Below are 57,671 nucleotides of genomic sequence, written 5' to 3' on the forward strand. Positions count from 1 at the left end.
GCTGGTGCGGTAGCTCGCAATTGCCTTTTTGCAGCCTGTTCGAACAGGTTCACGAATGCGCCGCCTTCACGCGCTGCATTGAAGATCTGCTGCAATCTGCGGCTACCATATACAACATCTTCTTTCAAAATTCGTCCGGGTCCCAGCTGAGGCAGAGAAGGGACAATACCGAAGTACCGACCTAGAATAGTCTCTTTGGGAGCTTCGGGGGTACCGGGACCGGCACCTGGTGAGGCTGGAGGAGCTAACTTTGCTGCTTTTGCTTCCTCAGCTTCCAACGCTTGCTGATGGGCATCCGGATCAAAGACGAATGTAAAGGACATTGTCTCCGCAGGTGCCCCGGTTCGCTCCACAAATCCCCAATAATACGGACGGTTGGTTAACGCCTTGTCGGCTTCAGGTGAAAGCTTTACCGTAACATGGGCAGGAGAACGCTCCATAATCTGACAATCGAGTGTTTCCAGGTAAGTGAGCACATACGCCTGCACTTCATGGGGTGACATGGTCATGATCAGAGGCCTCCTTTACGAATGTCAAGCCCAGATACGGCTGGTGCCTCATCTGCGACTTCGCGCTGAATGGAGTTCAGCGATTGTCCAAGCGAGTCCATTTTCCGGCGGATATCCTCTTCGTTTTGTGATTCAAGCATGATTTTATACAAACTCTTTTCGATCGATTCCTTCTTCTCCAGCCGTTCCAGAATGACGTCCAATCCACCAATGACCATCTCGAACATATTAATCTTTTCATGAAGCAGATTCAGAATATGCTCCTCGATTGTACCTGTCGTCGAAAGGTTGTAGATGTTCACATCATGTTGCTGTCCTAGTCGGTGTACGCGACCGATCCGCTGCTCGACACGCATGGGATTCCAGGGCAGGTCGAAGTTGATCATGTGATGGCAAAATTGCAGGTTGATGCCCTCACCGCCCGCTTCGGTTGCAATCATTGCCTGCACGCGGCCGCGGAAGAGATCCATCATCCAGTCTTTTTTACCTCGGTTCATACCGCCACGGTAGGGAACCGCGGTCAGGCCGTTGTTGCGAAAATAATTGAGCAAGTACTCCTGCGTGGCACGGTATTCGGTGAAAATAATAACCTTCTCATTCATGTCACGAACGAGTTCCATCGTTTTTTCCGCTTTGGTATTTTCCTTGATCGCTTTAATATGAGCAACGAGCTCCCAAATCTTATCCCGCAGTGGAGAGTCCAGTGGAAGTTTCTTCGACAGATTGACCAACGTCACAAACACGGCATCCCGGCTGCTGCATACTTCTCGCTGCAACGTGACTAGGGAAAGCATGCTGCTCAGGTTGCCGCCCGCTTCCTGGTATTGATCCTTCACAAAGGAAGTCACCCCATCGTAAAGGGCCTGTTCTTCGGGCGAAAGCTGCAAATTCACATTGGACACATTCCGTTTGGTGAATTGAACAGGCCCTTCACCGCGACGGTTACGGATCATGACTTTGGATAACTCATCCTTGAGCTGCTCCTGATTTTTCGGGATGCGTTTGTCGACGACAAAGTTGGCTGCAAAATCACCCTGACGACCAAGCTGTCCCGGCTTGAGCAGGTTAATGAGGTTGAACAGCTCGCTCATGTCATTCTGCACCGGTGTAGCCGTAAGCAGCAGGCAGTACTTTTTCCGCAATTTCAGCATGAATTGATAGTTGGTTGTTTTTTTATTTTTGAGTTTATGAGCCTCGTCGATAATAATCATGTCGTAATCCGTATTCAGCAGCATATCCTTATGCGGGTCACGTTTGGCTGTATCCATCGAGGCAACCACGATTTCGTTTTGCCAGGAATACGCCTTTTTCTGTGCAATCGCAGGGATACCAAATTTGGAATTCAGCTCCCGGACCCATTGCAGTACAAGGGACGCAGGCACGAGAATCAGGACTTTGGATACGAGTCCACGGACCATATATTCTTTCAAAATCAAGCCAGCCTCAATCGTTTTGCCAAGTCCCACCTCATCGGCGAGAATGGCACGGCCTGACATTTCAAACAGTACTCTGCGTGCAGTATCCATCTGGTGAGGAAGGGGGGTGAGTCCCTGTAAATGCTTCAGACATTGGATTTCATCAAAGTTGGGAATCAGATTCGTCTCTTCGGCTTGAATGCCAAGTTGAAAGAGTCTGTAATCGCCCCAAGGGCCGCCTTTATCGAGTCTGGACTCCAGTTGGGTGATCCAGCTGCGATCGAATTCAAGCGGAACGGGTAGTTCTGCTGCAGGTTGATTAATTTGATGCGGGTTTTTCCGGTTCATGGTGCTTCCTCCCCTGCCATTCGTGATGACGGTTTATTCGTAGGTAATAGTATGGACGAATGAGAGGCAGTTCATAACCTTACTTGGGATAAGGGGTGATTTCAGTCGTGTAATCTGGAAGGGTTGTAAAATGATAGGTGGAGTTCCTCTACCCGTCGTCTGGGAGAATTTGTTGCCCGGATACTCGGACCAGATTAGACAACAAGCAAATGAATGGTTTCATGAGAAGTTGATCGCGAATATCGAGGCAGGCCATGGTGCGCTGTACCCGTACGTAGAAGAGTTCTTTCAATACTGCAAAGAGAAGAGTATACCGATATACATAGCGAGTAATGGACAAATCGAATACTTGAATGCCATCGTAAACTATTATCATTTGAATGAGTGGGTAACGGAAACATTCAGCATACAGCAGATTTCATCACAAAATAAGTCTGATCTCGTACGCTCCATCGTGGAGAAATATAAGATCACTCAAGGGATGGTAATCGGGGATCGATTGTCTGACATTAAAGCTGCGAAGGATAATGATTTAATCTCCATTGGATGTAATTTTGACTTTGCTCAAGCCGATGAATTAGCTCAGGCGGATCGGGTTATTGATAGCATCGGGGAGTTGAAGACCTTAGTCGGTGTACTATAAAAAGGATGCACAAAAAAAGCGGCCCATGTGGCCGCTTTATTATTTAAAGAGATTAACTCCAATATTTCTTGATAATTTCGTCGCGTCCGGAATAAATCCGGGATTCTTTATAATATTTTGGATCTTTGCGATGGAAATTTTGATGATATTCTTCCGCCGGATAAAATACGGAGGCTTCCTCAATGGCAGTAACGACAGGTTTATCGAATCGGCCTGTTTTGCCGAGTTCCTCTCGTGATTTCAAGGCCAATTGGCGTTGCTCTTCATTGTGATACAGAATGGCGGCCCGATATTGGCTCTTGCGATCATTACCCTGACCCGTGGCATCTGTTGGATCGATCTGCGGCCAGTACAGCTCAAGCAATTTCTCATATGGGAAAATGGCTGGATCAAACGAGATTTGCACAACTTCCAAATGCCCCGTTTCCCCGGTCAATACTTGCTCATATGTAGGGTTTTCTACGGTTCCACCCATGTATCCGGATATAATCCCGTGAATGCCGGGCTGCTCTTCAAAAGGACTTACCATACACCAGAAACATCCCCCGGCAAACGTTGCTTTTTCAATCACTGCTATTCCCCATTTCTCAGTTGTGTTTAATCAAGATTACTATGAAAGCTAGTCATAACGCAATCCATTTGATAGTTCATCCACCCGCTCCCAATCGAGCACAACAAAACCTTTTCTTTTTTTGCACAGGATTTCCAGATCGGACAGTTTCTGAATGAGGCGATTTAAGTGTCGTGGCGTTGTACCGATCACGGATGCTATTTCCGGAATGTGAGGCGTGCTAATTTCCTTGCCAAACTCTTTGGGCAGACGAGTAGACATCAAATAGATAGCGAACCGTTCTTCAACGGAGGAAAGTGAGTTGATTCGGGATGCCGCTGTACATGTCTGCAGTTTATAGGACAGATGTTTAAGAAGTTCATTCAAAAAACGATACTCCTGCATTAAGTTTCGTTCAACGGTTTGTATGTCTATAAACAAGAATTTGGAGGGCTGCACAGCCTGCACCTGTGACTGTACAACCACCTTCTGAATCAATTCAATATCACCAAAGATGGATAAAGGGTGGCAGAAACGCAGCAAAAGAGACTTGCCAGTCTCGACACTTGAGGAGACTCTGGTCAGACCTTTCACTTGGAAATAAAGCCCATCCAGCTCATCGCCTTCCGTAAGAACATATTCATCTGAATCATACTCCCGAAGCTGAATGGGAAGCGAAGTAGCGTCAGCAAAGATTTGTTCCAAATTAAAAAGGGACATATAAGGTTGTATTTTTTCGTATCCCCTGTACATTTTCATTTTTTTTACCTCGAATGGACATCGGTCCTTTTCATTATATATGAACTTGATATGATTAGAAAAACGAGGGGGAATGACGATGAAGTTTGTGTTTGATCTGGATGGAACAATCTGTTTTCAGGGGAAACCGTTAACCAGAGAAATGGTTCAGACATTGGACTTTCTTGTGGAGAAAGGTCATGAACTTATTTTTGCATCTGCACGACCGATCCGTGATTTATTGCCTATACTGCCCGTCCATATGCAACAATCTCCGCTGGTAGGGGGGAATGGAGGGTTTGTGTATCGCAGTGGACTTGAGATTTCCACAGTTTATTTGGAAGCATCCATTGCTGACCATATACTGGCGTTATTGAAGCAGCATGAAGCAGAGTATCTAATTGATTGTCAATGGGATTACTGTTATTCAGGCAACCCGGAGCATCCCATTCGAAGAAATCTGGACCCCGAGTGCAGAGCGAAGAACGTGCAGCTGGAGGAATTAACCGAGATTGTGAAGGTAGTGGTCTTAAGCAGCCGCAATCACCAGGAGATGCTGGAGGCATTGCACAACCTTCCTGTGGTGACCTACATGCATGGAACAGAGAATATCATTGATATTAGTCCTAAGGGTGTGAATAAATGGACAGGCTTGCAAGCACTTGGGGTCTCTCCCCATGATTACATTGCTTTTGGAAATGATGCGAATGACATTCCGATGTTTGAGTATGCCAGTCGTTCCATTTGCGTTGGGCAACATGAGAAACTTGCTCAGATTGCGAGTGAAATGGTAGCGAATCAAGAGAAGGATGTCATCGACAAAATCATTGAAATTGCAGAAAGATTAGAAGAAGAGAGTGGTGTATTTGGCGAGGCAATGGCAGAGGTCGAAGACGTTGCGACATGATCATAACTATCGAATTTGAGCATTAGAGACGGGCATGGAGGAAGTAATTCTTTTTCATCCTTTACTTATATTGTATAATAATGGATAAGAAAACGGCCTGTAACAGCTTTGGGTCAATTGAAAACGAAGAGGTGATCAGATGCGGAAACCGATAGATGAACCTATGTTTTATTCGTATCCCGGCATGGTGGCGGTAGTGACATCCCGTCATAAGGGAATGCAGAATGTGATGGCCTCAGGCTGGCATACCTATATTGGATCGTCTCCCGGAATTTATGGGATATCGCTGAGGAAGGAAACGTACTCTTATGAATTGATTGAGCAGAGTGGAGTATTCGGGGTACACTTCCTTCCGGGTCATCATTCGGAGTGGATTCAGGCTGCGGGAACCTTCAGTGGAAGAGACACAGACAAATTCTCGAAATTCGGGATTACATACGAAGAAGGAATCAAAGTGAACATACCACTTTTAACTGAAGCTTATTTTGCTTACGAGTGCAAGGTTATCGATATCACAACGTATGGGGATCATGAATGGATTGCAGGTGAAGTGTTACAGCGGTATCAAGACCCGGAATACTTCCTGGAAAATGGAATGGTTAATCTGGACAAATTGCAGATTCCAATGTACGTAGGACGATCCTCTTATCGGATCCTCGATGGGAGTGCGGAAGAGAAGGTTCATCCGTTTTACCTCTAGGGTCCTAGGCACCAAGATGCAATTATGAGCAAAACTTTCAATCCGGCAAGAGATAGGTTTATAATGGTTATTGGCTGCTGAGCAAGTCGGCAGCCTTTTCCTATTGGCTCAAGTGTACACTCCAGACCCTCAGAGGGATCTGCTCATATATGAAATAAAAGGTAAGGTAATATTAGCCATTCTATGAAAAATGCTGTATTTAACAATAAAATTAGAGTATGATTTTACAGCTATATATGCTTGGCAGGAAAGGTTACATCGTTTCATTGGATTGTAACTATTACTGTAATTTGTGAATAATCTTTCGGGCGTATAATGCTAAACGGGACATAACGACAAAGATATAAAGAAATCGTAATCATAAAACATCATGGTTAAGTAACACGTCTTCTTTATGTTGTAAATGAATGATGGAAGGTGCAATACGTATGTTAATGACAACCAGAACCACAAGGAGTTCTCGAACGCCCCAGACATGGATGATGTCGACTCACATTGTCAAGGAGGGGCTCGCATGTCACAATCATTGAAAAGCAAGCGGCATATGAACGGACTGGATGGTTTGCGAGCCATCGCTGTGCTTGCAGTTATAGGGTATCATCTGAATTTAGGTATTATTCCGGGCGGTTTGCTCGGTGTAGGCATTTTCTTTGTTCTATCAGGGTATTTGATTACAGACATTCTTTTGACACAATGGCAGGAGCATGGCCGGATTTCGCTCGGTGATTTCTGGGTGCGAAGAGTAAGGCGCTTGTTACCTGGCATGATCACGATGACTGCAGTGGTGATGATTTGGCTGCTTTGCACAGATCCATCTCGACTGGCTGCGTTACGTGGTGACATTGTATCGGGAGTATTATACATAAGCAATTGGTGGTATATCTTTCATAACGTTTCCTATTTCGAAAGTTTCGGTCCTCCATCACCCTTTGGACATTTCTGGTCGCTGGCTGTGGAAGAACAGTTTTACATTGTTTGGCCCCTTCTACTGGTCGCAGCAATCGTTTTGTTCAAAAGAAAGGGATGGCTGGTCGTCTTTATTGTCGTGGCAGCTGAATTGTCTGCTGGTGCAATGGCCATCATGTATAATCCGGATCTGGACCCGAGCCGTGTTTATTATGGAACAGACACAAGAGCATTCGCCTTACTGGCTGGCGCTGCACTGGCCGTGGTTTGGCCGAGTCGCAAACTATCGTCATCCCTTGCCCGCATCAATCGCCTTGTCCTGGATGTGTTAGGTTTAGCTGCGCTGGCTTGGTTAATCTACATGATGCTGAATAGCAGTGAGTACGACCCTTCATTGTATCGAGGAGGAATGGTACTTCAGGCCATAGCGACGACATTCCTCGTAGCTGTATTGGCTCATCCATCATCCTTCCTGGCACGGCTCATTGGCGCCAAGCCATTGCGCTGGATCGGGGAACGATCCTATGGATTATATTTGTGGCACTATCCTGTCATTATTCTGACGAGTCCAACGGTAGACACGGGTGGAGCACATCCTGTACGAATGGTTTTGCAGGTTGCAGCAACGGTTGCACTGGCCTCCTTGTCACTTAAATATATTGAAAATCCAATTCGTCATAACGGATTTCGTGATTCCTGGTCTCGGTTATGGGGAAGAGGGCGCAATACAACAGGTATTCGCAACGTATGGTGGAAGCGCGCTGGATTGCTGATGAGTATACTGTTGATGTGTTTTACGGTGTCACAGATGATGATTACGTCCGCAGCGAACTCCGATTCTCATTCGGTATCGATGTCGGCCACGCTGAATGGAGATCATTCCGTAACGGAGGAAAAAGGGCAGGACGTTCTCCCGGCAGCAGTAAGCACTTCCGGGGCGGACAACCAACCTGCACCACAGAAAAACGATAAACCAACAGCGAACGCTGGAGATCCACAAGGCAAAGGAGTACAGCAAACGACGAAGCCAGGTAAAGCTCCGAAATCTGAGGAACCAACTTCAGGTGAGCAGAAAGGATCAACTCCTGGCGACTCGAACCACGCTGTTGGTAAGCCCAAAGGAAGCACCGACAATCCGGGAAATCCAGAAGACAACGGTAATGAACAACCGGAGGATCCTGTCAATACGTCAGATTCCTCCAAAGAGCAAGAGGAAACAGCCCCTCCAGCCAAAGACGGCAAGATTCAGTATACGGTCATTGGAGATTCGGTTATTTTGGACGCCAAACCTTATCTTGAACAAACCATTTCGGGCGTGCACGTGGACGGTCATATCGGCCGTCAGATGTGGGAGGCTGCCGATGTACTGGATGGCCTGAAGAGAAATAACCAAATGGGCAGTCAGGTCGTATTGGAACTTGGAACGAACGGTTCCTTCAATTCCAAAAGTCTGAATTCTGTGCTGGATTACTTGAAAGATGAAGAACATGTTTATCTGGTTACCGTGCGAGTCCCTCGCCCATGGGAACGAACCGTGAATAAAGCACTGAACGAAGCGGCTTCCGATTATAGCAATGTATCTCTCATTGACTGGCACACGGCAAGTGAAGGGCATGACGAATATTTCGAAAAAGATGGCGTACATCTAACGAAGGAAGGTTCGGAAGCTTTTGCAGCACTTGTGAAAGACAGTATGAAATAAATCAGAACTTATCTATTCATTTATTTATAGTTCATGAATGGTTCACGAATCCACATACAGAAAGAGCTCTCATAATGAGGGCTCTTTCTGTATGTAGCAAAGATTGCAGGATCAACGGGGAATCCGATATTTTTCACCCCTGCATCCGTGCATCGTCACCTTACAGAATGATAGCGTTACCATTTACAATAAGTGTATTCAAATCGCCAAGGGGGACTATAGAGATGTTGAAAAAATGGCTTTCGGGAATGTTGGCAATGGTGCTGTTTTCCATCGTTCTGGCTGGTTGCGGCGGTGGGGACAGCTCAGAAGGCAGCGACAGCAAGGATAAAGTAACCGTCACCATCTGGCACAACTGGACTGGACAGGACGCCAAAGCGGTGGCGATGCGCAAAATCATTGAAGACTTCCGTGGGTCGCACCCGGATATTGAAGTCGTGGATGAAGGTCTGCCGACAGATGGCCTCAAAACAAGGCTCCGGACGGTGGCAGCGGCTGATGAAATGCCGGATCTGTTCGTCATGTGGCCGGATGCGATGACCAAGGAGTTTGTGAAAGGAGATCTGTTGCAGCCGATCAATGCCGAGCTGGACGCGAAGCCGGAATGGAAAGACAACTTTATTCCGAACGCTCTGGATGGATATACGGTGGACGGGGATATCTACTCGGTACCGATGAATCTCGCACCCACTTCCTTTATTTATTACAATGAAGCACTTTTTAAGCAGTACAACGTGAAAGCACCTGAAACATGGGCTGAGCTGGAGCAGGCCATTGCTACATTTAATGAGAACAAAGTAATACCGATTGCACTGGGGAACAAGGCCAATTGGGTGGCCCAATCGACGATCTTCAGTACACTGGCTGACCGGGTAACCGGCACAGACTGGTTCTTAAAAGCAACAGCGCAGGATGGGGCCAGCTTTACAGACCCACAATTCATCCAGGCGCTGGACAAAATGCAGGAACTCGGTAACAGCAAAGCATTTCAGGATGGCTTCAACAGTATTGACGAAACACAGATGATGCAACTGTACTTCCAGGGAAAAGCAGCGATGGTGATGAACGGCGGATGGGCATTGGCCAACCTTGTCAACAACGCACCGGAAGACATTTTGAACAATACACATATTACGATTTTACCAGCAGTAGATGGAGGCCAAGGTGAGGCCCGAACGACATCTGGCGTTGTAGGGACAGGCTTGGGTGTAAGCAAGAAGTTAAGCGGTGCCCAGAAGGATGCGGCCATGGAGCTATTCTACGCTTTGGCAGGTCCTGACGGTCAGAAGGCAACCCTGGATAGCAGCACGCTGGTCAGCTACAAGATTGATCTGGACAAATCAAAAGCCCATCCATTGTTTGTGGAGCTCTATGACTTAATGCAGGAAGCAAAGATTACTCCGGTGTATGATTCTAAGCTAGGATCTGCAACCGTCGAGGTTATCAACAATGGATTGCAGGAGCTATTGATGGGTGGCAAAGCCGCAGATATCGCGAATAAAATTCAGGCATCGCAAGCCAATGCAGTCGAAAATTAAGGTCATAGGTCATTCCGATCCAGATCTGGATGAGCTGTAAGATGCTTTGCGGTAAGATTCAGACCCCTTCCCGGTAGGGGAGGGGTTTTGCATTGATATCAAGAGTTGTAATTGCCAAAGGTTTGATGAAAGGAAGTGAGCAAAATGAACGCATTGCGGAGTCGACGTTTTATTATGCTGGGGCTCGCTCCAGCAGTTCTGATTTACGCGTTATTTGTATTTGTACCAGTCGTATGGTCAGCGTACTATGGATTCTTCAACTGGTCGGGGATCGGAGAGTCAAAATATATCGGACTGGATAACTATGTGGAAATATGGCATGATTCCGTATTTTGGAGGGCACTGAAAAACAACGTCATTTTTGTTCTAGCCTCGGTATTTGGGCAAATTCCGTTAGCGTTGATGCTGGCGGTCATTTTGCACAAAAGCAATCCGTTACAGCGTTTTCTGCGTTCAGCCGTATTTCTGCCGATGGTATTATCCACAGTAGTTATCGGTATGATCTGGCAATATATCTATCACCCGCAGATCGGGATACTGAACTTTCTGCTGGATGCATTGGGGCTGGAAAGCTGGAAGCTGCAGTGGCTTTCGGATGACAAAATCGCCATTTTCTCCCTGGTGCCACCGCTGCTCTGGAGTTTTGTCGGTTTGTACCTGATTATCTTCATCTCGGCGCTGCAGAATATTCCGGGCGAAATTCATGACGCTGCCAAGATTGACGGTGCTTCCGGAATCCGCAAGCTGGTTTCCATTTCTTTGCCCATGATCTGGGGGACGGTTCAGGTGGCGATCATTCTATGTATCTCGGGCAGCCTGAAATCATTCGATCTGGTGTATATCATGACCAAAGGCGGCCCGGCACATGCGACAGAGCTGCTGGCAACGTATATGTATAATTCAACCTTCACAACGTATCGCTATGGCTTCGGGAGTGCTATCTCGACCACCATCGTGCTAATCTCCCTGTTGCTTATCGGAACAAGCCAGTGGGCGACAAGCCGTAAGAGAAAAGAGAATTAGGAGAGAGGGGGGAATGTAATGAGTGTTACACCTTTATCGATGCCAACACCGGGGAATACTTCAGGCCATCCGGTTCGCCGATTCAGTAGTGGAATTGTTTGGACGCTGTTGACGGTCTATGGTATTTTAACATTGTATCCGTTCTATTGGCTTGTGATCAGTGCATTCAAAACAAATGAAGATTTCTATAGCAGGCCCTTCGGGCTTCCGGAGAAATGGAACGTGGAGAATTTCAGTAATGCTTGGGAAAGCTCCAAGCTGGGAACCGCTTTTGGCAATTCCCTGATTGTATCCGTAGGTTCGCTTATCATAACGCTGTTTATTGCAGCGCTGGCCTCATTTATACTCGCACGTTTCCAGTTTCGCTGGAAAGGGTTGATCATGACTTTCTTCGTTGTAGGCATGCTGATTCCCATTCACAGCACATTGGTTCCGTTATTTATTTTGATGAAACAGATGTCTCTGCTGAATACGTATTGGGCACTGATATTGCCGTATACCGCATTTGCGTTGCCAACCGCGATATTTGTGCTAACAGCTTATTTGACTAGCATTCCACGTGACATTGAAGAGGCCGCTTTTATTGATGGAACAGGTCTATGGGGGCTGTTCACCCGGATCATGCTTCCCATGTCTGTGCCTGCCTTGTCAACGGTCACTATTCTGAGTTTTCTGCACGCGTGGAATGACTTTTCGTTCGCACTCGTGTTTATTAACAAAACAGGTTTGAAAACGTTACCGCTCGCGATCGCCAATTTTGCCGACGGATATCAGACCGATTACGGCCTGACTCTTGCTGCCATGACCTTGTCCGTAATCCCGACCATCATTCTATACCTGGTATTTCAGGAACAAGTCATGAAAGGCATGACGGCCGGAGCAGTCAAAGGTTAAACGAAAGCGCATCCAGAGGAGGGAAAGGTGTGGGACGCTGGCTAACATCTTCACTGCAACGGAAGCTGTCTGTCGTGGTTACGGCTTCCATGATTGTGCCGCTGCTGGCACTGGGGCTGTTCGCCTTTCTGATCTCTTCCCGCATCACAGAACAAAAAACAAAGCTTTCGGGCATGGACACACTGAAGCAGGTGGAAGCGAATTTGCGCTATATGCTGCAGGATGCCGAGACGTTATCGATTTTTCTGATTGGAGAAAGGGACATTCAGCAGTATTTAAGTAGCGATGAGGACGATGTGCAGGAGCGTGTGGATATTCTGGGCAGGATGACCAATTTGGCCGCTTCCAAAAAATATATTGCCAACATTGCCATCTATCCGGAACGTTTCGATACGGCTTTGTCCACGGCTACATGGTATGAATCATCCAATGTATCTTATCCTCCTGCTCCGCGTGGTGATGCGGTTAAAGCATGGACTGGCGTATATCCGGTTCAGAATTATGCGGGCATCCAAAATGTAATAACATTGGTTCGACCCATTCGCAGCATCCATGATTATCGGCCCATCGGATGGCTTGCGATCAGTCTAGACGAGAAGGCAATCTCGAAAGGATGGGCAGCGCTGGGACTGGGTATGGGCGAAGGTCGACTGGAACTGATCGGTCCCACTGGAGAGATTTTGTCTTCCATGGACAAATCCCGTCTTGGACAGTCACTGGAGAAGATCGAGCCTGAAGTACATACGCTGATCCAACAGGAAGGAAGCGGAACAGCCACGTATGGCAGCGGCAATGAGAAACGTACTTTGCTCTATTACCCGGAACTGTTGACAGGCTGGACGCTGACCGGAACGGTTCCCTACGATCAGTATAAGTCCGAAAACGGTTATATTCTCATCCTCACTGCTGTTGCAGTGAGCCTGTCTGCTGCGATCAGTGCAGGACTTGTCTGGTTTACGGTGCGTCGAGTCACAAGGCCGCTGCGAGTTCTTACGAGACATCTGTCCCGAATGGATCCGGATCGACCACTGCCCCTATTCCGATCGGAAAGTGATGATGAAATCGGCAAGCTGGGAGAGAGTTATAATCTGCTCGGTGCACATATTGAGAGATTGAAAGAAGAGGTTATCCGTGGTGAAGCCCGCAAGAAGGAAGCTGATCTCAGGGCACTTCAGGCGCAGATCAATCCTCATTTTCTGTATAACACACTTTCATCCATTCACTGGATTGCCTTGATGTCTGAGGAAAAGCGGATCGCAGAGATGGTCGAGGGATTGAGTGATTTTTTGCGAATCAGTTTGAATCAGGGTAGGGATTATTGTCCTGTAGGGCAGGAGATTGCCCACATTCGCCATTATGTTCGTGTGCAGTCCATCCGTTTTCCCGACAAGTTCGCCGTACATTATATTGTGGATCCGGCACTTGAACAGCGAATGATGCTGAAATTGCTGCTTCAACCGCTCGTCGAAAATGCCATGATTCACGGAATTCAGCCGAAAGCGGGTATGGGCACAATTACGATCATGGTTCGTCAGGAACAGGAACGAATGAATGTGCTGGTTCTGGATGACGGTGCTGGTATGGAACGGGACAGACTGGAGCATGTCAGAAGCAGCCTTGTGTCATCGGATGAGGAAGAGCAACATGATTCAAACCACCATTGGACGGAAAAAGAGCCAATGAAGCAAACATCCCAAGGTGGTTACGGGCTCCGCAATGTGAACGAGAGACTACTGCTTCATTATGGAGCTGAGGCGCAGCTCGAAGTGGACAGCCGGGTCGGAGGTGGAACCCGAATTTCATTTTCTATTCCAATCTTGGAGGAATCGCCATGAGATTACTGATTGTTGATGATGAAGTGATTATCCGTACAGGGCTCGCCAGTGTAATCGCTTGGCATGAACTGGGGATTGAGCTGCTTTCGCCAGCAGCCTCGGCAGAAGAGGCGTTAGTACGCATGGACGAAGAGAGGCCGCATATTCTGATGACTGATATTCGGATGACGGGAAGGACGGGGCTTGAACTGGCAGAGGAAGGGCTGCATATGCTGCCGGAACTAGAGGTCATTATTTTATCGGGACACGATGACTTTTCATACGCTCAGCAAGCGATTCGTCAAGGTGTCACAGATTATCTGCTTAAGACGAGTAAGCCGGAAGAAATTATCAAGACGGTGCTTCAGGCCAAACAACGAATTACCGAACGATGGGCTGAGAAATCAAGAGAAGGGCAGCTGCTGCGAGAGAACAAACAGCGGCTGTTCGCTGGATGGATCATTGATGGAGACGTAGAATCTGGCCCTTGTCCTGTATTTCTCCAGTCGGGAATAAATGTGCAATCGGAATGTTCCTCAGACAAGGAGCAAGTGCAGAGACAGATTCTGATCTTGAAAGCTGCGGGGTGGAATCGTTCTTCGGCTACTTTGCTAAACTTTGCCGTGCAAAATATGCTGGAGGATGTCCTGCCAGGCGCAGTTGCACACATTCAAAAGGACCGGATTATCTGTGTTGTAGAGCTGCCGCCCGATGAGCAGGATTTCCAATTTACTTTGGGCATTGCATTAACCCGGATTGAGCAATTGTTAAAATGTATATTGCGTGCAGCAGCAGGTCAACCTTGCATGGAGGTTCAACTTCTGCATGAGAGCTACCGAACGGCGTCGATCGCGTACCGTTATCACGGGTTACTTGAGGACAGGATTTGGCAATATGAAGATGTCTTCCACCGCATAGGAGGTAAAACCGTCCTTCAACATGAGGAAGAAACCACCCTGGGGACATTGTTAATGGATAACGACTCGATTATGCTGACCACATGGACGCGAGAACTGGTGGATGAACTCCTGATGGACCCCGAAGTAACGCCAGAGTCTTTTGATGCCTGTCTGCATGCTGCGGTGAACGCCGGACAGCGTTGGTTGATTCGTACCATGCGAGCTATTGGAAGAGACGAACCGGAACGGTTCGAACCATGGAGGCCAGACCCGGATGCCGATGCTGGTGAACTCCGGGATCTGCTGTTTCATCATTTATATGGACTGATGCATACCTATCACAGTCAGATGGGGCAAGGGCGGACTACGCATGTACAGAAGGCTATTGCTTATATGGAATCCGGATTGGTACAGGATATTAGCTTGCAACATGTCGCAGGTCAGGTTCATCTGCATCCGGGTCATCTCAGTGAACTGTTTAAGAAGGAAACGGGCGTCACTTTTGGTGATTTTGTAACAGGTATGCGAATTAGGCGCGCGATGGACATGCTGGTGGTTTCTCCCGCAAAAGTAAGTGAAGTGGCGGCTATCAGCGGATATGAGGACGTTAAGTATTTTAGCAGGCTATTCAAAAAACATACAGGCAAGACTCCAAGTGAGTATCGCGAGGAGGCTGTGTCGTACAAGCCTTCCGGACATTAAAGGTGAGCAGACAAAACAACGAATGAAGTCATGTTTTTATTGCAAACGTTTTCGATATCGTATTACCAAGGAAACTGGAGAGCGAGGCAAGGATGAAGATGAATAATTCAAGTCAGGATTTGTCAGGGCAATGGAAGATTCAGCATTTCGAGGTTGGGGAAAAGCGGGCCATGGATGTTGCAGCGGCAGCGCTCGATGATCGATTCTGGATCGGAGCGGAGGTGCCAGGGGATGTGCACACCGCTCTGGTGGAACGCAGCATCATTGATCCGCCCTACTATGGGCATAACGATGCCAGGAGTCGATGGATCGAGCAGAAGGAATGGTGGTATCGTACTAACTTCAACCTGGTGAAGGATGGGGAAGCAGAGGAGTACTTTGAGTTAGTATTTGAAGGATTGGATACGTTCGCCACCGTATATGTGAACGGACATGAAGTGGGGCAAACGGCCAACATGCTCATGTCCCACACTTTTGATGTGACGACACTGGTTCGTAAAGGATGGAACGCTATAGCGGTCAAGTTCGATCCCCTTTATCTGCATCACAGAGACAGGGAGACGTTCGACTGGTCTTCGTATACGAAGGAACGGCCATGGTTGCGCAAAGCTGCGATGAATTTCGGTTGGGACTGGGGTCCACGGATGGTTACCGTAGGAATTTGGGGCGGGGTACGGCTGGAAAGACGAACGATCGCAAAGCTGGAGAACGTATTTGCACGTACCGAATCAGTGAGCAAGCAGCAAGCGGCTGTCCATGTCACTGCTGATGTGAAGTCTGTATTGTCTTTCCGTAGCAGACAGAAACGTGAAAAAGCTGTGGTTTTGTCATGTGATATACGTTTACTGGATGCGAGTGGTCAGGAAGTGGCACGGTCTGCTGAAGTCGTTGGGGAAAATGGTCTCGCAGATACAATACTAAAATTGGATTCACCGCAATTATGGTGGACTCATGATCTGGGTGAACCTTACTTGTATAGGCTGGAAGTTACACTATTTGCGGATGGGGTGGAAGTGGATCAATACAACGAGCCTTATGGTGTACGAACCATTAAACTGGCGCTTCATAATGAACAGGGTGAGGATGCCTTTACGTTTATTCTGAACGGAGTGCGTGTGTACGCGAAAGGAGCCAACTGGATTCCGGCCGACCATCTGATTGGTGCTATCCCCGCCTCCCGGTATCGTGAGCTAATTGAGCTGACCGTGGAAGGGCATATGAATATGTTGCGTGTCTGGGCAGGCGGTATATATGAGAAGGACGTCTTCTATGATGAATGTGATCGGCAAGGCGTAATGGTATGGCAGGATTTCGCTTTTGCCAACGCCTTATTCCCTGACTTCAATCGTGACTTCATGAACAATGTACGGGATGAGGTTGAAAATAATGTCCTGCGACTGCGCAATCGTGCTTCGCTTGCACTCTGGTGTGGCAATAACGAAATTGACTGGCTCTATGACATGAAGTCCGCGAGTGGAGATATTACCAGCCCCTTCTATGGAGAGCTGATCTACCATGAGCTGATCCCAGAAGTGCTTGAACGGCTGGATTCGTCTCGTCCATACTGGCCTTCCTCACCGTATGGGGACAGTCACGGCAATGATGCCAACGATCCGGCTGTGGGGGATCGTCATAACTGGCAGGTATGGCATGGTTCCGTCTATCCACGAAAACACGGCGAGCCGCCACTGCTGGACTACAGTATTGAGGGCGTGACATTCAAAAATTATAAAAAAGACAATGCCCTGTTCAGCAGTGAATTTGGCATGCATGCCTCAGCCAACCGTTACACGTTGGAGAAAAACATGCCTGCAGGGCAATTTTACTGGGGCAGTCCCGAAATGGCCTATCGGAATAAGGATACCAATCATCAGAAAGGCATTCTTCTGATGGAAGGATATACGGGCATTCCGCAAAATATCGAAGAGTACATGAACTACTCGATGCTGACACAGGCGGAAGGATTACGGTATGGCATTGAACATTTTCGGCGGATCAATCATCGCAATAGTGGAGCCCTTGTATGGCAGCTTAATGACAGCTGGCCAGGCACAAGCTGGTCCATGATTGACTACGAGCTACTACCGAAGGCCTCTTTTTATTACGGAAAAGTATTCTTTCATCCGATACTGCTGTCTCTGGAACATGAACCTGGTGAGCCGCTTACGTTATGGGTCGTGAATGATACACGGGAGATTCTGAAGGGACAGCTTCGACTTAATGTCTATGGACTGAATGGGGAAAAGGTGTATTCTAGTTCGCATCATGTGGTGACAGGTTCACAATCCTCCACTCGCATTGCAGAGTTGAGCGAAGCGGAAGTATTGGGAGGCAGATTGGCAGAAGAAGTGATGGTTGAATTGGTAGCCGAAGGTTTCACTGCACCACTGAATCGATATTTCTTACGTGATCCGAAGGATGTTAAATTGCCTCAATCGCAGCTCAGTGTGCATGTGAACGAAGAGGAGCAATCCGTATCGGTTACGGCCATTGGTGCAATTGCACGGTTGGTGAAGCTCGAACTGCCCCTTGGTCGCGTTCGTTTCAGTGATAACTATTTCGATCTGCTCCCTGGTGAGAGCCGTACGGTGAGATTGCGTCATCCCGATAAGCTGTCTCTGCCTATGACTGAGCTACGAGTAAGCGCCATGAATGGTAGTGAAGCCTGATCCCTAATTGTTTTTCAAAAGCCTTTGCGAATCCAGTTCACAGATGGTGGACATTCTGGTTAGTCATAACATAAGAAAACAGCCAATGCTTCCCCAACAGGGAGTCATCGGCTGTTTGTTGATTAACGCGGTGCGTGAATACACGCATCATTATTGAAAAGATTCGTATCGCTGCTGGAACGAAGACTCCATTTCCAATTGTCGTGCCAACTGCTGCTTTACTTTTTCTCCACGTCTGGTCTGCAGCTCATGCAGCCGTTCTGTAGAAGTGAATTGATCGGCGGCCATATCAATGAGCAGCTCAGCGAGCACGTCCGCATCTTCCAATGCGGCATTCAATCCAAAAGCGCCCGTAGGAGTCATCGTGTGAGCGGCGTCACCAAGCAGGACCACGTTGTCCAGCGCCCACGATTCGGCGAAGCTGCTCTCTACGGATAACAAAACCAAATCACTCCAGGTCTGGATATGTTCAGCGACCGAATCAGCGAGACAGGGGAAGGCCGCCACGAGTTTCTGTACAAAGGGAGCAAAAGGCTGTTCACGCAGCTTGGAGAAGGACCCTTGCGGAATGTTCCATCCGATCTGCACGTAACCTCCGAATTGTGAGAATAGCGCCAACTGTTGACCATCCATACTGGCCATCCGAACAGCAGGTTCCCAGCCTGCTGGAGCAGGAATTCGAGCCCATAACAGGTCGTATCCATGTTTGCGGGTATCCGGGGTCAGACCAGCGTTTCTGCGTACAGCTGAATATCTGCCATCCGCACCAACAATAACCGCTGCTTCAATGGAAGCGGGGCGCCCTTCTTGCCGAATGTTGATGCCAATCGTTTGGTCAGCCTTATTCCGTAACAATCCAGTCATAACCGTATTATAAAGGACTTGCTCGTTTTCCTGGTGCTGTGATTGTGACACGATGACTTCCAGCAGATGATCCTGCGGCACATGAATGCCCACATGGGATTCTTGCTCTCCAGGGAAAATGGTGTGAATGATCTGACCATTCTCCCAATATTGAATTTGCTCCAGGGGCAGCACGCCACGCTGGGTGACAGAAGGGTATAATCCATGCTTTTTCAGTACATTCTCACCATCTGTATTAAGCACCTCACCACGAAACGACTTAAGCAGGTGCGGCTGGCGCTCGATCAGAATGGTGGATATTCCCTGCCGTTTCAGCAGGAAGGAGAGTAGCGCCCCTCCAGGACCAGCTCCTACAATACAAACGTCAGTTTTTAAATGCGTATTTTGATTCATGTGTAAAATTCCCTTGCAATATAATGGATGAATATCGTATTACTTTATAATAACAGATTTATAAAAATCATTAAGTAACTAAAAGTAACTTTAAAGGTATACGTTATTATAAACAAATTCAATCCAATAATGCAATAGAATCATTCTATTTCTTAAAGGAAGGGGAGTTCAAGCCTGCAGTAATGCTTCTCAGCTTATGAGTGCAGGCTTGATAAGAACAGCAATTTGTTTTATGGGAAATACGCTGATATCTATGTGATCAGTCGGTTGGTTATGCGAGCCACGCGTTCTCCCAGAGCTTTACCCAACGCTATGCCCTGTTCGCTGAGCAGATCATCACTGTCCACCGGACAAGTCACCCCAACACCATAATAGGAGCCATATAATGCATTATCTGCAAAGTTGCCAGGTAGCCCGGTAATAATCATGCCCTGATGGAGCATGGGTGTCAGCAGATGAATCAACGTTGACTCCAGTCCACCATGCTCGGTCGCGATGGTACAGAACACCGCACCGACTTTGTCTACAAGCTTGCCCTCTGCCCAGAGGTAGCCCAGCTTGTCGATCCAATTTTTCAACCCGGAGCTGATGGAGCCAAAATGTCCGGGGCAGCCCCAGATAATGGCGTCCATTTCCACCAGCTTGTAGATGTCGGCTTCTTCTGTGGAATGCAAATGAACGGTTGCACCATGCACGCTGGCTGCGCCAGCAGCAATCGACTCGGCAAGCGCCCGTGTATGCCCGCCTTCACTATCGAAAACAATATAAATGTTCATTGCTTGATTCCTCCTTGTGTGGTTATCTGTTCATGCTATAAGGTAGCTTGTCACATGAAACGGCAAAATAAGCATGAACTTTACAGACAAGTAAAGGGTTTTGGGAAACAAGCGCATTTTTCACAAACAAAATAGTACAAATATGTTACAATATAAGGTAGGTTATGATCAAAGGTAGGAGGAACGTTTATGAGCCCGGATACGGAGCGAAACTCTCAATTGGCAAATGTCGATCAATTGTTGGAGGCCTTCTTCAGATATAAAAATAAAGTATTGGATCAGCAGCAGAGGAATGAAACAAACTGCAAATTGAATCCGACGAAAAGTCATATATTGGGCATGATTTTGCGTGAAGAACGCTGTATGGCTGTGGATGTGGCCAGACAACTTAGTCTATCTTCTGGAGCAACCACAATTGTGCTGAATCAACTGGAGAGCGAAGGTCTGATCCAGCGGGTGCGCAGTGAAGAGGACCGAAGAATTGTATGGTTGTCTTTAACGGAAGATGGGAAGCAGCTTGCAAAAACGTTGATTAATAATCGCGGTCGGATGACGTGGGAACTTTTGCAGGCGCTTACGGAAGAGGAACAACTGCAAATGTTTGGCATGCTGAAGAAAATTGAGCTAAAACTGCTGGAGAAAATGAAAACGTTGGAACAAACGCATCGCTAAATAAATGGTGTGTAAAACGCCAGTCTTCAAGATTTTAAGCCCGCTTTGGGACTTGAATCTTGAAGGCTGGCGTTTTAATTTTTTCAATCAGAGATGGAAGCGTTGAATGTGATCGGTCAGACCTTCCTGGATCAGAATTTCCTTCTGTTTTTTACCGAGCAGGTCAAAATGGGGAAAAGGCTGACGCCGATGTATATAACGCGGATCGAGTTCATGGGCTCTACACCAGTCCTCAAGCCGGTTCAGATCTGCACAGCCCACTTTGGTTACGCTGGTAATGCCCGGAAAACGGTTGTCGATCCAGAAATGAGTGAGATAGGCAAGGTCGCCACGAGATACACGTTCTTTCCACTCGGCCAGCTCCTGTCGTTTAATTCCAAATGCCATATAGACCAAGTTCCTTTCCAAACGGGTATTGTCCTGAGCATATTGTAACATCTTATAAACAGAACCAATCAGAAATCTGCAATCAGATTGTTGTCCATTCGCTTTAGACGGGTATTGAATATGACAACATTTTTATAATGAACTTTGGTTTATGTTAAAATAAGGCTACACAAAATGGTTTTCACCACTTCATTATTCGGAAAGGGATTGTCATCATGGAACTATTTATTGCCGTGCTTGTTTTGCTGGTACTGATCGGTTTATCGAATATTTTGAACCGGTTTGTACCCTTTATCCCCGTTCCGTTGATTCAGATTGTTCTTGGTGTAGCCATTGCGCTATTACCTGCGGGTGTACATCTGCCACTGAATCCGGAATTGTTTTTCGTGCTCTTTATCGCTCCGTTGCTGTACAACGATGGGAAGCGAACACCGAGGCACGAGCTGTGGAATTTAAGAGCGCCCATCCTTTTGCTGGCCCTGGGCCTTGTATTTGTCACGGTTGTCGTGGCTGGATATGCCATTCACTGGCTCATTCCAACCATTCCGCTTCCTGCGGCTTTTGCACTCGCGGCAATTCTGTCCCCGACAGACGCTGTGGCTGTTGGCGCTATGGCAGGTCGTGTGCATTTACCCAAGAGCATACATAGGCTTCTTGAGGGAGAAGCATTAATGAATGATGCATCCGGTCTGGTTGCATTCAAATTTGCGATTGCCGCCACGGTTACGGGTGTGTTTTCCCTGGCTCAGGCGTCATTTAGTTTTATACTTATCGCGATTGGCGGGTTGTTGATCGGTGCCTTGATATCGTTCTTGTTGATCCGACTGGGTGTCTGGATTCGGCGTCTGGGTATGGAAGATGTCACCATTCATATGCTCTTGCAAATCTTAACGCCATTCGTCATTTATCTGGTCAGTGAAGAGATCGGTGTTTCGGGCATTCTTGCGGTCGTTGCTGGTGGTATCATTCATGCTATTGAGCGTGATCGGACCGAGTCCGTCCAACTGAAGATGCAGGTGGTATCTGCCAGTACCTGGTCTGTCATTTTATTTATTTTGAATGGATTGGTCTTTGTCATTCTGGGAGTACAGATCCCAGATGTGCTGAGTACCATCTTCGAGAATGTCTCGTTTGATAACCTCCAAGTACTTGGCTATGTGGGCCTAATTTCAGTGCTATTGTTGGTGCTTCGTTTTGTCTGGATCTATCTGTTCTGGAAAGGAAATGAAAATTCCGGTGAGGCGTTGTCGAGCGGGAAGCCCCGGCTCAAAGAAATTACGATCATTACCCTTTCGGGTGTGAGAGGGGCTGTAACACTGGCGGGGGCATTCTCCATTCCTTATGTTCTTCAAGACGGGTCCCCTTTTCCTGAAAGGGATCTGATCATTTTCCTGGCGGCAGGTGTGATTCTGTTCACTCTGATTGCTGCAAGTGTGTTTCTTCCTATTCTTGCGAAGAACGAAGAAAAAGCGGAAGAAGGTACACCGCAAACGACAGAAAGAAAAGCACAGGATATTATGCTGAATGCAGCCATTCGTGCAGTTAAGTCAGAAATGAACGACCAGAACAAAGCTGCTGCGCTTGCGGTTGTTTCCGATCTGTCGAAATATATCAGGCAGGCGGCTGGCGAGCTTACTGCGGGTAAGCGCAAGGACATTTTGAAACAGGAAACAGCAATTAATCTCATCGGTACGCGGGCTGAACGCAAGGAAATTGAGAATATGATGGATGAAAATGTAATTGCTTCGGAAGCCGCCTTTAGATGTAACAGCTGGCTGGATCGTAAGGAAATGATGCTTGCGAACCGCACGAATACCCAGATGATGTTCTCACTCAGTGAAATTGGACGAGTGTTTGGACATGTGTTTACAAATCGTTCACGGAAGCCGGACCAGCCATTTATGATTGAGAATGCGGACCTGTTCCGTCAAGTGAAGATGCGTACCTCTGAAGCAGCGATCAAGGCGATTCGTGCTAACATGAACGATAGTAACCGGATTGTGGCTCTGTCGGTCATCTCTAGATATGAGCGGGTTATTGCCAAATTACGCACTTGGAATCAAGGCAAAAATGAAGATCCATTTGATCAGGAAAAGCTGGAATTGCAAATGGTGGCGATGCAGGAGCAGCGCAATACCATACAGCAACTATACGAAAATGGCGAAATTAACCGCGATGTGGCTGCAAAACTCCGTCGTTTCATCAATGATGTGGAAGCTACAGCGCTGAAAAATACCTAATCCGATAAACCCGATATTTTAAATATGCTTAACCCTTTGATATAATATATGTGAGTTACCAACGCTCAGAAAAGGAGATGGATGAGACATGGCAGAACAACGTACTCGCTTGGGCAAAACCGATCTGATTGTTAACCCGATTGGATTGGGGGCAAATGCAGTCGGAGGACATAACATCTATCCGAATATGCTGAATGATGAGACGGGCAAGGATGTCGTTCGTACGGCTTTGAAACAGGGCATTAACTTTTTGGATACTGCTTTCATCTATGGACCTGAGCATTCAGAACGGTTAATTGGTGAAGTGCTGAAAGAAACGGGTCAGCGCCAAGATACCATCATTGCAACGAAAGCTGCACATAAATTCGTGGATGGCAACGTAGTCTTTGATAACTCGCCTGCTTTCCTCAAAACCTCTGTAGATGAGGCGTTGAAACGTCTGCAGACAGATTATATTGACCTGTTCTATATTCACTTCCCGGATGAACGTACACCGAAGGATGAGGCTGTAGGTGCGCTGAAACGTTTGAAGGACGAAGGTAAAATTCGTGCCATCGGAGTTTCCAACTTCTCCATTGATCAGTTGCGTGAGGCAAATCGGGATGGAGATGTGGATGTGCTGCAGTCTGAATATAATTTGTTCAAAAGAGAAGCGGAGAAGGAGTTACTGCCCTATACGGCAGAGCATGATATTTCTTTTGTACCTTACTTCCCTCTGGCAGCAGGTCTGCTGGGTGGCAAATATAATCGTGATACAACCTTCCAGGATGGACGGGCGAAGAACCCGTTATTCACTGGGGAAGCCTTTATTCAGAATCTGGACAAGGTGGAACAACTACGCAGCATCGCACAGTCCAAGGATGCTGAGGTCGCACATCTCGTTCTGGCCTGGTATCTGACTCAGTCGTCCATCGATGCACTCATTCCTGGTGCCAAGAAACCAGAGCAGGTCATCAACAATCTGAAAACACTGGATGTTGAGCTCACAACTGAGGAAATTGCAGTCATCGATCAAATATTTCGTTAAATAGTTCTGGTGAATCGGGAAATGCTAACAGGGAGTTTACGTTTGAAGATAAAGAGAGGACATAAACATGAACCTGAAGGCAGCCCGATGCATCGGATTGTGTACGCTGGTTTTTTTGCTTGGCAGCAGTTCTGCTTACGCCAAACCTGTGCAGAAGAATCGACAGTATTATGAGGAACGGGGAGAGATTGTGTGGGAGGTTCCCACACATGATAAACTCATCGCACTGACCTTTGATGATGGGCCAGATCCGGTCCAGACCCCGCAGATTCTGGCTTTACTAGAGCAATATCAGGCCAAAGGCACTTTTTTTGTGCTTGGCAAATGGGCGGAAAAGTTTCCTGACCTGATTAAACAGGAGCAGCGGGAAGGACATGAAATCGCCAATCATACGTATGCACATACGTACGCGGTCAGGTCAACAAGGGCGGATAAGTACAGCCATGAAATGGACATAGCGGAGAAATCCATTGTTGGAGCAGGGGCGCAGCGTCCCACGTTGTTTAGACCACCGGGAGGCTATTACAATGACATGGTCATTCAGGTCGCCAAGCAGCAAGGCTATACGATTGTGCTATGGTCCTGGCATCAGGACACACGTGATTGGGCTTCACCAGGCGTATCAGCCATTGTAAATAAAGTGCTGAAGAACGCACGTAACGGGGATATTGTTCTGTTTCATGACAAGGTGGAGGGCAAGTCCCAGACGGTTGCTGCGCTAAAAACGATTCTGCCCAAGTTGCAGGAGCAAGGCTATCGTTTTGTAACCGTAACGGAACTGCTTGCCGTTAAGGCGAGAGAGGCTGCCAAGGATGACAATTCATCCTTACCCCAGCATCCATAGCGCAAGCCAAAAACCGCAGGTCTCTGGATTAAAGAGACTTGCGGTTTTTATTGTTTCAATTTATCTAAGTGAAGCTTGCGATCTGATCTGTGATACAGGGTTGTATATAGGGTATAGGGTTGCCCAAGGCCATTTTAGCGTTCAGGCTTGACTTTACGAGGACGGGAGCGAGCTCGCCGCAGGAATAACGACAGAAACAGACCAATGATTGAAATCCAGGTCGCTACAATGAAAGCATCATTAATGCCTTCAATGGTTGAGGTCTGAACAGCGATACCATAGAGCTGCTGTAACGCAAGGCTGGAACCTTGTTCAGGCGGCATTCCAGCTGCAGTAGCCATTTGTGTGCCGAGTATACCCACTTGTTCTGTCAGTGCGACATTGGTTGTGGTCACGGTGTTGCTGTAATCGGCCAAATGAATGCCTGCACGTGTCGCCATCACGGTGATGAGCAGGGCGGTCCCGATTGAACCTGCGACCTGTCTGACCGTATTAGACATGGCCGTACCATGACTGGTGAGATGAGGCGGCAATTGGTTTAACCCCTCTGTCTGTACAGACATCATCAGCATGGACATGCCGAAGCTACGAAACGTGTATAGCATCATGATGTGACCATAAGGCGTCTCCCCCGTCAACTTGCTAAACTCAAATGTTGAGATGGCGGTAATGATCAAACCGACAATGGCAAGCGGGCGAGAGCCAATCCGGTCAAACAGCACTCCTGAGATGGGAGACATGACGCCCATTAGCAATGCACCAGGCAGCAACAACAACCCGGATTGCAGGGGAGAGAATCCCCTTATATTTTGCAGATAGATCGGTAACAGCAGCATTCCGCCAAAGAGTGCCATGTTAATCGTTGCACTGACCAGCGTTGAGATGGTGAAAATGTCGTATTTGAATACACGAAATTCCAGCAGAGGGTTCTTCATAGCCGTTTCTCTGAGTACAAAGAAGACGATGAAGAGCACTCCGATAATCAGTGTCAACAGCACAGTCGCACTGGTCCAGCCTTTATCTCCGGCAGAGCTGAATCCATATAGCAGAAAGCCGAAACCGATGGTGGAGAATAATGCGCCAAAACCATCAAATTTCGGCGAAGTAAGCTTGGACACATTTCTCAGCCAAATGAAGGCAAACAAAATATCAAGCAAGGCGAGCGGAATGACCATATAGAACAGAATCCGCCATGTATAATGTTCCACGATCCATCCAGATAAGGTCGGACCAATGGCTGGAGCAAACATCATGGCAATCCCCATCGTCCCCATGGCCGTTCCCCGTTTCTCTGGAGGGAAGACCGTCAGAAACACGTTCATAACCAAAGGCATAATAATACCGGCCCCACTGGCTTGTACAATTCGTCCTATAAGCATGACTGTAAATCCTGGACTGATGGCACAAATTAACGAACCGACGGTAAACAGCAGCATGGCTGTTACGAACAATTTGCGAGTCCCGTAAGACTCGATCAAGTAGGCAGTAATCGGAATAAGTACCCCGTTCACCAGTAAATAAGCCGTGGATAACCACTGTACAGTTGTAGCCGAGACGTTAAAGTCATTCATCAGATGCGGAATGGCTACATTGAGCAAAGTCTGGTTCAGGATGGCGATAAAAGCTCCAAGTAGCAAGACAGCGATGGTTTTTCCAAGTGGCAGTTGGTTTTTTTGATTATCCATCAGCAGCCTTAGATATGAACGCGCACGGTAGCGCTCATGCCGGGAACCACACCCAGTCCTTTATATCCTTCGATCGTAATGATGATCGGGATGACTTGTGTTACTTTGGTGTAATTCGCATTTGTATTGGACGACGGCAGCAGCGAAAAGGAGGACGCAGTGGCAAGTCCGATCTGGTCTACTTTGCCAGTCAATGTGGTGTCTGGAAAAGCATCGACATATACATCGACGATCTGACCCGCTTTAATTTTATCAATCGCGGTCTCGTCCACATTGGCCGTCACGTACAGGTTATTGAAATCATAGGCCCGTGCGAGGGGCGTACCGGCAGATACTAGCGAATTTTCGACGGCGGTCTGTTGTACAATGGTGCCATCAACAGGCATCGTCACGGATGTTGATTTTCCCGCAGCGGTGACGGTGGCGACGGTATCGCCTGCATTAAATGTTGTACCTACCTTGCCTTTCCAGGAGCGAAGCTCACCGCCTACTGCGGAAGCCACGGAGATAGGCTGCCCGGTAACAAGCGCATTATCGGTTTTAACGTAGCTGGTGGATTGGTTGTAATAGTAGATCCCGGCAGCCCCGGCTCCCAAAATCACCAGTATAACAATGATATTGATCAAAATGGCACGTGAATTCATGCTGATCATTCCTCCTCAATTCGGTTTTCTGTAAACCTTCTCTTTGATTGGTGCTGAAAGTCTTCTGCTGACAATCCTGTTTGGAGCATTCCCGCTACTTTGTCGCTCTATACGAAACAAGGTGAAATATTATTCGCAGAATAGGGCACCAATATATTGATTAAGGCTGCCTACAGGCGGATGATAAGGAGGATGCTCATATGTTGATCATTTTGGTCGTAATTGTTGTTATTGGGGTTGTGTTTCTGATGATTTATAACTCCAGATCGTCCCGCAAGGCTGCAGAAGCACGAGCTTCCAAAATAACAGAGGTGGATGAAGGGCCTGTCCTGCTGCATGAAGAAGATCAAGCCCGGAAGGAAGACAGAATTTACGAACAGGCAGAGCATAAAGAGGTTTTGGAACATGAGGATCATAGGCAAACGGATATTCATCAGATGGATTCCACATCGGAAGTGGCCCCTTCACCTCAGAAAAGAGAGACGCAGAGCACAGATGGTGATCAAGCTTACCGTCAAGCATTGCTTCATTTCCGTAAACCTGCTGAAGTGGAAGAGGAAGCGGTGCTGACGGATACAAATGAACCTGAAAAGAGTGCAGATGAAGTCTATCGATCAGCTCTGAAAATGATGAAAAGCAAATCTTCTGATCCCTCTTCAAAGCGGAAATAACAGTTCAGTTATGTTTTTGAACATTGGACATGGCTTTCGTTTTCAATCCAAAACGTCTACAATAGATGAAGCTTTGTGAATTATGGCTACATGACATGGAATACGTTGAAGAGGAGAGGAAACCCATGAACGGACAACAACGAGTAAATATCAAACCGGGTCTTGAAGTGGATATCGTGCTCAAGCAAGATCAGCCGACAGGCAAACTGACACGCGGTATCGTGAAGGATTTGTTGACCAAATCGCCTACACACCCGCATGGGATCAAAGTGCGTTTGACAAGTGGACAGGTAGGTCGAGTGAAACAAGTCGTTACAGGAGCGTCGGAATGAGCCGGTGCCCGAGGTTGTGACATGATTACAACCACGGATGTAATGGCACATCTGGCCTCGGGTAACGAGCGTCAGCAGGATGCGTATAAGGTGTTGCAATCTAGTGGATTGTTGAGCATATCGGCTGCTTACCAGCCTTATCCGGCTGGAACGGTGCCGATTGATATTGATATTCCCGGAAGTGATCTTGATCTATTATGTGAGGCAGCGGATCTGGGAGCGTTCGAAACCTTAGTGCACCGACAATTAGGCGGCATGCAGGGTTTTCGATGCGACCGGGGGGATGGACGTGCTGGCCAGCGTCCTTATGTGACCTGTTGTGTGGATATTGGAAACTGGCCTATAGAGATTTTCGCTCAGTCCGTATCTGTACGCAGGCAGAATGCTTATATTCACATGCTGGTAGAGTGGGAATTGTTGCAACTCTGGGGTGCACCAGGACATCGGGAGATTCGCAAACTGAAGCTGGAAGGCTTGAAGACGGAGCCTGCATTCGCTAAAGTATTAGGACTTCAGGGAGACCCGTATGAGGCAATGCTTCATCTGGCCGCAATGAGTAAGGATGAGCTTTGGCAATGGGCCCGCTTGCGTACGTCTTTTCAGTTCGAATAAAATGGTTTCCACAATCAGATTAGAAAGATAGCCACAATTGTGGTAACTGTTAATCCCAGCAATACCGGCTTCAGATTGCGGCGTGCCAGTTCAAATGGACTGACTCCGCAAATGGCAGCGGCTGGAATTAAGGCCCATGGAATTAAGGTCCCACCGCCTACCCATATGGCGGCGACCTGGCCTAGTGCCGTCAATACAGGTGCGGAATCTGCCGAACCTGCAAACATGGACGCAATGGAGCCGACCAGGGATATCCCTGAGAACCCCGAACCATCCATTCCTGTAACCGCTCCGGTCACAGTCATCGTTATAGCGCCTACCGTATTATTCAATGGCACCAACCCTGCAAGAGCAACCCCTAAATCATTCACAATACCGTGTGATCCAGCAGGCAGCGGGTTGTTGAACAGCTCTGTGATTGCAGCATCCCCAAGATAAAAGAAAGCGGCAATCGGTATGACAGGACCAAACACCTTGAATCCGAACTGAAATCCTTCAATTAAATAGTTTGTTGTTTCTTCCGGACCTGTATGACGATGTGCGGCAAGTGACACGGCAATCAGAATGAGTACGGCTGTTCCACCAATTAACGCTGTGGCATCACCGCCTTGAAGTTTAAGTAAAAACATCAGAATGACATCGACTAGGAATAACAATGGGATGATCAGAGCGAATACCTTTTGCAGACGTGGCGGCATCGGTTGATGTTGGACGGCTGGCGTCTCGGAGATCGGCCCAGAGTCTGATGAAGGTGGAAGGACAGTTACTGCTTCATTAGAGATCGGATCACTAAGTTTAACGGGGGAACCTGATTTCAACTCCTTGCGCAGCATCCAGAATGCCGTTACCGTAGACACCGTCCCCATCACTATGACAAGCGGGATACTTGCAGTCATAACAGCGGTAACGGGAAGTCCAGCTGCATCAGCTGTCAGTTTGGGTGCCCCTTGGATAATGTAATCGCCTGATAAGGCAATTCCGTGCCCAAATAGATTCATGGCAATGGCAGCACCGATGGGAGGAAGTCCGACTCGTACCGCTACCGGAAGCAGTACCGCCCCAACCAGGGCAACGGCAGGTGAGGGCCAGAAGAACAGCGATACGATCATCATAATGAATCCAATTCCCCAATAGGCGACCTGTGGAGAACGGATGAACCGGGTGAGCGGTGTCACCATGACTTCATTGATCCCCGTCCGAATTAACACCCGGCTCATTGCGACAATGATCGAGATGATAAAAATGGTGCTGAGCAGCTCCTTGGCTGCATAGATAAAACTGCTGAAGATTCCGGAAACCGATCCGCTTAATGTTTCGGTCGCCAGGAGTCCAATGGTCATGATGCCTGCGACACAAATGATGGTTGTGTCTCTACGCCGAACCATGACGGCGATAATCAAGACGATAAAAGCCAGATATACATAATGCAATGGGACGAGTTGAATATTCATCGGACATGCCTCCTTACATCCTTGGTGTCAACCCAAGGAGTGATATATCGTATGCATGTCATCACCGGGCGTTCGTGGAGCATGGAGCAGGATTTTTTTTACAGATGGAGAACTAATTAGAGCATGGACCCTCGAACACGCACTGTAAATCAAGTGCAAGTCACCAGAATTGACAGTGATAGGTCACGGAACCACATAGACAGTGCAAGCAAGTATGACTACAATAAACATGCCATTATAAGGAAGAAGATGGAAGAAACACAGAAGTAGAGCATCCGAAAACGGAAGGAATCGCTTAGTATTGATAGCGGTTACAACGATGTGCAAAAGAACTGAAATCCAGATTGGACAAAGGACGGGAATTCATGAACTTCATCCGTTCACTGCGTTTTAAGTTTATTGTGGGTCTGACATTGATCATGCTGCCACTATTCATACTGCTATATTACAACAACGTATACGCCATGAAAGTTGTGCGTGATCAAGTATCTCTCACCAATATGAATCATCTTGCGAAGAGTGTGGAGCAGAACGAGCGTGTGCTCCAGGAGACCAATCGTTATTTATACAGTCTGGGCGAGCGAGATCCGGATATTATCTCCCTGTTTTTTCTCAAATACGGCAGCGGCGATTATATTATTGCCAAACAGCGCATTATGAACAAATTCATGACCGATATCGGATTTTATAATCTGATCGATTCATTTTTTCTGTACGATGCCGTGAATGATGATCTGTTACTCGCTACCTCAGGCAATTATGATGTCAAAATGTCGATTGTGCAGGAGAGCATGCCGGTCCAAATGCAGCAGCTGGAGGGGGAAATCCAAAAGCCAGAGTGGAGCATCGTTCGGGGGGGCACATGGAATGCCTTGGTCAAAACAGTGCGGATTAACGCCCAGTTCTATGCGGGGGCGCTTGTGGACATGAATGCACTGAATCACCCCGAGCAATTTACGGAGTCCGGTGACCGGGGTGGCGCAGTCATCGTGGGAGCAGATGGAGGGGCGCTGTCCGATTCAGCCCTCAACTCGGCACAAATCAAACTAGCCGCTGCCCATATCACTGGATTGAATAATCCATACCAGGTGATCTCTGAAGTGACATCCACAGGAAGTGCACGTCAGTATCTGATGCTTGGCATTCCTTCAGCCATGTCTGAGATGAATTATATTGTCCTGCTGCCCGAGGAGGATATGATGCGAAACCTGCCATTTTTTCAGCAGATCATTCGCCTGCTTCCGATTGGTGCAGCGGTCATTCTGATCACAGCTATGATTTTTCTCAGGCAACTCCTGTTCCGTCCAATGAATGTGCTCATACGTGGGATGAGGAGGGTTAGCCGAGGAGAACTTGATGTGAGGCTTGAGACGCCGGCTTCATCTGAACTGGAGTTTGTCACGCACAGCTTCAATCAGATGACAAGTGAGATCCAGCATCTGAAGATAGATGTGTATGAGGAGCAATTACGAACGAGAGAAGCAGAATTTAAACAATTGCAGATGCAGATCAATCCTCACTTTTACCTGAATTCATTGAATATCATTCATAGCCTGGCTTCGTTGCAAAAGCATGAGCTGGTGCAGCAGATGGCTGGTCATCTGGCAGATTATTTCAGGTTCAGCCTGCGTGCAGGCAAACGTGTCATTCGATTGGATGAAGAATTGGAACATATCAGTCATTATTTGGAGATCCAGAAGCTGCGGTTTCCAAACAAGCTGGATTTCGTTCTGGATGTTGGACCGGATCTTGGGCATTATGTGCTGCCGCCCTTAACGATTCAGCCTTTTGTGGAGAATGCCATCATTCATGGCTTTCAGCGACGCACAGAGCCTTTTGTTATTTGCATAACAGCACGAAAGTCGAAAACGTTATCTGATCCTACGCTGTCTTCGGTTCTTCAACTTTCGATTACGGATAACGGTGTTGGATTTGAGCAAGAAATACTAGAGCGCCTGCAACAGGGGCAATACGCCGAAGATCCGGGTGGACAACACATTGGCATCTGGAACGTTATCCATCGGCTGATTGTAAAGTACGGCAAACATGCTGGATTGCAGTTCAGCAATCAGACTGAAGGAGGGGCAGCAGTCCATATTCATATGCCCGCCCAGACGGAAGAGGAAGAAGGGAGAGCCTATGCGGAACCTGTTGATCGTGGATGATGAAGTATACGCCCTGCAAGCGATGGTGGAAGGGGTGGACTGGAGCCTGGCCGGAATTGACCAGGTATTCAGTGCTGGTGATGCGGAAGAAGCGAGAATGTTGATGAAAGCCCATCCCATTGATATTATGATCTGTGATATTGAGATGCCGGGTGAAACGGGACTAGATCTGCAGAGCTGGGTGTTAAAGCATGATCCCGGCCTGCTGACGATTTTCCTTACAGGTCATGCTCTGTTCGATTATGCCCAAACGGCAATTAAGTTGAACAGCTTCGATTATGTGCTGAAGCCTGCTCCCGCAGACCAGCTGCTCAAGGTTGTGAGCCAGGCGATTGACAAAATCAAGGATGGGGAGCAGCGTTCCCGCACCAATGAAGTATATGAGACGGTGTACAAACGCTGGCAAACGCATAAACCGCTGTTGACCGAGCGTTTCTGGAAAGACGCCATCTCACAGCGCGTAACCTTAACCCAGCAAAAGCTGCAGGAGCTGGCCGAGGTCTATGGAGCCGAGATTGATCCGCAAGTGCGCGTGTTGCCGATTGTCATTTCCGTCGAAGAATGGGTGCGAGACTTCGATCTGCGTGATGAGGAAGTCCTGGAATATGCGCTTCGCAATGCTGCCAAGGAAATGCTGCTTGGTGACAAACCTGGCGAAGTGTTTCAGGACCACAGTGGACTAAATATTGTGCTTGCATACGAACAGGATGGTATCGTACCAACGGCGAGTGAAGTGGCACAAGGATGTCAGAGCTATATCCAGGAATGTGGTACCTACTTTTATTGCCGATTGTCCTGTTACGTCGGAGTTCCGGTTGCTGTTACAGATTTACAGGGGATGCTGAATGAGCTGATGGACATGGAGCGTCGCAATATCAACGAGCTTGAAGGGGTCTTCATCTATGACGAGGTGGGCCGGGATACGGAGGATCGCTTTCTGCCAATACCGTGGTTTTCCGAGCTGTCCATCCTGTTCGAAACGGGAAAGTTTGACGACCTACGCGAGCGTGTGGACGAAATCTTTGAATTACTGGCCTCACAGGAGCGTTTGTCACCCGAAATTCTGCGCTTGTATTATCATGCGATGCTGCATGTAATCTACCCGCTGCTTCATCAGAAAAATGTATCCGTACGCAGCCTGTATCCCGGAGAACGGGAGCCGGAAGAAAACGTTGTGACACGTTCGTTGCCTCAACTGAAGCAGTGGACATCAGACCTGATTAGTCGTGCGATCCCGGTATTGTACCCGGACGATCACAGTCCAATGACGATTGTGGACCAGTTATGCATTTACATTGAAAATCATATTGGTGAAGAGCTGATGCGAGAAGAACTTGCATCCTTTGCCGGATTTAATCCGGCCTATCTATCCCGCCTGTTTCGTAAAGAAAAGGGCATGTCGCTTTCCGAATTCATTCTCCAGCGCAGAGTTGCCAAAGCGAAGACTTTATTGTCCCAGTCTACCGTGAAGGTGACGGATATCGCAGGCAAGGTCGGGTACTACAATTACTCTCATTTTACGAAAATGTTCAAAAAGTGCACGGGTATTACCCCACAGGAGTTTCGCAAACAGTCCCGAACGGTACAGATTTGACGCAGCATGCTGCGTCTTTTGTTTTTTTGTGCCCTAAAGTCATAATTTGATAAGTGAACAGGTCACCACAGCAGATAGTGGACCTGAACGCCCCGCCGTATACTTGAACCACAGGAGACACAGCGGTGTTTCATCCTGAGGATGAAATTCAAGAGGAGTGAGGGAGAACAAGTTATGAAGACACAACCCCAGGTGGGTAAGGCAGCACGTCTATCGGATGCAAGGGACATACCGGATATACCGGTTCGAAAACGAAAGTCTGTCCTGTACAATCTAGGTAAATTCAAGGTTTTGTATCTCATGTTTTTGCCAGGCATTCTGTTTCTGCTGGTGAACAACTATATGCCGATGTTCGGCGTTCTGATTGCATTCAAAAATGTAAACTATGCCGACGGTATTTGGGGCAGCCCGTGGAGCGGCTGGGATAATTTCAAGTATTTGTTCTCCACCAGCGATGCTTGGGAGATTACACGTAATACGCTCGCATATAACACCGTATTTATTGCGCTGAATTTATTTGTAGGTGTAGGGCTTGCGATTTTGTTGAATGAAGTGAAGAACAAGGCGATGTCCAAATTGTATCAGTCACTCATGCTGCTTCCGTATTTTCTGTCGATGATTGTAGTCAGCTATTTGGTGCTCGCGTTTCTCGGCAAGGATTCGGGCTTCATGAACTCGACGATTCTTCAGCTCTTTGGCGGACAACCAATTGATTGGTATTCGGAACCCAAGTATTGGCCGTATATTTTGCCGCTGGTGAATACATGGAAGAATATCGGTTATTATGCCGTTATTTATCTGGCAGCAGTGGTAGGTATCGATGAGGAATATTATGAAGCGGCCGTGCTGGATGGCGCGAGCAAGTGGCATCAGATTCGCTTCATTACGGTTCCGTTCCTCGTACCGCTGATCGTGATTATGACACTGCTGCAAATCGGTCGTATTTTCTACGCGGACTTCAGTCTGTTCTACCAGGTTCCGCTTGAATCGGGCGCATTGTTCCCGGTCACGAACGTTCTGGATACGTATGTGTACCGAACCTTCCTCATTGGGGGCGATATCGGGATGTCCTCGGCAGCCGGGCTGTATCAGGCTGTTGTCGGATTTGTGCTTGTTCTCGTATCCAATACCATCGTAAGGAGAATGGACAAAGATAATGCATTATTTTGAGAGGAGGCAAGCCAGCTGTGAAATCACGTGATCCATTAGCCGTGTCGCGGCGTTCCGCGTCTATCATACACGCTATGTTTATATTCTATGCCATTGCCTGCATCGTGCCGATCCTGCTTGTCTTCGCGATCTCATTCTCGGACGAGACGACGGTCATTGCGAACGGGTATAAGCTGATTCCGGAGAAGTTTAGCCTGACTGCCTATGAGTTTCTGTTCAAAGACATGGATCAGATCATCCATTCCTATGGCATTTCAATTATCGTAACCGTGATAGGTACAATAACGAGTGTAGCACTGACTGCATTGTACGCGTACCCGCTTTCCCGGAGGGATTTGCCGTATCGCGGGTGGTTCGCCTTTTTCATCTTTTTCACCATGCTGTTCAATGGCGGTCTGGTCCCTTGGTATCTCGTCTATGTGAACGTACTGGATTTGAAAAACTCGGTACTGGCACTGATCATGCCGCTGCTGCTGTCACCGTTCTTCGTACTGGTCATGCGTACGTTCTTCGCCAATTCCATACCGGTATCGATTCTTGAATCGGCACGGATTGATGGAGCGGGTGAATTGAGAACGTTTACACGTATCGTGCTTCCGCTCTCCCTTCCGGTGATGGCGACGGTTGCACTGTTCAGCACATTGAATTACTGGAACGACTGGTATCTCAGCATGATTTTTATATCCGATAACCGGACGATCAGTCTTCAGTACCTTATGTACCGGACGCTGCTCGACATTCAATATTTAACATCCAACTCCAATGTCTCTTCACAGATTTCGTCACAGGGCGGATTGCTGAATCTGCCGAATAAAACACTGCAAATGGCGATGGCTGTTGTCGGTATTGGTCCAATCGTACTGGCATATCCATTCTTCCAGCGGTATTTCATCAAAGGCCTTACGGTAGGCGCAGTGAAGGGGTAACTCCGGCCGGTTAGCGGAGAGGGCAACGGATAATCGAAGATGGACCTGAGAGGGCATATACAAAAAGCAGCAAGTACAGTCACGCCGGAGGGCCGGCAAGGAACGGACTTTTGCAGATTGGGAACATTGCGAATTGGGGCAATCGGTTGCAGGGTCCAACATATGACGGGAGGGGTTCACTTGGTTAGAACGTTTAAGGTATGGCCGCGTATCGCGGCAGCAGTTATGGCGCTGAGCCTGGTGCTTGCAGGTTGCTCATCAGACAAAGGCGGGACAACATCAGGAGCAGAGGGAGGCGGTGCAGCGGAGAGTGGGGGCAAGCCCTATGAAGTGACTTTGTATTATCCGGGGACACCACAAAAAGATGTAGCTCTGGTCGAAGCTGAGATCAATAAAAAGATGGAGCCAAAGATCGGGGCAACACTCAAGATCAACGCGATCGACTGGGGTCAGTGGGATAACAAGCTGAATCTTATGATCTCTTCCGGCGAAAAATCAGACATTATTTTCACGGCGGCTTGGCAAAATTATACCGTCAATGTGGCAAAAGGTGCTTTCTTGCCGCTCAATGATCTGCTTGACAAGTATGGGCAGGATATCGAGAAAAATCTCGATCCAGCCTTTCTGGAAGGTTCCCAGGTGGATGGTGTGAACTATGGCGTTCCTACCAACAAGGAATTGGCAGCAACGCGTGGTGTACTGGTACGCAAAGATCTGGCTGACAAATACAAGCTTGATCTGACCGCAGTGAAAACGTGGGCTGACCTGGAGCCGCTGCTCAAAACGATCAAGGAAAACGAACCTGGCATCACTCCATTCTATATGTCCAACACGAATGGTAACGGACTGCTGGAGAATCTGGATTGGGATTATCTCGGGGATGCTTCAGTGCCTGGAGTTATCTCCAAAACAGCAGGTGGAACGACGGTACTGAATGAAGTGGAGACTCCTGAATTCAAGGAGGCTGCTGAGCTTGCACGTAAGTGGTATCAGGCTGGATACATTAACAGTGATGCAGCAACTTCCAATGTGTTCCCGAAAGATCAGGCGAAGGCAGGCAAGGCGTTCCTTTGGACCGATGGCATGAAGCCGGGCAAGGATAAGGAAGAAGAAGGGTACGTCGGATATCCACTGACTCAGATTGAGATGACGCAGCCTACGATTACTACCGGGGATGCTTCCGGTGCCATGCTGGCGATCTCCCGCTCCTCTGAGCAGCCGGAGAAGGCGATGCAAGTCATTAACCTGCTGCATTCTGACAAAGAAATCAACAACCTCCTCAACTTCGGAATTGAAGGCACTCATTATGTGAAAAAAGACGGGGAGGACAACATTATTACCCTCCCGCAAGGGGTGGATGCCAACAGTCGCACATACAATCCGGGCGCACAATGGCAGCTGGGTAACCAGTTCCTGAACTACCTCTGGGATAATGAAGATCCACAGAAATGGGAAAAGTTCAAGGAGTTTAATGCTAAAGGCGTCAAATCACCTGCACTGGGCTTTACCTTCAACAGTCAATCCGTCAAAAACGAAATTGCTGCGGTCAACAACGTGAACAAACAGTTCAAACCGGGCATGACCTCGGGTGCAGTAGATCCGAACGAGATGATCCCGAAATATCTGGAGAAGCTGAAAGCCGCAGGTATTGATAAAATCATTGCAGCCAAACAAGAGCAGCTCGACGCATTCCTGTCGAAAAAGTAGAGTTGAGTTGCAAAACAAAAGACGTTTTCGGTTAAAAACCGGAGCGTCTTTTTTTATTTGGATCGCAAACCATAATAAGGAAAAATATGATATAATCAGGTGTCTGATTAGGGGGTGTTCGTGTGTCGAGAACCAGACTTGTGTTCTCTGCGATGTTATTGCTGTTTGGTATCATTTTTACGTTTAAGCATCACCTCGGTTTCTCTGTGGGGGACACGATGTTGTCTGCTATAGGCATGTCGCCTTATACCACATCCTATGTAAGTGGTGTGCATATCACGTTATTTTTTGGAATGGGTATATTAGCGTGCAGCTACTATCTTACACGCAAAGAAATCATGCCATTATATCCGGTTCTGGCCAAACGGCTCTGGCTGATCGTTCTCGCTATTGTTCTCAGTTATTCCTACATGACGGATAAATTGATGTATGTAGCCAAATGGGGGGCTTCCGGTATCAATGGTGTTTCCTATGTCCAAAATGATAGCTCCTGTACCTATGATGTACTGGAAAATGGCATTACACGAGTAAACTGTGACCTGACACTCAAAAATTACACCAGAGAGCCTGTAGCAGCTGTGCTCTTGCCTGACTTGGCCCGCAGTTACAAACACCAGGATGATCCGCTCTATGAATCCCTGCAATCTGTCCAGCTGAAGCCTGTGCATATAGAGATTGAGCCGCATGGAACATTTAAAGGTCAACTGGCGTTTTCCGGTTTGGCTGCCTCCCCGCTGCGAGTCAAAGGAAAGCTAACCGATATTGTAATGGATGTCGCCGTAGATGGAGAGAACACTGTGTTTGACTACGATATTCCATAATGATTTTGCGTTAGCAAGATAGAATCAATACATAAGAAGATCATTGCGAATTAGAAGAAATTAATCAATATATAGTGTTTAGAAAGGAGCTGGCGGTTGTCAGCTCTTTTTGGCGTGGAAGTTGCAATTAGTGCAGAAAAGTTGGTTTTGTCACCTTTATGTATGTATATGGTAACGCTTACGATATATAGACAGTCTCTTTAAAGAGATTAAGTCAGGAATAACAGATGAGCTGTGGAGCGGATTCGCCCAGAAAAAATAGTTTATGTTTAACGCTTTCATCGTTAAAATTAGATTCACTGACTAATGAAGGCAAGGTGAGGTAAGCAGATGTCATACCGGACGAATCTATTTTCCAAAATGGTCATTTTAATTCTAATTATGCTGGTTCCAGTCGTGCTGCTGTACTGGTATTCCAACCATAAAACGACAGCAGTTCTGCGGGATGAACTCAATCGCTCCAACAGTAACCAACTGGAATTTTTTCAAAATCAAGTGAATACACACATCGAGTTGTTATCCTCGTGGCCGAATCTGCTCATCCATGATCCCGATATTGCGAGCTTCCGACGGATCTACGCTGACAGTAAATATTTCGATCTGGATACGATCAATCTGGTTAAACGTATTCAGAACAAGCTGAGTATCCAGGAAAGTTCATCCAACTGGACAACGAAATTGTACCTCTATTCGCCGACGCTGGGCAGGGTCATCTCTGAACGAGATGCTGGCTATTACGATCAGGAGACGCTGCGAGGCAACATATCATCTGGATGGAATGTTCGAAAGATTCAGGAGGGGGAAGATGATCGATTCATCTTCAGCTGGATCACCGTATCTCCATACGGTATTAGTGATCCCGCAGCCAATGCGCAAACCGTGATTAAGCTTGAATTCGACAGTGACAACATTCGAGATATGCTGGACAAATTCAAGGACGATGGTCGCCATGATCCCTTTTATTACCGGGAAGAGACGGGGGTTATCTATAACCGAACTTCGGATCGTGCCCTGACAGGCCAGCTGATGGACAAGCTGGCCATTGATAAGCTTAAGGATGTGGATAACCGAACAGTAGTCATTGACGGCGAGCCTTACATGGTTAATACGGTAAAGTCCAGCACGACAGGATGGTATCTGGTCGATTACATGCCGCTATCAGCTATTCTGAAGCCGATTCATCAATCCAATATAACGTTTTATTCAGCTATGATCTGTCTACTATTGATGAGCTTTGCCGTGGCCTATCTGTTATATGTACAGGTCCAAGTCCCTGTCAAACAGTTGATTCGTGGATTCCAACGATTGAAGCAGGAGGATTATTCAGTTCGAATCATCCCCAAAGGCCGCAATGAATTCAGCTTTTTGTCCGAACGATTCAACTCCATGGTGGCGCAAATTCAGCAGTTATTTGAACACGTGTACCTGGAACAGATTCATGTGCGTGAAGCCCGGCTGAAACAGCTGCAATCGCAGATTAATCCACACTTTTTCTATAATTGTTTCTCGTTCATTACGAGCATGGCAAAGCTGAAGCGTGTGGATGCCGTAGTTGCTATGTCGCATAATCTGTCCCGATACTATCGGTACACGACGAGGCAGGAGCGTGATGTGGTACCGCTCACGGAGGAAATTGAGTTCGTCACCTGTTATCTGGAGATTCAACAGATGCGTATGGACCGAATACGTTTCAAAATTGACTTATCGGAAGACATCTTGAGGCAGGAGGTGCCTCCGCTAATCGTTCAACCACTGGTGGAGAATGCGGTTATTCATGGTATTGAAGCCGATGCCGAGGCTGGGGAAATACGGGTGTCGGGAGAACAAAGAGATGGCATGATGATTCTTACCGTAGATGACGACGGGCAAGGTATGGATGAATTGGCCCGGCAGATGCTGCTCCACAAACTTACAGGGGGTATGGATCAAGATATGGGGTGTGGGCTGTGGAACGTCAACCAGCGTCTTCAGCTCAGGTATGGGGAGCGGGCTGGACTTAGTGTTATGGAATCACCGCTTGGGGGGCTGCGTGTTACCTTGTCCTGGCCTGCTGACGAGGAACATCTTCTTGAATAGAAGGAAAGAAATAGAGACGCCATATGACTACAGCATGATGACCGTGGCATGCATTGCATAACTATGCAGATAGGGAGTGACTTTCTTGATTGATATCTTACTGGTGGATGATGAAACGTATGTGACTGAAAGTCTGGAATTGACCATTCCCTGGGGAGAGCTCGGGGTTACGACGGTTTTGCGTGCAGGATCTGGTAAGGAAGCGCTGCAGATTTTGGAAGAGAATGCAGTGGACCTCGTGGTGACCGATATTCGAATGCCGGGCATGTCCGGACTGGAGCTAATTGAGGAGGTAAGCAATCGATGGGCGCATATCCGCTGCATCCTGCTGACCGGGCACAGTGATTTTCAATATGCCAAGAAAGCCATTCAGCTGCAGGCTGCCGATTATATTCTCAAGCCGGTGAACGATGAGGAATTCATGGCTTCGATCTCCGCTGCCATCACGTCCCTTCGGGATGATTGGGATGAATTTGATAAATACCATCGTTTGTTATATAGCCGGAAGTCAGATTATAAAATTTTGCGAGAAAATCTGATGCACGATTTGTTGCTGGGCCGCGAGATTTCAGCACGGGCACTGGGTGAACAGCTTGAGAAGTATGAGATAGTGCTCCAGCCAGATCAACCGGCGGTCATGATGCTAATTCGCCTGACAGGCCGGTTCTCGGCAATGGATCAGCAATCACTGGATTTGATGGAGTTTGCGGTTGGCAATATCGCCGAAGAGGTGTTTGGACCGCAACTCAACGTCTGGTTTTCACGTGGCCCCCATGAGTGTCTGGTCATGATAATACAGAATCAGGGGTTGACGGAGCCTGAGCAAACGAACATGGAAGAACTGAAGCAGCCGGCTGGAACCTTCCGTGAGCATGTCATTCGATATCTGCAAGGCGATCTGTCCATGGTGGTCACAGCACCGTTTCATTTTGCCGATCTGACGACCGCTTATCGTAAAGGTTTGGGATCACTGGTACTGTCGGGTCCAGAGGAAAATACGATCATTTATATGGATAAAGAGCTGTCCAAACGGCCGGAGAACGATGCGGCACAAGCGCTTGAAGAGCTTTATAAGCCACCCGTGCTGCCTCAATTGCTTGAAACCAAACAGTGGGAGGCTGCGGCACGCAAACTGAATGCCGTCTTTGATGCAGCGGACCGTGTATGTCTCTCCAGAGAACATGTATATGAGATGTATTTGTCTGTGACGAATGCTTTTATGTATATCGCGCATAAGCAGGGGCATCTCGTGCATGAGATCGATCATGCGGGATTTGACCTGCTATTGGCGCATCAGCTGATTCAATCGCCTGACAAGCTTCGCCGCTGGGCGACTGAGATGCTCGCCAAGTTGCAGGAGGAGCTGTCGGATCAGGAAGGCGTACAGAGTCGAAGACACGTCATCAAGCAGGTTCAGGAGATGGTAACCAGAGACGCAGGACAGGATCTATCCGTGAAGATGATCGCAGACAAAGTTTATTTGCACCCCGTGTATTTGTCCAAGATCTACAAAGCCGAGACAGGTGAGGGGCTGGGCGATTATATGATTCGAATGCGGATGGAGCGTGCATTGTATTTGCTCAAAAACACGAATAAAAAGATATACGAGATTACCAGTGAGCTTGGGTACCAAAATCCGCAATATTTCAGCAAAATGTTCAAAAAGCATTACGGAATGACACCGAATGAATATCGGGATCAGGCATAATTTCAACATCATTCCAATATATAGGTTGCCAAAGGTGCAGAAATCTTGTTTTCGTGACATAGGCTGAAAGACCCGGCAGGCCTATAATGAAAGGGTAACCAAAATGATTGAAGGGGGAACAACATTGAGAGCGAAATCCACGAAAAAGAGATTACTGTCGCTTCTCGCAACGGCGGTGTGTCTGACCGGCGTCCTTGCAGGCTGTACAGGAGGAAATAGCGGAGGAGATAGTGAGGCATCAAGTACGCCAGCTATTGAAAACGAATACAAAGAAAAATATGATCCGGCAGTGACCCTTACAACAGCATGGGGAATTGATCCTGAGCTAAAATTCAAAAATGGCGAATCGATGGAAAATAACGTGTCAACCAAGTGGGCCAAAGAGAAATTCGGCATCGACATCAAATCATTGTGGTCTGTAACGGATACAAACGGTGCGTTTGCGACGAAGCTTCGTCTAGCGATGTCTTCTGGCCAGGAGATGCCTGATGTGGTAACGGTAGGGGACAACCTGCTTGCACAGGATCTGATTGATTCTGGCATGTACCAGGAAGCGGGGCCGCTGTTCGACAAATACGCTTCCGACACATGGAAAAAAGCGATGGAGCAGGACCCCAATGTATGGAACCAGTATAGCCGTGACGGCAAAAGAATGGGTATTCCCGTACTGGACTATGCGTACAACAATGATTACCTGCTGTGGATTCGTCAGGATTGGCTGGACAAGCTGAATCTGGAGGCGCCAAAAACAATCGATGAACTGGAAAAAGTCATGGATGCGTTCAAAAATCAAAATCCGGATGGCTTAGCTCCGGATAAGGTCATACCGCTCAGCATCGGTTTCAAAACATCCATGAACACATGGATGGGAGATCCATCCTGGATCTTCGGTGCATACGGAACACTGCCATTCCAATGGAATGTAGCTGAAGATGGCAAGTTGGAATATGGTTCCATCAATCCTGGCATGAAGCAAGGTCTGACCAAATTGAGCGAATGGCTCAAAAAAGGATATATCCCGCAGGAAGCAGCATTATGGGATGAAAACAAAACAGCAGAGCCAGCAGTGGCAGGTACAGCCGGTATTATCCCAGGTCCATACTGGATGAGCGGATGGCCGCTTCTGGATACGGTGAAAAATGTGCCAAGTGCCGTTTGGAAACCGATTGAAATCCCGTCCGGTCCAGAAGGCAAAGCTATGCGTCACGGTACACAGTTTGTTAACGGTGTTATTCTGATTAAGAAAGACATGGAACATCCTGAAGCCTTCTTTACTTATCAGAACTACCTGTTCGACAATTATGCAGACCCGGCACCGGGTAGCCCGTATGATAACGGTCTGTTTGCAAAGTATGACTATCAATTGGATGCCAATGGAAAACAAATGCCGATTGACCAAATCGAAGGCGGATATGTGAATGTTGTACGTTATCTGCTCGTTCGTGACGGCGCTCGTATTCCGGATGCTCAGATGAAAGCCCTGCTGAATCTGGCAGATGGCAAAGAGCCTGAGACGAAGCTTGAGAAGGATGTTGCTGTCAACTACGGTAAAGAAACCCCTGCCGCAGCGAAAGTGTTGCTCGGTCAGGAAGAGATCTCCTATAAAAATATGTTCACAGGTCCTACAACAGCGACAATGAAATCCAAGCTGGACTACCTGAACAAAATTGAAAATCAAGCATTTAATGAAATCATTTATGGCAAAAATCCGGTAGATGCGTTCGATACATTTGTACAAACATGGAAATCGGGTGGCGGTGACCAAATCACACAAGAGGTTAACGAATGGTATGACAGTGTGAAAAAATAAGGATACAGGGGCGTGCAGACCAACCAGGTCTGCGCGCTTTTTTTGTCGTTATGAGAGCCTGATTTGCTTCGGGAAGGTTCGGGTCAGCGGTGGATGAATGAATGAAAAGACAGCGAGTCCAAACTGGTTGCTTTTGTGCCATTTATATTGCTTTTATGTGCTGTTTGACCTATGCAAACGGTTGATATAATCGCAGTATAAGCCACTCAGGGAGCACTTGAGTAGGAAGAATTACAGGGGGAGCAATCATGAGAACTTTAAAACGAACTTGGCCATTCCACGTAATGCTGCTGCCAGCCATCATCTTTCTGATCATATTCAGCTACATTCCCATGGGCGGCATTGTCATGGCATTTCAAAACTATAAGCCATGGATGGGCATCAGCGGCTCGGAATGGGTAGGGCTGGATAATTTTCGATATTTGTTTGAACGTGAAGACAGCTTGCAAGTCATCTGGAATACATTAATCATTGCTGTACTCAAGCTGATATTCAATTTATTTATCCCGTTCGTATTTGCGATATTGCTGAATGAGGTTCGGAAAATTGCTGTTCAGCGGACCATTCAGACTTTGGTTTATCTGCCTCACTTCCTGTCCTGGGTTATTCTCGGTGGTATTCTGATAGATCTGCTCTCCAACGAGGGGCTGGTGAATCGAGCGCTGGGTGCCTTCGGGCTTGGACCTTACTTCTTCCTTGGAGATAATGACTGGTTCCGATTTACGATTATCATTTCCGATGTATGGAAAGAGTTCGGTTATAACACGATCGTGTTTCTCGCTGCACTGGCTGGCATCAACCCGTCCCTGTATGAAGCAGCGGAGATTGATGGTGCAGGACGCTGGAAACAAACGCTGCACATTACAGTACCTTCCCTTGTTCCCATGTTGATGGTTGTCGGTACACTGGCGCTGGGTAACGTACTGAACGCCGGGTTTGATCAGATCTTCAACTTGTACAACCCGCTCGTATATCAAACCGGGGATATCATCGATACGTTTGTATACCGATCCGCGATGGTGAACGGAGAGATGGGTTTTGCTACAGCAATCGGATTGTTCAAATCCGTCATTAGCATGATTCTGATTCTCGTATCATACAGCCTTGCCAAGAAATATGCCGGATATCGTATTTTTTAACCGACTTCATAGGGAAAAGAGGGACCAACATGTATCACAAATCGCTGCCTTATCGTGTGTTTAACATATTCAATACCTGCTTCCTGATTCTACTGGCCATTCTCTGTATTGTGCCGCTGATACATGTTCTGGCTGTATCCTTTAGTGTCAAATCAGCCGCCGATGCCAATCTGGTCAGTCTGTGGCCCGTAGGGTTCTCGCTTGAAGCCTACAAGAAAACGATGAATAATCCGATCTTCCTGCATTCGATCTGGGTCTCGTTGCTGCGGACCGTCATTGGTACAGGCATTACGCTATTGATTACCTTTTTGGCAGCCTATCCATTGTCGAAAGAAAATTCTGTTTTTAAAGGAAGAAACATCTATTCATGGCTGTTCGTTTTCAGTATGATTTTTAACGGGGGCCTGGTTCCATTCTACATGGTCATCCAAAAAATCGGATTGATGGACTCGTTCTGGGTGCTTGTACTCCCGGGTGCGGTGAATACGTTCCTCGTCATCCTGATGCTGAATTTCTTCCGCGGCATTCCGCAGGAGCTGGAGGAAGCGGCATTGATTGATGGAGCAGGTCATTTCCGCACATTGTTCAGTATATTTCTTCCCATCTCGATGCCGTCCATTGCTACGATCGCTTTGTTCAGCATGGTGTTCCACTGGAACTCCTGGTTCGACGGCTTGCTCTATCTGAACAATGCCAAGGATTACCCACTGGCGACATTCCTGCAGACTGTCATTATTGGACGCGATATGAGTACGATGAGCATGGATCCGAAGGAAATGGAAGCGATCTCCCAAACCACAGTAAGAGCGGCACAAATTTTTATTGGAAGTGCGCCAATCCTCATTGTGTATCCATTCCTACAGCGCTTCTTTGTCAAAGGTATGACCTTGGGTTCGGTTAAAGGCTGAGCCTGCATCTAAATTAAACGGAGGTTGATGAAGTGGGCAATTTAAAGGAAGAGGCATTCATTCTCGGAATGGATGTGTCATTTATGGATGAAATTGAGCAGCATGGTGGGAGCTATCGTGACGAGGATGGGCAGCAGGCGGACTTGCTGACCCTTCTCAAGCTGGGTGATGCCAATGCAATCCGATTGCGAATCTGGAATGATCCTGTAGGCGGATTCTGTAATCTGGAGCGGACGGTAGCGGTAGCCAAACGGATCAAGGAACAAGGCTTGCAATTCTTGCTGGATTTTCATTATTCCGATCGCTGGGCTGATCCAGCCAATCAATGGAAGCCAAAGGCATGGGAAAAGCTGTCATATGAGGAACTGCAACGTGAGGTATGTACTTATACGGCAGATGTACTGAGAACACTCAAGGAGCATGATGCATTGCCGGACATGGTGCAGGTGGGGAATGAAATTACACCGGGCATGTTATGGGATGAAGGACGTGTTGGTGGGGAAGAGCATGATACCGACGAACAGTGGGAGCGTTTTGCTGGACTTGTGAAGTATGGCATCGCTGCTGTTAAATCGATTGATTCGGAAATCAAGATTATGATTCATATAGACCGCGGTGGTGATAATGCGGAGAGTCGCAAATTCTATGATCGGTTTGAGGCACTAGGTGTGGAGTTCGATATCATTGGGCTCTCATATTACCCTTGGTGGCATGGAACACTGGATGCGCTGCGGGATAATCTGCATGACCTGGCTGAACGCTACGGCAAACCAATCAATGTTGTTGAAACCGCTTATCCTTGGACATTGGAGCAGCCTGAAGGCCACGAGTGGATTCTGAATCAGGAAGAACTGTTGTTGCCAGGATATCCGGCAAGCGTGGAAGGACAGACGCGTTATCTGAAGGATCTGCTGCAGATTATTCGTGAAGTTCCCGGCGGTCTCGGAGCGGGATTCTATTACTGGGAGCCTGCCTGGATTCCTAGCAAGGAAGAGTGGTCTGTTGGACATCCGAATAACTGGGGCAACCTGACGATGTTTGACTTCAAGGGTCAGAAGTTGCAATCGTTTTCAGCGCTGAAGGCTGGAGAGGAAAATGACACTGCATTGGATGAGCAGCCGAGTGCTGCATTGATCAAATAGATGATTCAAAATGAAATGAATGAAGGAGTTGTCAGCATGACATACAAATATCCACCCGTAAGTTCCAAAGCACCTCATATGTTACATGGTGCAGACTATAACCCGGAGCAATGGCTACGCTACCCTGAAGTACTTGAAGATGATATCCGCCTGATGAAGCTTGCCAAATGTAATGTGATGTCCATTGGCATCTTCTCATGGGTATCCCTTGAACCGGAGGAAGGCGTGTACACGTTTGAATGGCTGGATCAAGTACTGGATCGTTTTGCTGCCAATGGAATTTATGCATTCCTGGCTACCCCGAGCGGTGCAAGACCTGCCTGGATGTCGGCCAAGTATCCCGAAGTGTTGCGTGTTGGAGTCAATCGCGTTCGCAACCTGCATGGCTTCCGTCACAACCATTGCTATACATCTCCGGTATACCGGGAGAAGGTTACTGCAATCAATACAAAACTTGCAGAACGTTACTCGGATCATCCCGCAGTAATTGGCTGGCACATTTCCAATGAATTCGGCGGGGATTGCCACTGTGATTATTGTCAGGACGCTTTTCGCGGCTGGGTGAAAAACAAATACGGCACACTGGACGAGTTGAATCACTCCTGGTGGACAACATTCTGGAGCCATACCGTGACAGACTGGAGTCAAGTGGAGTCTCCTGCGCCGCACGGAGAGACACAGGTCCATGCGATGAATCTGGACTGGCGCAGGTTTGTCACAGATCAGACCGCTGATTTTATCGTGCACGAAACGAAACCGCTGAAGGCCAAAAATCCCGATCTGCCGGTAACGACCAACCTGATGGAGTTTTATGAAGGATTGAACTACTGGAAGTTCGCTGACATTCTGGATTTCTTGTCTTGGGACAGTTATCCGACATGGCATGATGCGGACGAAGAAGATACGCTGGCATCCAGAGTGGCGATGATGCATGATATCGTTCGTTCAATCAAGGGCGGGCAGCCGTTTCTATTGATGGAGAGCACACCGAGCTCAACCAACTGGCAAGAGACAAGCAAATTGAAACGTCCTGGTATGCATTTGCTGGCATCTCTGCAAGCTGTGGCGCACGGCTCGGACAGTGTACAATACTTCCAGTGGAGAAAGAGTCGGGGGTCCAGTGAAAAGCTTCATGGAGCGGTTGTAGATCATGTTGGGCATGAACATACCCGTGTGTTCCAGGATGTTACTGACGTAGGAGTGGCACTGGAAGGAATGCAGGCGGTGGTTGGAACGTCCGTTCCGGCCGAAGTTGCCATCATCTTCGATTGGGAAAACCGTTGGGCGGTAAAGGATTCCCAAGGACCGCGTAACATCGGAGTAAAGTACGAGCAGACGGTGGAATGGCATTATGATGCCTTTTGGAAAAAAGGTGTGCCTGTGGATGTCATCGACATGGATGCTGATCTCTCCAAGTACAAACTGCTCATCGCACCTATGCTTTATCTGGTACGCGAAGGGGTTGGCGAACGCATTGAGCGATTCGTGGAAAATGGCGGTACATTTGTAGCAACGTATTGGTCAGGTATCGTAAATGAGAATGATCTGTGCTTCCTCGGAGGATTCCCTGGGCCGCTTCGCAAGACGTTGGGGATCTGGTCAGAAGAGATCGACGGCTTGCATGACCGTGATCTGAATGGGGTTGTGCCTGTGAAGGACAACGGGCTTCAACTGAATGCCGAGTATGATGCAATCGAATTATGCGACCTGATTCATCTGGAAGGTGCCGAAGCACTGGCGACGTATCGCTCTGACTTCTATGCCGGACGGCCTGCTTTGACCGTCAATCGTCTTGGTTCAGGTAAAGCATATTATATGGCTACGCGTTTCAAAGCTCCATTTTACGATGATTTCTATGGCAGTCTAATGGCTGATCTGGGTATAGAGCGTGCTCTTGAAACTCAGCTTCCTGCTGGAGTTACGGCACACATCCGTACAGATGGCACAGCGGATTATGTATTTGTGCAGAACTACACACCGGAGCCTAAGCAAGTACAACTGGACAACCAGTCTTATCGTGATCTGCTGAGTGGTGATGCTGTAGAGGGTAGCCTGGATTTGCAGCCATATGATATCAGAGTACTGCGCAGAGCGGTTGAGCGTAAATAATATAATATTACTCATTTGGCTGAAAAATCTAGGGATAACAGCGATCGAAGGTTGTTCTGTAATTGGAGTGGCAAGTGTAAATATTCTTTAGTTCAACTTATATAGTGTGCAGAAGGGTCACCCTTAACGTCTCGATCAGACGGAGAGGGTGGTCCTTTTTGTCGTATTTAGATCACACTGAGTACTTTTTCTGGACAAGATAAAGGATAAACGTGTCCGCGCAGCGAAGACAAACAGGTAACATTGCAACTCAAGACTTTCAGTCTGGGAGGAATTGGAATGAATCAAAGGAATCTAGACGGTAACAGCTTTATTATTCGGCTGGAAATGACAACAAAAGATATCAAGTTTGGGGAAGTGGCCTCGGCCATCTCGGAAGCTGGCGGAGACATTATCGCCATCGACGTAATTTCGACCAATCAGGATGTAAGTGTGCGCGACTTAACTGTCGCTGTAACGGATGCACAAGATAACAGCAAAATTATAGAAGGGGTGCGCCAGCTTAAAGGGGCATCCATCATAAACGTATCGGACCGGACGTTTCTGCTGCACTTGGGCGGCAAGATCGAGGTTACACCGAAGACACCGATTCATAACCGGGAAGATCTGTCACGCGTATATACACCGGATGTAGCCCGGGTATGTGCGGCCATTTCAGAAGAGCCTGGAAAGGCATTTTCGCTGACAATCAAGCGGAATACGGTTGCCGTAGTATCGGATGGCAGTGCTGTGCTTGGACTCGGTAACATTGGACCACGTGCCGCGATGCCGGTCATGGAAGGTAAAGCGATGTTGTTCAAACAGTTTGCAGGGGTGGACGCTTTCCCGATCTGCCTGGATACACAGGATACCGAGGAAATCATTCGAACTGTGAAAGCGATCTCACCAGCATTTGGCGGGATTAATCTGGAGGATATTTCTTCACCGCGTTGCTTCGAAATTGAGCGTCGCCTGAATGAGGAACTGGACATTCCGGTATTTCATGATGACCAGCACGGTACAGCAGTTGTGTTGTATGCAGGTCTGATCAATGCGCTCAAGCTGGTTGGCAAGTCCATCACGGATGTAAAAATTGTCGTCTGTGGTATCGGTGCAGCAGGTGTGGCATGCAGTAATATTCTGCTGTCCGCGGGTGCGAGTCGGGTTGTCGGGGTCGATCGTGATGGTGCTCTGGTACGGACGAATACCTATGAAAATGAAGTATGGAGCGACTATGCGGCTCGTACCAACCCGGAACTGGAGACAGGTTCACTTCGTGACGTGATTCGCGGAGCGGATGTCTTCATCGGTCTGTCGCGCGGTAACCTGTTAACCCGTGAAGATGTGCAAACCATGGCCGCCGATCCAATTGTTTTCGCCATGGCGAATCCGGTACCGGAGATTATGCCGTCTGTGGTGGAAGACATCGTGGCTGTCATGGCGACAGGCCGCTCGGATTATCCGAATCAGATCAATAACGTATTGTGTTTCCCAGGTATGTTCAGAGCCGTTCTGGATTGCCGTGCCAGTGAGATTAATGAGGAGATGAAGCTCGCAGCAGCTCAGGCGATTGCTTCAGCCATTTCGGATGAAGAGCGCACCCGTTATTATATTATTCCGAGTGTTTTTAACGATAAAATCGTCAAATCGATGCGCAATCGCGTGATTGAAGCAGCGGTCAAAACGGGTGTGGCAAGACGTATACCGCGTGAACAAACTCGCGAAGGCGGGGACGTGTAAGATGCAAGAGAATTCCCCTCAACATCTGAACCTGAGCACACAACAATTAGGGCATGGGGATCAGGTTGATGGAACGTTAACAGGAGAGGCAATTCTTCGAGCGGCTCGTGCTTTTGTACAGGGAGATGCGGCCGCACATACGGATGGTCATGACTGGCCGCATATCGAGCGGGTGACCGCACTTGCGGTCGAGCTTGCACACCGTATAGGTGCCGATCCCTTTATCTGTGAACTCGCTGCATTGCTTCATGATGTGCCGGATGAGAAGCTTAACGAAAGTCTTGAAGCCGGAATGGCAAAGCTGAATGCATGGCTGGATACCCAGCCGCTTGAAGCGGGTACACGGGAAGCTGTGGTACACATCATTAGTTCCATTTCCTATGCAGGAGGGCAGCGACCTGCCGTCTCATCTCTGGAAGCCCAGGTGGTGCAGGATGCGGATCGCCTGGATGCGCTGGGCGCTATTGGTATTGCGCGTACGTTTGCTTTTGCCGGCGCGAGAGGCCGTGAGATGTATGATCCTGCCCTTCCGCCACGAGAGCAGATGACGCGAGAGGAATACCGGAATGGACGCAGTACAACGATCAATCACTTTTACGAAAAGCTGTTTAAGCTAAAAGATCTGATGAACACATCCTATGGCAAGGAACTGGCAGAGCAGCGTCATGACTTTATGGTGCAGTTTGTGGAGCAATTTAAGCGTGAATGGGAAGGAAGGTTCTCATAACTTTCTCCGTTTGAGTTAAACATACAATACCCCCTACTTCCGATAGTGGAGTGTGGGGTATTGTTGTGTATACATAGAAGTAATAGGGAATCTAACTCATCAACAGGATACAGGGCATGGTAACCCAAAGGCTTCCATGATACAATAAATCGTTCTCCTGAATTGATTCGGGCAAAAAAAGAAATATGGGGTAATAATGATAATGATCATCCAACGAATGAAATCAGTTTCGAAAAAGAGGAGGGGTCACCATGTCATTTGGTGCACGTGTACTTAAGACAGGCATTGCGGTCACGCTGGCCCTGTACCTTAGCAGCATGTTCCTGAACCCGCAATCTCCCGTTCCCGCCGCGATCGCGGCCATCTTTGCGATGCAGCCATCCATTTATCGTTCCTGGAAGTATTTCCTGGATCAGCTGCAGACCACCACACTTGGGGCAATTGTGGCCCTGCTGGGAGGCATGGTGCTGTCCAATGAGCCCATCGCCGTCGGGTTAATTATTGTGCTGGTTATTATGATTTGTCTTAAATTGAATATGGGCGAAACGGTTGGCCTGACGCTGGTAACCGTTGTATCGATTATGGAAGCGTCGGGTGACTGGCATTTTGCATTGAACCGTTTCCTGCTGACACTTGTCGGCATTGTATCTGCTTTTCTTATTAATATTACGGTATTTCCACCCAAGCCAAAGATTCAGTTCGTGAAGCAGATTCAGAGTGTGTTCAGTGGCATGTCACTGCTGCTGCGTACATCGATCTCGGATGAGATCAAGGAAGTGGTGTTCCGGGATGAGAAAAATAATCTGGGCGGTTCCATTAAATCTTTGTCAGATAAATATAATTTGTTTGAAGAAGAACAGAAGAAGATGAAACGTTCCAAATTCAGCGAGACCCGGCAGATGGTCGTATACAAACAGATGCTGCTGAGTCTGCAAAAAGGATTCGACGTGCTGGATTCGGTAGAACGCCATTATTTCCAGGCATCGCGAACACCGGAAATGGATGAGTTCTTTGATACACATCTGGAGCTTGTTATCAAATTCCATGAACATGCGCTGCTTAAATTCGAGGATAAGCTGAAACCGAACGGGGAAGAGGCGGCACAGTTCATTTTGGATAATGATAGCTTCATGGAGCAGGCCATTTCCCAGTTTGATATTGATCAGGAAGGGATGCTGAGACTGTCCATCGTAGCTGCCGCCATCTATGACTATGGCTATCAGCTGGAACGATTGAACCGGCTTGCCGAACATGTGCATAGTGCCAGTGAAGACAAGGAGTCACAGGATAAAATTCTGAATTGGCTTAAATGGCCGTAAACATGGTAGTACAGTTTGCGGTAATGTGGTTTCATCATATACAATGGAACCACAACCAGCCCGGACAGCGTGTCCGGGTTGTTTTGCATACATAGCGCAAACCTTGCGCCACCAACTCAATCGAACCGAGGTAGATACGTATGAATTTAACACAGCTTGGCCCTGAATGGATGCAGTGGTTCAATGGACAGGATCTGGAGCAGAAGCAGCACGAAGCGATGCAATTGCTGACTGTGTCCGAAGATGGCTGGCCGCATCAGGCGATGATTAGTATGGGGGAAGTTATTGCTATCACGCCCAACTTGCTGAGACTGGCTTTATGGCCTGGAACGCAGACAAGTATGAATATGAGACGAACAGGCAAGGCTACCTTGATTGCTGTTCATCAGCAAAGCTTGTTATCTATTCGTCTGGATGTGACTTCACTGCCACAACTCATGGAAGCTGTGCATCCGAGAGATCGTTTCGAGGCTCAGGTGTTAAACGTTCGTGTAGATCATGTACCCTATGCGGAGATTACTTCAGGGATAACATTTCAATTGAAAGACGAATCTGGGGCTATTAAACGCTGGAGAGAGACCATTGAAGAATTACGACAATAGAATGGGATCGTTCTATATTCATCCCATTCGAGGGTAATAATAGAATGAAAACAACAAAAAACGCCTCCGCTTGCATCGGGACGTTGTCACTGGTACAATAAAAAATGGTTTTCAGAAAATTAGAACTAATTAACATAAAATAAAAAAATGTTTACTTTCTAATTAATTATACCATAGCCTTTTCGGGCTTGTCAAATGGGCTTTTGAGGACACAATCCGGGGAAAGAGGGGCGTATTAACATATGAGTACAGACCAGCAATGGAGCGAGGAGCAACAGCGGGTCAACATTGTAACAGAACAGATTGATCGGAAAATCGACATCCTAGAAAAAGAGGTAGGTTCCTTCAGGGACGAAGTTGTAGGGATGAGAAAAGATTTCTGGGACGAAGTCACCATGAACTTTAGCGAAGCGGATGACGTGGGTGAGACCTCCACCAGTATGAGGCAGCAATCACAGGTTCTATCGGATCGGGAACGCAGCCATCTGAATACGGCAGCAGCGCTGGACAAAATGAAACGGCTGCATCATTCACCGTATTTTGGACGCATTGATTTTAAGGAAAATGGCGATCCAAAAGCAGAACGAATCTATCTGGGGATCGCATCATTGCTGGATGAGAAGGAGGAGTCCTTCCTTGTCTATGACTGGCGTGCACCCATATCGAACCTGTATTACGATGGTGCGCCAGGTCCGGTCACGTATCATACACCGAGTGGTGAGATCCGTGGCGACATTGAGATGAAGCGGCAGTTTGTCATTCGGGATGGACGTATCCGCTTTATGTTCGACACCGGGGTTACGATTGGGGATGAACTGTTACAGGCTGTTCTCAGTCGAACCTCAGATGCACAGATGAAAAGCATTGTGGCGACCATCCAGAAGGAGCAGAACCGGATTATCCGTAATGATCGGACCCGCATGCTGATCGTGCAGGGAGCTGCTGGCAGTGGTAAAACATCCGCTGCACTTCAGCGTGTGGCGTATCTTCTCTATAAATACCGCGAGCATCTGCAAGCGGATCAGATGGTCCTTTTTTCGCCAAACCCGATGTTCAACAGCTATGTTTCCACCGTACTGCCTGAACTTGGGGAGGAAAATATGCTGCAAACGACCTTCCAGGAGTATCTGGAACGCCGTCTGGGCCGTGAATATCAGCTGGAAGACCCATTCATTCAGCTTGAATACGTACTTACTGGAACAGAAGATCCTCAGTACGAAGCGCGTATGTCCGGCATTCGATTCAAGTCATCCGAATCTTTCCTGAAGGTGATAACACGTTATAAGGACAGCATGATGACTGAAGGTATGAAATTCAAGCCAGTTCGGTTCCAGGGACGGGCTGTTGTTACGGCAGAGGCCATGGCCGAGAAATTTTACAGTTTTGAGCCATCCGTTAAGCTGGTGAATCGTCTGGAAATATTACGGGACTTGATGCTAAAAGAGTTATCTGCATTCGGTAAAGGCGAATTGGAAGCCCCTTGGGTAGATCAACAACTGGATCTAATGGAGCCGGAGGATCTCCAGCGGGCCTATCAGCGCTTGAAACGCAAGCAAAAAGGAAAGTCGGATACGTTCGATGATTTCCAGCAGGAACGAGAGATCCTTGCCCGGATGGTGGTCAGTGATCGGCTCAAGCCTTTGCGCAAATGGATCAAATCATTACGTTTTGTCGATGTCCGTCAACTGTACGCGCACTTATTCAACGACCGGTCCCAGATGGTTCGCCTGTTGGGAGAGGAAGAACTGCCTTCACATTGGGAAGAGATTAGTGAGATGACACTTCGCAGACTGAAAGTACAAGAGCTGGCCTATGAGGATATCACACCTTATTTGTATCTGCGTGAGTTGCTGCTCGGTTTCCATATTAACTCCAATATCCGCCATGTGATCATTGACGAGGCACAGGATTACTCTGCCTTCCAGCTGGCCTTTATGAAGAGATTGTTCCCGAGATCGAAAATCACCGCACTTGGAGATTTTAATCAAGCCATCTATGCACACTCTTCGGTATTAAGTGGTACGGGGCCGCTGACTAACCTCTATGGACCGGAAAATACGGAAGTGATCGAGCTGACGAGAAGTTATCGTTCAACACAAGAGATCGTGGAGTTTACACGCGGCATGGTTCCGGGTGGAGAAGAGATTGTTCCATTTAACCGAGGCGGGGAGAAGCCGAAAGTGATCGTTTCCTCCAATGAACAGGAGCATCTGGATGTCATTACAGCCGATCTCAAGCATCTGATTCAGGAAGGGTATGAATCGGTTGCGGTCATCTGCAAAACGGCGGAAGAGAGCAAGGACGTACACGAAGCGTTAAGCAAAGTACTGCCTGCGGCACCGAAGCTGATCAAGAAAACAACACTGGCCTTTGAACGGGGTGTGCATGTTATACCGGCGTATTTGGCTAAAGGTGTGGAGTTTGATGCGGTTCTGATCTATGACGGATCTGCATCGCAATATGCGCAGGAACATGAACGTAAGCTGTTCTATACGGCATGTACCCGTGCGATGCATTTACTGCATGTCTATTGCATGGATAAACCGAGCCCGTTCATTACGTCCCAGTCCGATGGATTGTATGATATGGGCAAGGTGTCTGCGGCTCAAGCCGATTGACTTCGTCTTTCATGTTCATGAAGAAGGCTTCCGTTCGATGGGACGGGAGTCTTTCTGTGTATTGCGGAATACGATGTGGGGAATAAGAAGCTCAAGAGGTTGGCCTTTGGTGTGAGAAGTATGGAGGAGATCACTGGACATAGTAATTTCATCTCTTCTGACATGAGATCAGACGGATTAGGTTTCATGGATAAAAAATGATCCATCCTTTGTGATCATGTACAATAGGTGTGAATTTTCTTTACACATGACGGCGAGACTCATATAATCGTAACAATCTATTTTTTTTGGATCGTTTATTTAATGAAGGAGGCAGCAGCATGAACACACCATCTTTTGAACGCCCATTAATGGCGGATTGTGTACCGGATCTGGTGGCAACAGCACGGGGAGACCTGCCTGCGACCTTGGTCATTCGGGGCGGAACGCTGGTTAATGTGGTTTCGGGTGAAATTTTGCCGGGCATGTCTGTAGCGGTACAGGGAGCCCGGATTGCATATGTTGGTAAAGATGTAAGCCATACAATTGGAGAGAATACACGCATTATTGAGGCAGAAGGCAAATACATTGCTCCCGGATTGCTGGATGGGCACTGTCACATTGAAAGTACACAAATGAAAGTAACGGAGTTTGCGAGAGCCGTTCTGCCTTCCGGTACAACGGGAGGGTTCTTTGACCCGCATGAGATCTCCAATGTGCTTGGACTCAAAGGTCTGCGATTGATGCTGGATGAAGCTCGGACGACGCCAATGGCTGCTTATATGCAGGTGGCTTCCTGTGTTCCTTCCACACATCCTGGACTGGAGACAACAGGCGCTTATATTGGACCGGAAGAAGTGGCGGAAGCCCTCTCCTG

45 protein-coding genes and 1 pseudogene (2 of these 46 cut by a window edge) are annotated in these 57,671 nt (G+C 47.7%); 36 read left to right on the forward strand and 10 right to left on the reverse strand.

The window, feature by feature from the left end; all coding sequences use genetic code 11:
- On the reverse strand, positions 1-509 hold the beginning of the coding sequence (locus tag ACDJ58_RS09100) for a YqhG family protein (RefSeq protein ID WP_413377242.1). It extends 715 nt beyond the left edge of the window; 509 of the gene's 1,224 nt are visible here — the first part of the coding sequence; its start codon is at positions 507-509; its stop codon lies off the left edge, out of view.
- Between the two features lie 2 nt (positions 510-511).
- Positions 512-2,272: a DEAD/DEAH box helicase gene (locus ACDJ58_RS09105; RefSeq protein WP_063564756.1), complete on the reverse strand. Its 1,761-nt coding sequence runs from the start codon at positions 2,270-2,272 to the stop codon at positions 512-514.
- 133 nt (positions 2,273-2,405) lie between these two features.
- Here ACDJ58_RS09105 and ACDJ58_RS09110 point away from each other — a divergent pair.
- Positions 2,406-2,915 (forward strand): annotated as a pseudogene (locus ACDJ58_RS09110) (HAD family hydrolase); the annotation flags it as partial.
- Positions 2,916-2,967: 52 nt separating this feature from the next.
- Here the strand turns inward: ACDJ58_RS09110 and msrA are convergent.
- Together msrA and ACDJ58_RS09120 are read right to left on the reverse strand one after the other, a co-directional pair.
- Positions 2,968-3,483: a peptide-methionine (S)-S-oxide reductase MsrA gene (gene msrA, locus ACDJ58_RS09115; RefSeq protein ID WP_024629294.1), complete on the reverse strand. Its 516-nt coding sequence runs from the start codon at positions 3,481-3,483 to the stop codon at positions 2,968-2,970.
- A gap of 51 nt (positions 3,484-3,534) precedes the next feature.
- On the reverse strand, positions 3,535-4,224 hold the full coding sequence (locus tag ACDJ58_RS09120) for a Crp/Fnr family transcriptional regulator (RefSeq protein ID WP_413377244.1): 690 nt from the start codon (positions 4,222-4,224) through the stop codon (positions 3,535-3,537).
- A gap of 79 nt (positions 4,225-4,303) precedes the next feature.
- Between ACDJ58_RS09120 and ACDJ58_RS09125 the strand changes: the two genes are divergently transcribed.
- From ACDJ58_RS09125 to ACDJ58_RS09165, 9 genes are all read left to right on the forward strand, one after another.
- Positions 4,304-5,110, forward strand: a complete 807-nt coding sequence (locus ACDJ58_RS09125) for an HAD hydrolase family protein (protein ID WP_413377246.1) — start codon at positions 4,304-4,306, stop codon at positions 5,108-5,110.
- Positions 5,111-5,249: 139 nt separating this feature from the next.
- Entirely contained in the window at positions 5,250-5,810 is a 561-nt protein-coding gene (locus ACDJ58_RS09130; RefSeq protein ID WP_413377248.1) for a flavin reductase family protein, read from the forward strand.
- A 514-nt stretch (positions 5,811-6,324) separates the two neighbouring features.
- Positions 6,325-8,418 (forward strand): acyltransferase family protein, encoded by a 2,094-nt coding sequence (locus tag ACDJ58_RS09135; RefSeq protein ID WP_413377250.1) that lies wholly within the window; start codon positions 6,325-6,327, stop codon positions 8,416-8,418.
- 224 nt (positions 8,419-8,642) lie between these two features.
- Positions 8,643-9,956 carry an extracellular solute-binding protein gene (locus ACDJ58_RS09140; RefSeq protein WP_413377252.1) on the forward strand — a complete coding sequence of 438 codons (1,314 nt, stop codon included), beginning with the start codon at positions 8,643-8,645 and terminating at the stop codon, positions 9,954-9,956.
- 144 nt (positions 9,957-10,100) lie between these two features.
- Entirely contained in the window at positions 10,101-10,979 is an 879-nt protein-coding gene (locus ACDJ58_RS09145; RefSeq protein ID WP_413377254.1) for a carbohydrate ABC transporter permease, read from the forward strand.
- A gap of 39 nt (positions 10,980-11,018) precedes the next feature.
- A complete protein-coding gene (locus tag ACDJ58_RS09150; RefSeq protein ID WP_413379568.1) occupies positions 11,019-11,873 on the forward strand; it encodes a carbohydrate ABC transporter permease in 855 nt (284 codons plus the stop codon).
- 29 nt (positions 11,874-11,902) lie between these two features.
- Positions 11,903-13,708, forward strand: coding sequence for a cache domain-containing sensor histidine kinase (locus ACDJ58_RS09155; protein WP_413377256.1), 1,806 nt, complete (start codon positions 11,903-11,905; stop codon positions 13,706-13,708).
- A complete protein-coding gene (locus ACDJ58_RS09160; protein ID WP_413377258.1) occupies positions 13,705-15,288 on the forward strand; it encodes a helix-turn-helix domain-containing protein in 1,584 nt (527 codons plus the stop codon). Before ACDJ58_RS09155 ends, ACDJ58_RS09160 begins: the two co-directional genes overlap by 4 nt.
- Positions 15,289-15,380: 92 nt before the next feature.
- Positions 15,381-17,957 (forward strand): beta-mannosidase, encoded by a 2,577-nt coding sequence (locus ACDJ58_RS09165; protein WP_413377260.1) that lies wholly within the window; start codon positions 15,381-15,383, stop codon positions 17,955-17,957.
- Positions 17,958-18,107: 150 nt separating this feature from the next.
- Here the strand turns inward: ACDJ58_RS09165 and ACDJ58_RS09170 are convergent, their stop codons facing one another.
- Positions 18,108-19,214, reverse strand: a complete 1,107-nt coding sequence (locus ACDJ58_RS09170) for an FAD-dependent monooxygenase (RefSeq protein ID WP_413377262.1) — start codon at positions 19,212-19,214, stop codon at positions 18,108-18,110.
- A gap of 251 nt (positions 19,215-19,465) precedes the next feature.
- The gene (locus tag ACDJ58_RS09175; protein ID WP_063564746.1) at positions 19,466-19,990 is read right to left on the reverse strand and encodes an NAD(P)H-dependent oxidoreductase; all 525 of its coding nucleotides are present in this window, start codon (positions 19,988-19,990) and stop codon (positions 19,466-19,468) included.
- Positions 19,991-20,179: 189 nt separating this feature from the next.
- Between ACDJ58_RS09175 and ACDJ58_RS09180 the strand changes: the two genes are divergently transcribed.
- Positions 20,180-20,662, forward strand: coding sequence for a MarR family winged helix-turn-helix transcriptional regulator (locus ACDJ58_RS09180; RefSeq protein ID WP_413377265.1), 483 nt, complete (start codon positions 20,180-20,182; stop codon positions 20,660-20,662).
- An 87-nt stretch (positions 20,663-20,749) separates the two neighbouring features.
- Here the strand turns inward: ACDJ58_RS09180 and ACDJ58_RS09185 are convergent, their stop codons facing one another.
- Positions 20,750-21,049 (reverse strand): hypothetical protein, encoded by a 300-nt coding sequence (locus ACDJ58_RS09185; RefSeq protein WP_413377267.1) that lies wholly within the window; start codon positions 21,047-21,049, stop codon positions 20,750-20,752.
- 215 nt (positions 21,050-21,264) lie between these two features.
- Here ACDJ58_RS09185 and ACDJ58_RS09190 point away from each other — a divergent pair, with 215 nt between their 5' ends.
- The 3 genes from ACDJ58_RS09190 (at position 21,265) to ACDJ58_RS09200 (ending at position 25,160) form a co-directional block, all read left to right on the forward strand.
- The gene (locus ACDJ58_RS09190; RefSeq protein ID WP_413377269.1) at positions 21,265-23,289 is read left to right on the forward strand and encodes a Na+/H+ antiporter; all 2,025 of its coding nucleotides are present in this window, start codon (positions 21,265-21,267) and stop codon (positions 23,287-23,289) included.
- Positions 23,290-23,377: 88 nt separating this feature from the next.
- On the forward strand, positions 23,378-24,316 hold the full coding sequence (locus tag ACDJ58_RS09195) for an aldo/keto reductase (RefSeq protein ID WP_413377271.1): 939 nt from the start codon (positions 23,378-23,380) through the stop codon (positions 24,314-24,316).
- Positions 24,317-24,383: 67 nt separating this feature from the next.
- The gene (locus tag ACDJ58_RS09200; RefSeq protein ID WP_413377273.1) at positions 24,384-25,160 is read left to right on the forward strand and encodes a polysaccharide deacetylase family protein; all 777 of its coding nucleotides are present in this window, start codon (positions 24,384-24,386) and stop codon (positions 25,158-25,160) included.
- A gap of 134 nt (positions 25,161-25,294) precedes the next feature.
- Here the strand turns inward: ACDJ58_RS09200 and ACDJ58_RS09205 are convergent, their stop codons facing one another.
- Together ACDJ58_RS09205 and ACDJ58_RS09210 are read right to left on the reverse strand one after the other, a co-directional pair.
- Positions 25,295-26,845: a DHA2 family efflux MFS transporter permease subunit gene (locus ACDJ58_RS09205; protein ID WP_413377275.1), complete on the reverse strand. Its 1,551-nt coding sequence runs from the start codon at positions 26,843-26,845 to the stop codon at positions 25,295-25,297.
- A gap of 8 nt (positions 26,846-26,853) precedes the next feature.
- Positions 26,854-27,489: an HlyD family efflux transporter periplasmic adaptor subunit gene (locus ACDJ58_RS09210; protein ID WP_053783698.1), complete on the reverse strand. Its 636-nt coding sequence runs from the start codon at positions 27,487-27,489 to the stop codon at positions 26,854-26,856.
- 200 nt (positions 27,490-27,689) lie between these two features.
- Between ACDJ58_RS09210 and ACDJ58_RS09215 the strand changes: the two genes are divergently transcribed.
- The 3 genes from ACDJ58_RS09215 (at position 27,690) to ACDJ58_RS09225 (ending at position 29,104) form a co-directional block, all read left to right on the forward strand.
- Positions 27,690-28,160 carry a hypothetical protein gene (locus ACDJ58_RS09215; RefSeq protein WP_413377277.1) on the forward strand — a complete coding sequence of 157 codons (471 nt, stop codon included), beginning with the start codon at positions 27,690-27,692 and terminating at the stop codon, positions 28,158-28,160.
- Between the two features lie 125 nt (positions 28,161-28,285).
- On the forward strand, positions 28,286-28,492 hold the full coding sequence (locus tag ACDJ58_RS09220) for a YwbE family protein (protein ID WP_063564738.1): 207 nt from the start codon (positions 28,286-28,288) through the stop codon (positions 28,490-28,492).
- Between the two features lie 21 nt (positions 28,493-28,513).
- Complete coding sequence (locus ACDJ58_RS09225) at positions 28,514-29,104, forward strand: DUF4269 domain-containing protein (protein WP_413377279.1); 591 nt, start codon at positions 28,514-28,516, stop codon at positions 29,102-29,104.
- Positions 29,105-29,118: 14 nt separating this feature from the next.
- Here the strand turns inward: ACDJ58_RS09225 and ACDJ58_RS09230 are convergent, their stop codons facing one another.
- A complete protein-coding gene (locus ACDJ58_RS09230; RefSeq protein ID WP_413377281.1) occupies positions 29,119-30,555 on the reverse strand; it encodes a hypothetical protein in 1,437 nt (478 codons plus the stop codon).
- A 365-nt stretch (positions 30,556-30,920) separates the two neighbouring features.
- On the opposite strand from ACDJ58_RS09230, the gene ACDJ58_RS09235 reads away from it, so the two are divergent.
- From ACDJ58_RS09235 to ACDJ58_RS09325, 19 genes are all read left to right on the forward strand, one after another.
- The gene (locus ACDJ58_RS09235) at positions 30,921-32,720 is read left to right on the forward strand and encodes a sensor histidine kinase (RefSeq protein WP_413377283.1); all 1,800 of its coding nucleotides are present in this window, start codon (positions 30,921-30,923) and stop codon (positions 32,718-32,720) included.
- On the forward strand, positions 32,695-34,314 hold the full coding sequence (locus tag ACDJ58_RS09240; protein ID WP_413377285.1) for a helix-turn-helix domain-containing protein: 1,620 nt from the start codon (positions 32,695-32,697) through the stop codon (positions 34,312-34,314). The genes ACDJ58_RS09235 and ACDJ58_RS09240 overlap by 26 nt, the downstream gene beginning before the upstream one ends.
- A gap of 174 nt (positions 34,315-34,488) precedes the next feature.
- A complete protein-coding gene (locus tag ACDJ58_RS09245) occupies positions 34,489-35,484 on the forward strand; it encodes an ABC transporter permease (protein ID WP_413377287.1) in 996 nt (331 codons plus the stop codon).
- Positions 35,485-35,501: 17 nt separating this feature from the next.
- A complete protein-coding gene (locus ACDJ58_RS09250; protein WP_413377289.1) occupies positions 35,502-36,410 on the forward strand; it encodes a carbohydrate ABC transporter permease in 909 nt (302 codons plus the stop codon).
- Between the two features lie 180 nt (positions 36,411-36,590).
- Entirely contained in the window at positions 36,591-38,117 is a 1,527-nt protein-coding gene (locus ACDJ58_RS09255) for an ABC transporter substrate-binding protein (RefSeq protein ID WP_413377291.1), read from the forward strand.
- Between the two features lie 122 nt (positions 38,118-38,239).
- Entirely contained in the window at positions 38,240-38,938 is a 699-nt protein-coding gene (locus ACDJ58_RS09260) for a hypothetical protein (RefSeq protein ID WP_072732338.1), read from the forward strand.
- A gap of 330 nt (positions 38,939-39,268) precedes the next feature.
- Complete coding sequence (locus ACDJ58_RS09265; RefSeq protein ID WP_413377293.1) at positions 39,269-41,014, forward strand: sensor histidine kinase; 1,746 nt, start codon at positions 39,269-39,271, stop codon at positions 41,012-41,014.
- 85 nt (positions 41,015-41,099) lie between these two features.
- On the forward strand, positions 41,100-42,722 hold the full coding sequence (locus ACDJ58_RS09270; protein WP_413377295.1) for a response regulator transcription factor: 1,623 nt from the start codon (positions 41,100-41,102) through the stop codon (positions 42,720-42,722).
- A gap of 103 nt (positions 42,723-42,825) precedes the next feature.
- Positions 42,826-44,532, forward strand: coding sequence for a sugar ABC transporter (locus ACDJ58_RS09275; RefSeq protein WP_413377297.1), 1,707 nt, complete (start codon positions 42,826-42,828; stop codon positions 44,530-44,532).
- 248 nt (positions 44,533-44,780) lie between these two features.
- Positions 44,781-45,671, forward strand: coding sequence for an ABC transporter permease (locus ACDJ58_RS09280; RefSeq protein ID WP_413377299.1), 891 nt, complete (start codon positions 44,781-44,783; stop codon positions 45,669-45,671).
- Positions 45,672-45,700: 29 nt separating this feature from the next.
- The gene (locus ACDJ58_RS09285; RefSeq protein WP_413377301.1) at positions 45,701-46,579 is read left to right on the forward strand and encodes a carbohydrate ABC transporter permease; all 879 of its coding nucleotides are present in this window, start codon (positions 45,701-45,703) and stop codon (positions 46,577-46,579) included.
- A 32-nt stretch (positions 46,580-46,611) separates the two neighbouring features.
- Positions 46,612-47,721 (forward strand): arabinogalactan endo-beta-1,4-galactanase, encoded by a 1,110-nt coding sequence (locus tag ACDJ58_RS09290; protein ID WP_413377303.1) that lies wholly within the window; start codon positions 46,612-46,614, stop codon positions 47,719-47,721.
- Positions 47,722-47,757: 36 nt separating this feature from the next.
- Positions 47,758-49,830, forward strand: a complete 2,073-nt coding sequence (locus ACDJ58_RS09295) for a beta-galactosidase (protein ID WP_413377305.1) — start codon at positions 47,758-47,760, stop codon at positions 49,828-49,830.
- Between the two features lie 279 nt (positions 49,831-50,109).
- A complete protein-coding gene (locus ACDJ58_RS09300; RefSeq protein ID WP_413377307.1) occupies positions 50,110-51,549 on the forward strand; it encodes an NAD-dependent malic enzyme in 1,440 nt (479 codons plus the stop codon).
- Position 51,550: 1 nt separating this feature from the next.
- Positions 51,551-52,276: an HD domain-containing protein gene (locus ACDJ58_RS09305; protein ID WP_413377309.1), complete on the forward strand. Its 726-nt coding sequence runs from the start codon at positions 51,551-51,553 to the stop codon at positions 52,274-52,276.
- A 251-nt stretch (positions 52,277-52,527) separates the two neighbouring features.
- Positions 52,528-53,595, forward strand: coding sequence for an FUSC family protein (locus tag ACDJ58_RS09310; protein WP_413377311.1), 1,068 nt, complete (start codon positions 52,528-52,530; stop codon positions 53,593-53,595).
- Positions 53,596-53,735: 140 nt separating this feature from the next.
- Positions 53,736-54,197, forward strand: coding sequence for a pyridoxamine 5'-phosphate oxidase family protein (locus tag ACDJ58_RS09315; protein ID WP_413377313.1), 462 nt, complete (start codon positions 53,736-53,738; stop codon positions 54,195-54,197).
- Positions 54,198-54,439: 242 nt separating this feature from the next.
- Entirely contained in the window at positions 54,440-56,815 is a 2,376-nt protein-coding gene (gene helD, locus ACDJ58_RS09320) for an RNA polymerase recycling motor HelD (protein ID WP_413377315.1), read from the forward strand.
- A 320-nt stretch (positions 56,816-57,135) separates the two neighbouring features.
- A protein-coding gene (locus ACDJ58_RS09325) for an adenine deaminase (protein WP_413377317.1) crosses the window boundary here: on the forward strand, positions 57,136-57,671 show its start. Its footprint extends 1,321 nt past the window's final position; only the first 536 of its 1,857 coding nucleotides appear in the window; its start codon is at positions 57,136-57,138; its stop codon lies beyond the right edge, outside the window.

The sequence above is a fragment of the Paenibacillus taichungensis genome (genome assembly GCF_047302525.1).
GTDB classification, from domain to species: Bacteria; Bacillota; Bacilli; order Paenibacillales; family Paenibacillaceae; genus Paenibacillus; species Paenibacillus taichungensis_B.

Bases quoted from the DNA above. Each gene is read 5' to 3' on its own strand.
- ACDJ58_RS09105 (WP_063564756.1), bottom strand. From the start codon at position 2,272: ATGAACCGGAAAAACCCGCATCAAATTAATCAACCTGCAGCAGAACTA.
- ACDJ58_RS09120 (WP_413377244.1), bottom strand. From the start codon at position 4,224: ATGAAAATGTACAGGGGATACGAAAAAATACAACCTTATATGTCCCTT.
- ACDJ58_RS09125 (WP_413377246.1), top strand. From the start codon at position 4,304: ATGAAGTTTGTGTTTGATCTGGATGGAACAATCTGTTTTCAGGGGAAA.
- ACDJ58_RS09130 (WP_413377248.1), top strand. From the start codon at position 5,250: ATGCGGAAACCGATAGATGAACCTATGTTTTATTCGTATCCCGGCATG.
- ACDJ58_RS09135 (WP_413377250.1), top strand. From the start codon at position 6,325: ATGTCACAATCATTGAAAAGCAAGCGGCATATGAACGGACTGGATGGT.
- ACDJ58_RS09140 (WP_413377252.1), top strand. From the start codon at position 8,643: ATGTTGAAAAAATGGCTTTCGGGAATGTTGGCAATGGTGCTGTTTTCC.
- ACDJ58_RS09145 (WP_413377254.1), top strand. From the start codon at position 10,101: ATGAACGCATTGCGGAGTCGACGTTTTATTATGCTGGGGCTCGCTCCA.
- ACDJ58_RS09150 (WP_413379568.1), top strand. From the start codon at position 11,019: ATGCCAACACCGGGGAATACTTCAGGCCATCCGGTTCGCCGATTCAGT.
- ACDJ58_RS09160 (WP_413377258.1), top strand. From the start codon at position 13,705: ATGAGATTACTGATTGTTGATGATGAAGTGATTATCCGTACAGGGCTC.
- ACDJ58_RS09165 (WP_413377260.1), top strand. From the start codon at position 15,381: ATGAAGATGAATAATTCAAGTCAGGATTTGTCAGGGCAATGGAAGATT.
- ACDJ58_RS09170 (WP_413377262.1), bottom strand. From the start codon at position 19,214: ATGAATCAAAATACGCATTTAAAAACTGACGTTTGTATTGTAGGAGCT.
- ACDJ58_RS09175 (WP_063564746.1), bottom strand. From the start codon at position 19,990: ATGAACATTTATATTGTTTTCGATAGTGAAGGCGGGCATACACGGGCG.
- ACDJ58_RS09180 (WP_413377265.1), top strand. From the start codon at position 20,180: ATGAGCCCGGATACGGAGCGAAACTCTCAATTGGCAAATGTCGATCAA.
- ACDJ58_RS09185 (WP_413377267.1), bottom strand. From the start codon at position 21,049: ATGGCATTTGGAATTAAACGACAGGAGCTGGCCGAGTGGAAAGAACGT.
- ACDJ58_RS09190 (WP_413377269.1), top strand. From the start codon at position 21,265: ATGGAACTATTTATTGCCGTGCTTGTTTTGCTGGTACTGATCGGTTTA.
- ACDJ58_RS09195 (WP_413377271.1), top strand. From the start codon at position 23,378: ATGGCAGAACAACGTACTCGCTTGGGCAAAACCGATCTGATTGTTAAC.
- ACDJ58_RS09200 (WP_413377273.1), top strand. From the start codon at position 24,384: ATGAACCTGAAGGCAGCCCGATGCATCGGATTGTGTACGCTGGTTTTT.
- ACDJ58_RS09205 (WP_413377275.1), bottom strand. From the start codon at position 26,845: ATGGATAATCAAAAAAACCAACTGCCACTTGGAAAAACCATCGCTGTC.
- ACDJ58_RS09210 (WP_053783698.1), bottom strand. From the start codon at position 27,489: ATGAATTCACGTGCCATTTTGATCAATATCATTGTTATACTGGTGATT.
- ACDJ58_RS09215 (WP_413377277.1), top strand. From the start codon at position 27,690: ATGTTGATCATTTTGGTCGTAATTGTTGTTATTGGGGTTGTGTTTCTG.
- ACDJ58_RS09220 (WP_063564738.1), top strand. From the start codon at position 28,286: ATGAACGGACAACAACGAGTAAATATCAAACCGGGTCTTGAAGTGGAT.
- ACDJ58_RS09225 (WP_413377279.1), top strand. From the start codon at position 28,514: ATGATTACAACCACGGATGTAATGGCACATCTGGCCTCGGGTAACGAG.
- ACDJ58_RS09230 (WP_413377281.1), bottom strand. From the start codon at position 30,555: ATGAATATTCAACTCGTCCCATTGCATTATGTATATCTGGCTTTTATC.
- ACDJ58_RS09235 (WP_413377283.1), top strand. From the start codon at position 30,921: ATGAACTTCATCCGTTCACTGCGTTTTAAGTTTATTGTGGGTCTGACA.
- ACDJ58_RS09240 (WP_413377285.1), top strand. From the start codon at position 32,695: ATGCGGAACCTGTTGATCGTGGATGATGAAGTATACGCCCTGCAAGCG.
- ACDJ58_RS09245 (WP_413377287.1), top strand. From the start codon at position 34,489: ATGAAGACACAACCCCAGGTGGGTAAGGCAGCACGTCTATCGGATGCA.
- ACDJ58_RS09265 (WP_413377293.1), top strand. From the start codon at position 39,269: ATGTCATACCGGACGAATCTATTTTCCAAAATGGTCATTTTAATTCTA.
- ACDJ58_RS09275 (WP_413377297.1), top strand. From the start codon at position 42,826: ATGATTGAAGGGGGAACAACATTGAGAGCGAAATCCACGAAAAAGAGA.
- ACDJ58_RS09280 (WP_413377299.1), top strand. From the start codon at position 44,781: ATGAGAACTTTAAAACGAACTTGGCCATTCCACGTAATGCTGCTGCCA.
- ACDJ58_RS09285 (WP_413377301.1), top strand. From the start codon at position 45,701: ATGTATCACAAATCGCTGCCTTATCGTGTGTTTAACATATTCAATACC.
- ACDJ58_RS09295 (WP_413377305.1), top strand. From the start codon at position 47,758: ATGACATACAAATATCCACCCGTAAGTTCCAAAGCACCTCATATGTTA.
- ACDJ58_RS09300 (WP_413377307.1), top strand. From the start codon at position 50,110: ATGAATCAAAGGAATCTAGACGGTAACAGCTTTATTATTCGGCTGGAA.
- ACDJ58_RS09305 (WP_413377309.1), top strand. From the start codon at position 51,551: ATGCAAGAGAATTCCCCTCAACATCTGAACCTGAGCACACAACAATTA.
- ACDJ58_RS09310 (WP_413377311.1), top strand. From the start codon at position 52,528: ATGTCATTTGGTGCACGTGTACTTAAGACAGGCATTGCGGTCACGCTG.
- ACDJ58_RS09315 (WP_413377313.1), top strand. From the start codon at position 53,736: ATGAATTTAACACAGCTTGGCCCTGAATGGATGCAGTGGTTCAATGGA.
- helD (WP_413377315.1), top strand. From the start codon at position 54,440: ATGAGTACAGACCAGCAATGGAGCGAGGAGCAACAGCGGGTCAACATT.